Raw genomic sequence first — 57,671 nt, 5'->3', positions numbered from 1 at the left:
TTTCCCATACAGAAAATCATCCGCCCTGGTCACAGGCAATGGCTTTAAAATATCGGTTATTTTTTCCTGAGCGAGAATCAGACGGGGACGCCAGGACAAGGCATAGGGATTGTCGCAGGCCAGCCAGTGCAAGGCGGCATTCACCCAGAAATGCAATGCCTTTTCATCATGTCCTTGCGCTTCATAGACAGCGCCCAGGTTCATGTGGTAATAAATCTGATCGTAAACGGTGTACCCTCCGCCGCTGATTTCTTCATAAGCCAGACCATAATAGTGCAATGCTTCATCAAATTGTTTCGCTTTTTTATACAAGCGGGCTATGTTGATGAAATTCACATAGTTTAAGCCCGTAATGGTCATCTGGTGGTCTTCAATGAATGTTTTAATGCGTATTTCTAATGCTAAGGCGGTGTCTTCTCTGCCTTGAAGAACCAGAAAGAGTGCAAAAAGATTGAGGCGATAGAGCGAGTTTTCATCCGTAAGCGGCATGTCTTCATGAACCTGACAGGCTTTAAAATGGCGTTCGGCCACTGGAAGATTGCGAGTCAGCGTAGCGGAGTAAGCCTTGATAAAATGCAGGCTTGCGGCATCTGCCGCACTGAGGCTCACCCATGCCGGAGGAAGCTCTTTGGCAGTGACCTCTTCATACTGGTGGGCAAGAAAGCGGGTCAATAACAGGTGCATCAGCAGGGTTTCCCGCTGGGATGTCGATAAATGATAGTGCGCCAATAGGTCATCCAAGGCACGCCCCCCTGCTTCAGGCGCACCGGCCTTAAGGCAAACCCAGGCATAACCGACTAATTTTTGCACTTGTGTTTCGGTCAGTGTCAGGGCATCCCCAAAATTAAAATCAAAACCTACCGTGCTAAGCATGGCCTGCGGGCCTTCCAGACTCGGAATGGGAGGCGTCAAATCGGTTTGATAATCAATATCCCAGGATGCCTCATCGACGGATGACAGGGTCTGCTTGAGCTCCTGCAGGTGTTCAGGCTTCACATAAAAAACAAAGCGTACCCTGACAGAATGGTTTAAAAACAAAAACAGGTAAAGGTTATCGCGGCTTAACCAACCTTCGGCCATCTGCACATGCAATTCCAGTGTATTCACCTCTTTTGCACGAAGCAAAGTCTGTAATTGCTGGCTTAATGCCTGTGCCCGAATGGCGGTGGGTTGACCTAAGGATTCAAGGTTAATCCAGTCGTTGATGGTGGTCAGTTCACAGACAGGAGTAAAAACCTGCATCGGCAAAGCGGGTGAAGGCGACAGGGCTTTGGCGATATCAACAAACGCCTGGAAAGGACAAAGGAAATGGCCATTAAGGCTTACAGTTAACTTCATGATACACCGTCTTGGGATAAATAAAGGCGGCAACCTTTGCAAGAAGGCTGCTGTGGGCTTTTAAAAGAATCTGTTTTATCCGGCGAAAAAGCCTGACCGATGGCCAGGCCGTTCCGAGAGATGAAGTCAGAGACTTACTTCGCAGCATCCGTGCTATCAGCCATCTCTGAAGTAGCCGCTGTACAACAGCAGCAGCAGGAAGACAGTGAAGGCTCGAAAAATTCACTGTCGTCAAACAAGACTTCCGCTTCAAGGTGATCCTGACGGTTTAAATTGTCCATAATGTTAGCTTCCTTAGGTTGATTAAACAGGTAATGCGTAGTTAATGCCCAGACTTAAATTCAAATCACCATCACCAAAGGTTCTGCTGACAGGAATTTGATATTCCAGATTAAATTTCGCACCAAAATTATTAGCGAAGCGGTACATGACAAAGCCTTCAACCAGAGGGTTAATCTGAGTGCGGCCCTGGAATGTTTCTGATACCGGGTTATCGGCAGAAATATGAATTCGCGCTTCCCCTTTATTCAAGGTCTCAACAACCGCACCGGCACCCAGTCCATAAGAAAGCTGGTTAATATTTCCCCATACCTTGTCGGCGGTGAAAGCCAGCTTTGCAGGTTGCAGTTCAATGACCGTACCCGCCGTGTAATTGGTCTCTTCCTTGCTCTCATACAGGCTGTATCGAGCATTCAGAAGCCAGCTTGGGAAATAAAAAGACAGCCCCATGTAACCGCCCCAGAAATTTTTAGGGTAAAAATTGTTGGGATTGATTGAAAATCCAGCCGGGGTTACGGGCGTAAAGGATTCAGCGAAAACGGCGTTGTCTTTATAGAATGCATGGGTAAAAGCCAAGCCACCTTCGATTAGAAAAAACTTTTCTGATGCAACCACAGGCCCCATGGTTCCTGCAAACGCTGACGTTGATGCTATAGCCAGAGCTAAACCGATTTTACTTTTCATTCAGAGTCCTTCTGTGATGATATTTTTAATACTTTGGAGAATTTCAGAGGCCGCCTATTGTCCCAATAGAGCCGCATCCAGTCTGATCTGTTTGACAGATCATTAGCTCATTGTAAAGAGCAAAAAAACCTTTGTAAACAATTACTTCATGCCCCTCATTTTCAACTGTTTTTTGCTGGCATTCCAATAAAAATTAAATCAGAATGACTAACAAAACAGCTTAAGCTGACTTACAATTGTATTATCCTCGGCAACTGGATTTTTTATATGGCAGATTACAATGTAAGGCTTCAATGGCAACGGACAACGCCTGATTTTCAATACCATTCCTATGATCGCAGGCACGCGGTCTATTTCTACGGAGGTCCAAAAATCGAAGTCAGTTCCTCCGCCAATCTGCTGCGCAATCCTCAATATCAGACCCCGGAAGAATTATTAGCCGCCTCCGTGGCGAGTTGCTTCCTGCTCACGTTCCTTGCCTTGTGCTGTAAGCAGGGTTATGTGGTAGACCACTACAGCGACCAAGCCACCTGCATTCTCGATGAGAACATCATGGCTGTCTCTGAAGTGATTCTTCGGCCTGAAATAAGCTTTCAGGCCGATAAAAAACCGGATGAATCCTCTTTACAACAGTTATTCAGGGAAGCCCACACCGCCTGCTTTATCGCCAATACACTGAAAGCCACCATTTCAGTCAACCCGGTGATTGAATAACGGGGAATAGAATCATGCTCAATATCGCCGTTATTGGTTGCGGTATTGCGGGACCCGCGGCAGCGCTTTTTCTTAAAAAAAGCGGCGCTCAAGTCACGGTTTTTGATAAGGTCAGCCAGCTTGTCCCAGTGGGTGCCGGTTTTCTCCTGCAACCCGCCGGTCTACATATTCTTTCCAAACTCGATCTTGTCAGACCGCTGCTTGAGAAAGGCGTTCCTATCCACGGGCTGCACGGCAGAAACCATAACAACAAGGTGGTACTGGATTTAAAATACCGGGATTTGGTCCCGCATCATATGGGGTTAGGGCTGCATCGTGCCGTGCTTTACGAGGAATTATTCAAAGCCATGCAGTCGCAAGGCATCGTCATCAAAAACCCCTGTGAAATTACCCGCATTGACAACCAGCCTCATCAGGTCACCCTCTTCGATCGTGAAGGCCATCACTACGGTCCTTATGACTGCGTCGTTCTGGCCGATGGCTCACGCTCCACGCTTCGCCAGGCACTGACCATTACCACACGGGTTAAACCCTATGAGTGGGGTGCTTTATGGGCTATCGGAGAGGATGAGGACGATCGGTTTAAGCACACGCTGGAACAGGTTTATCACCAAACCGAGATCATGGCCGGCATGCTGCCGATGGGATATAGAAACAACAGGCGTTTAATCAGTTTCTTCTGGAGTCTTAAGCGGGACCAGTTCAGTCAATGGCAAAATACGCCATTGATCCGCTGGAAAGAACAGGTTGTAACGCTCTGGCCGCAACTTGCGGCGTTCCTTAAGCAATTTACCCGCCATGACCAGTTTGCGCTGGCCTCCTATTTAGACGTCAGGATGTATCCCTGGCATGAAAAGCGGGTTGTCGTAATAGGCGATGCGGCGCATGGCATGAGCCCGCAACTTGGCCAGGGCGCCAACCTGGGATTAATTGATGCCAGTGTCTTAGCCCAGTGCCTGGTTCAGGATGACGTACCAGACGCCCTGGCCCGCTATTCCAGAGAGCGGCGCCCGCAACTGCGATTCTATCAAAGCGCAAGCCGGTTTGTGACGCCCTGGTTTCAATCCTCCCATCCCCTCATGGGGCGATTAAGGGATGCGTTGCACGGGCCTTTCTGCAAAACCCCCCTCTTAAAACAGCAAATGCTGTTGACCTTAGCCTGCATGAAGACAGGGTATTTTTCCTCAACCCCGCTGCAGGCGTTTCCACCGCTGGAATAATATTGCCCTGCTCACCTTGCCTTTATTTGTTTTTCTTAGACAAACTCAAATAAGACCCCTGATCATTGAGCATTTTTTCAAAGGCTTTTTCTGAGGAGGTTTTAACCCAGGGCAGCCATCTGAAGAAATAAGTGAACCGATCCTGGGCCATGGTCAATACTTGGAACTCGGAGCTTTCACGCAAACGGCTCGAGCATTGCTTAAGACCGTTGTCGCTGGTGCAGGCTTCGATTTGTCGTTTAAAATCAGCAAGAATGGCCTGTTTGAGTGGATCGCCGCGAAGGTTTGCAAATTGACCCTTTGCAATAGTAGCCGGCCAGAAATGATGGCGATTGGTATACAGGTAATAATGGCTCACAGCCGGTAAGGAACGGACTGGTTTTGGAATTAACGGCTCCTCCTCCCAATCGGAAGAAAGCGTTGCCTGCGCGGCGTAGGTTTTTTTATTCTCCTCGTCCCGTTGATGGCCTTTTTCGATTTTTTTTCTAATCAGCTCCGGTGAGAATTTTTCCTGTTCGTGCTTTTTTAAGGAGAATTCAATCAGGGAGACTTTCTCCCCTACTCTTGAAACCAGGGTCACCGCGAGCTTCTCTTTATTTTTGTTGAAAATAACCTGCTCAATTACGCGTTCAGGGACTGCTTTTTTAATCTCCTTCTCCAGAGAAGCATCGATATCCATGCGCGTAAGGCGGTACTGCCTCACCAGATGCAGCATCAGATCATAGAAAGAAGAAGTCGAACGTCTGGTCTTTATTTGCTCTAAAACGGATACGTCATGGTAGGCATCCATTTTTTCAAAAATGGCCTGTTGCCAGTGTTGTTTTTTTTCTTTCATCAGGGCAACAAGCAGGTCAATGTTTTTCAGGAATTTTTTATCGTTTCGGTAACGACGCTGTAATTCGGATAATTCAGACAAAACCGCCAGCAACCATTTGTCTGTTCGCGCGTATTCGATAAGGGGACCATAAACGTCATCCTGCATTTTTTGTGAAACAACGGGTTTAATCTGACGGTGAATTTTTTGTTGTTCGATACCACGCCGTTCGATGGATAAGTACTTGGGTTTCGCCTCAATCGCCTTCAGCGAGTCTTGAGCGCGAAACGTATTCTCCGGCCGGTCCAGCTCTTTTTTTAAATCCGCCACATCCATGATCAAATGCTCGCGGGATTTTGTATGCAACTGCCCATTGCCGCTTAAAATCTGCCGGTTTAAATCCGATCGTCGTTTTACCGCCTCTGGCGTGTGCGCTTTGATCTCCCGCATTTCGATTTCCATCGCGCTGATTTTTTCAGAGAGGTCCTCATAGTCCTGCGTGGTCAGAAATGCGCGGGCATGCCCAAGCTGGATCCCTTCCAGTTTACCCTCAATGCCGATTTGGGTCACCAGCTCCACCCGCATGCCGACGTATGGCGTGCCCTTCAACACCGGACTGGTCACTGTATGCACAGCAACCGCGGTAAACCCCTGGCGATATAATCGGTAAGCCAGTTCGCGTGCATAACAAGGCTTTTCGGCGGAGTCGTTTAAACCGGCTTCACAGGCAATCAGGTACAAATCCTTCAGTTCGCCGCGCTTCTCTTTGGGGATCATGTCCGCAAAACGCTCAGCCATCTCAGCAGCCGTCAAACCGCCTAATGTCTGTTTTTTGCTTTGCCACAGGGCATAATCGTAAATGACTTCCTGAGTATGCCCAAGTATCACAAAAGGTGGCTTGGCGCTGCCAACTGAGGGCAACGAGTCCTTATCAAGGACCACAGCCTCTTCGCTAATTCCAAATTGCTTTTGGGCTGCGACACGACTTTTTTCTTCGATGTCCATAAATAAAAAAAGAGGCATTTTTCACCGGTTTAAGAAAGCCTTAAGCCCCACTATATAATTTCATGACAGGAAATCCAATAATTAAACTTCCGGTTGTCTATATTTAATACATATGTACACCTCGGAGTGGTTATGACATCCGAAAAGAAAGAAAAAGAGGCCCCGCCTGCTAAAAAGCCGTATTCCCTGATTCTTGCCCAATTGATGATAGCCAGCGCTGAACGCCGCCCCCTCGCGGAAAGCGCATCCCAAACCCGTTTAGGCCAGCTTATTCAGGAAAAAAACCGCAAGGAGCTGGCTTATTGGCTTCATTTTAACTCGTTTATTAAGTACCAGCTTAAGAAAATCATCGAACATCATGCTGTTAATGCCGACAATCCATCGGAAGAACTGCTCAATCAGGTTAACACGGTGTTGACGGGTTATATTCGGGAACAGGAATTAAAGCGCAGTCTGCCTAAATACGTAGTCGATGAGCTTGGCAGCAGCGACTACCTGCGCCTTGAAAAAACCTATAAAACCCTGCTGTTTCGGCTTAAAGGCGAGCACAAGCTGATTGAAAGCGACGTTCTGCCGCTGATCATGGCTAAAAACCGCCGTTTTGCGGCACTGGGGCGGCATGCCGATCTCGCGGTCATCCGTTGCGCCGATTATGCCTCCGAATCCACAGTAAGAAAAATGGCCAAGGCGATTGCTAACCTGGCCCTGGGCGAGCGAAAACAATTTTTTTATTACCATTTGAATGAAGAACATGCCATCGGCTTTGATGTTGAGCGTGACTCTGACGGCAATTACCGGGTTTTTTGCTTTGAGTCAGCGGGCGATCCCAGGCATCTCGAAGCAGTCAATCTGTTGTATAAAAAGCTGAGCAGCATGGAGCTGCCTTTCGAAATCAAATCCTGCCGTACCGGTTTGCAGCGCGACGGCTATAATTGCGCCGTGTACACCTTGGCGGCGTTGGGGGAGCTCGCCAAATACGAGCATGTCTTTGACTATTTGCCTGCACACTACGAGGAAGATAAAAATTTAGCCGCCATGCGTCAGGTTGAAATGCCCGGCAACGCGATGAATCGAGGCAAACGGCTGATTGCTCTCGACGTTCAGGATAAAATCAGTTGGGTCAGATTAAGCGACATGCCGACTAAAATCATCGCCATGAGTCAATCCTACCAGACCATGGAAGACACCCTGGCGCAAGCGGCTGATTTCGATTTGCAGCCGTCGGATTTTATCGACCTCCATAAACAGAAATATCAATTCGATCAAAAGCGCGAACAGTCCACGAAATACATTAACCAGCGGCGGAAACAACTCTTGGGTCATCTCAATGCCTCGCAACAGGACATCATGGAAAAAGCCTACCGGGAGTATGTCAGCGATTTACCCTGGTTGAGCGACATTGATCGCGGTAAAATCCCTGATTTCCATCAGGAACTGGCTTTGAATAACCAGTTTACGCTGGAAGAAAAACTGACCCAGTTGGAAAAGCTGTTTTTTGCCATCGCCAATCGTGCCAACCTCAGTAAATACGTCTGGAACGACCCCTTGGAAAGCTTAACCCCAACCCAGTTTCAAGCCCTGCTGGCTATCCGGGTGACTTACCTGCGGCTTCTGGCTCAAAAACCTTACTCTGAGGCCCATGCCTTCCTTACAGATGAAAATTCCATGCTCGCCTACCGGCTGGAGCAACACGCAGACGCCTTTATCCCCTCGGTTATTCCGCCGCTCTATGTGGTGTTCAAGGAGGCGTTTAAACGGTCTGACGTTATTCGTTATTACCGTGAATCGCACACGGATTTAGGCGAATTAAAAATCAAAAATGCGTTGCCAAGGCGATTTCAGGTCTCCCCTCCTCCCACAACGGAAGACGTCTTAAACTGGCTGTATGACATGGCCCATGCCTATCAGACTGAGGATGGAAGCTCCTATTTTGACGTTCATCAACAATTTACCTTCCTGGAAGAAGCATTAAGCAGCATGAAGCAACCCAAACGCACGGTCAGTTTTATCACAGCGCAGGCACCGCTCGACAGGGAAGCCTTGGTGCAAACCACCGCGGATGACGGTGCTTATGTCTTAACCAGTGATGACAAAGTGTATTATTTTGATAAAGCCACGGCCACTGCGGTTGAAATCGACGTCACGCCCGTGCAACTGAAAAAACTCACGGAAATCATTGAAAAAAGCAGGGAAGGGAGCGATGTAGACGCGGAGGAGGCTTCCTCCCTGTCGTTTGCAAAACCGGTACAAACACACATTAAATCCCTGACATTTAATCAATTAAATGCCATTACTTCCGCCATAAATCACCACCCCTACTCTCCCTCTGAGATGGAAAACTTTCAAAAAATAATGACATTGAGAGCCGCTTTTCTTCAGGTGATGGCGCAGGTGTTTAAGGAAAACACGTTTTCGGCCATTTACAAGCTCCATAACAAAAAGGAATTGTTATTCAATATTCCCGATCTGATTGCCAAAGGTGCCCCTTCAGGCAGGGATTTGCTTAAAGCCTTCTTTTCCAAAGAGATGTTCCTGTATTGCCAATTGTTTTTTGAAAACGACCCGCCGGAGGTTTTTAACGGTTTACACGTTGTCCTCTGCAGCGAGGCGATTGATGATAAAAAACCCTTGAGCGCAGAAGAAATAACCCGGCAACTCTCAGCGCTCCAACAGCAATTCATCACCTTTCAGAGCGAGGCCCTGCTGAGCGAGGAAAACCAGATTAAACTTCTGATAGACCTTGGACGCTACGTGTTGTCCAGTCCTTTAAGCGTCAAGGAAAAGAGCGAGTATCTCGAGGCGATCATCACGGTGTATATCACCCTGCTTAATACCCCAAACAGGGGTTACTTTAATACCGCCGAACCTTTGGATCAGCTTGTCCTCTTTCCCCTGCTGGGTGATGTAAAACAAAAGCCCATGACAGCCAATGCTGTCATGTTGCGCCTGCAGGGGATAAAGGACATCTGTCTCAAATTAAAGCTCCTGGATGAAGCCTTTGAAGCCATCCGGTCCTCTGAACAGTATACCCAGAATGAATCCACTTACACGGAGCAACAGATTGCGGATCTGGTCGTCCTGCATGAGGCCTACCTCGAACTGCTGCGTCACGAACCCTATGATCCTTCGGCGAAATACACCAACAGCAACCTTGTCTACCTGGTGAGCCATTCGCCGCTTCTGCAACTTGCCGCTTCGCAGAACAAAAAAGACAATACCGCCATCAAGGCTGCACAACTTGCCCAGGGTAAAGGCCGTCCTGTTATCAAAAAAACGGCGGTAAGCAATGAGAATAATGCCAACAAAGACACCTTTTCTTTTACCCGCACCGTCGGGGCAGCCGTTAATCAGGTGTTTACTCTCTTTAAACCTGAAAAGCGCCCTACTGAAAAACAGGGCGCTGACAATCTGAAGGGGGTAATCAGCGCCTATTACCGCAAATCTTCGCAGGGGCTGGATATGGAGGAAAAAAGCTATGCGAGGGAAGAACACCCGGCCCTGAATCTGAAACTGCGTATGTTCCACACGTCAGACATGATGCCTCAAGCCACCCGCTGGCTGGTGTGTGAGCGACACCATCCCCCCATCAAGGCCATTGATGAATTCGACTGGAAGTTAAACCTGGCCATTCACAAGGATGATTTGGAAAAAGCCTTTGTGATTATGGCCGCCTGTGCGAAAACATTCAATCTGGGTGTGTTTAAAATCATGACTGAGGGTCAGGCAGAGTTTGCCGGCAGGGATTTGGACAGACACATGCTTGGCCGTGAAATCGTCATTTATTGCAATGCCAACCCGGAGAAACAGGCACAGCAATGGATAGAAGCCATTGTCGGAATTGAAGAGGCTTTTAAGGAAGCAGGAATCCGCCCTTCCACGGACGTGTCGCCTGAGTCCAATCTACGAATCGGCAAATACACAAGCTACACCCATGGCGCCTGGACAATGAAGCGCATGGATATCCCTTTTAAAGAAGGGATAAAAGAAACAGCGCTTGAGGACGAAGACCTGTTTGCCGCCTATGAATACGATGAAAAAAAAGAAGGCCCTGTCCCGCGCGGCAGTGAGGAAAAATCCTCCCCCTCATTCAATTGATGGCTTGCTGTTTAAACGCATTGATCCACTGTTGAACCTGAGGTTTCTTTTGTTTCCAGTCTAAAATAACGGCTTTGTTGATTGCCTTGCAGTGTTCGGCAAACCAGGGAGCCCAGAACAAAATTAAAACAGGCAATTGAGCAGAAACACAGGCCTCCACTTCTTTCCGGGCGGCGTCTGAACACAGATTGCCATGATCCTTAAGGCAGGTTTGCTGCACCTCATTCACCATTGTCTGCCAATTGTCAGGCGGGTCGACGCCAAGAAACGCTTTATTCATCACCCTGGGCAACACGGTGTTTATGCCTGAACGCACCCGTTCCGCCGGAAGCGGTTGGGCGCAGAGTGTATACTCCACCATGCCCTCTAATTCCTTCAGGATGGCCTTGCCTTTTTTATAATCAAAACAACGTTCGTCGCTGTGAGCCGCCGCACTGAGGATAATAAACACGACCGCGTAGAGTAGCTTTTGCATGCTTTCCCCTTTTTTCTTCTCATTATAATCTTTTTCCGGGTATCTCAAAATCGATATAGTGTATACTTTACACAATCTCACCCTCTAAGCTTTATCAGTCATGAAACGGGCACACAGTCTCGACTGGGCTCATCCTCTGGTCCGCGAATGGTTTATCAATCAGGTTGGCGAACCGACCGAACCGCAGCGTCAGGGTTGGCCCTCCATTCTCGCCGGCAACGCCACGTTGATCTCCGCGCCGACTGGCTCCGGGAAAACCTTTGCCGCTTTTTTAGCCTGCCTGGATCAATTAATCCGAAAAGCCTTAGCCGGTACGTTGAGTGACGAAACCGAAGTGCTTTATGTCTCGCCATTAAAAGCCTTGGGAAATGACATTCAAAAAAATTTAATGACCCCATTAAACGGCATACAGGCGTTGGCTGACACCAGCCAGCAGCTAATGGCCGAAATCAACGTGTCTGTCCGAAGCGGCGATACGCCAGCGAAAGATCGCGTCGCTATGGCCAAAAAACCGCCGCATATTCTGGTAACCACCCCGGAATCGCTTTACATTCTGCTCACCACGGAGAAAAGCCGTGAAATCCTTCGCACCGTAAAAACGGTCATTATTGATGAAATCCATGCCTTGGCCGACGACAAGCGCGGCAGTCACTTAAGCCTTTCGCTCGAACGTCTGGAAGCGCTGACCCATCAACCACCGCTGCGCATTGGGTTGTCCGCGACCCAAAAACCGTTGGAGCGGGTAGCTGATTTTTTAATGGGCAATCGCGCAGACAAGGCCACAATTATTGATATTGGCCATGCAAAACACCTGGAATTGACGGTGGAAGTGCCCTCTTCGGAGCTGGGGGCTGTAGCCTCCAATGAGATGTGGGATGAAATTTATAATCGCCTGGCTGAATTGGCCAGACAAAACCGCTCCACCCTGATTTTTGCCAATACCAGGCGAGTCGCTGAACGCGTCGCTCATCATCTGGCCGAGCGTTTAGGCTCTGATCAGGTCGCGGCTCATCATGGCAGTTTATCACGAAAATTACGTCTGAAAGCGGAAAATCAATTAAAAAATGGGGAACTAAAAGCCCTGGTCGCAACTGCTTCCCTGGAACTGGGTATTGACATTGGCAGTGTGGATCTGGTCTGCCAGTTAGGCTCTCCACGCGCCATTGCCGTGATGCTTCAACGGGTAGGACGGGCAGGACATTGGCATGGTGCGGTGTCCAAAGGCCGCCTTTTTGTCACCACCCGCGATGAATTGCTGGAGTGCGCAGCCCTGGTGCACGCTATCCGTGACGGTGATCTGGATGAACTTATTATTCCTGAGGCACCCCTGGACATTCTGGCTCAGCAACTGGTGGCCAGTTGTGCCACCGATGAATGGCAGGAAGACGACTTATTCGCTCTAGTCAGGCGCGCCTACCCTTATCGCGCCCTGTCAAGACAAACGTTTGATGAGGTGCTTGAGATGCTGGCTGAAGGCATCGCCGGTTCACGCGGCCGCTACAGCGCCTATTTATTTCGTGATCGGGTCAATGGTCGGGTCAAAGGCCGCCGCGGCAGCCGCTTAACCGCCATCACCAATGGCGGCGCTATCCCGGAAAACGGCCTGTTTACCGTCATCACCGAACCCACCGGCGCCATGGTGGGCACGCTGGATGAGGATTTTGCCGTGGAAAGTAATCGCGGTGACATTATCCTGCTCGGGAGTACCTCCTGGCAGATTCGCCGCATTGAAAGCGCGACCGGCCGCGTGCTGGTTGAGGACGCACATGGCGCACCGCCCACTGTGCCTTTCTGGCGCGGAGAGGCGCCGGGACGAACAAATGAACTGTCGCTGCAGGTGTCGGCCTTACGCCAGCGCTTAAGCGACCTGTTGCCGGCTACGTGTTTGCCGGCTGCCCCGGCCAGCGAACAATTGGCGCTTACTCAGGACGCGCTTCAATGGCTAATTGATCATTGCCAGGTAAACCGGGCAGGCGCTCTGCAATTGGTAGAGTACATCCTGCAGGGACGAGCACTGTTAGGCGCCGTGCCCACGCAACAGACCCTCATCGCCGAGCGTTTTTTTGACGAAGCCGGAGGGATGCAATTGATTATTCATGCACCTTTTGGCGCGCGCATCAATAAAGCCTGGGGTCTGGCTTTGCGCAAATGCTTTTGCCGCTCGTTTAACTTTGAATTGCAGGCCTCAGCCACCGACGACGGCATTAATATCGCCCTGGCTGAACAGCACAGCTTTCCCTTAGCGGATGTCTTCGCCTTTTTAAATCCTAAAAGCATCACACGGGTCCTTACCCAGGCCGTTTTGCAATCCCCCCTGTTCGCTACCCGCTGGCGCTGGGATGCTGGCCGCGCCTTGGCACTGATTCGTTTTAGGAATGGCAAAAAAGTACCGCCCAACATCCAGCGCATGCTGGCCGATGATTTGCTGGCCGCTGTTTTCCCGGATGCCGCTGCCTGTCAGGATAATCTCGGCGGGCGCGACATTGAATTGCCGGATCACCCGCTGATTAACGAAACCATTAAGGATGCCTTGACTGAAGCCCTGGATTTGCAGGGGTTAATTGGTGTGCTTGACCGCCTTAAACGCGGAGAAATCCGTTACCTGGCCGTCGATACGCCGACCCCCTCCGCGTTTGCCCATGAAATTCTAAATGCCAATCCCTATGCCTTCCTGGATGATGCCCCGCTGGAAGAGCGGCGCGCCCGGGCAGTCACTCTAAGGCGTATTCTGCCTGAGTCGCTGCTGGGTGAGATAGGCCGGCTGGATCCAGACATCATTGCCGAAGTCAGGCAACAGGTCTGGCCTGATGTCCGTGACAAGGACGAATTGCAGGATGCACTGCAAACCTTGATTGCCTTACCGGTCACGTCGCTGCAAACGCTTAAACTTTATGACCAGTGGCAGATTTTTTTTAATGAATTACGTCAGGAAAAACGAGCCGGTCGTGCCACTCTGGCAGGCAAAACACTCTGGTTCGCCGCTGAAAAAGCACAAACCTTTGCCCATCTTTATCCTGAGGCCCTGATTCAGGATGTCCTGCCAGCCATTGAAGACAAGCCTCTCCTGCGCGAGGAGGCGCTGATTGAGTTAATCCGAGGCTGGATGTTCTCAAGCGGGCCCATCAGCGCACAGGAATTAGCCAGGATTCTTTCGCTTCCTCAAAACGAAACGGAGCAGGCGCTGCTCCGTCTTGAGGCCAACGGCGTCATTTTACGCGGGTCCTTTACCGGTACTGAGCAGGAATGGTGCGAGCGCCGCCTTTTAGCCCGTATTCATCGTTTAACCTTAGGTAAACTGCGCCGCGAGATTGAACCGGTAACCGCCATTAAATTCATGCAGTGGCTGCTCACCTGGCAGCATGTCGCCCCGGGTACGCAATTAAGGGATGAACAGGGGTTGATTGAGGTGATAAGCCAGCTTCAGGGCATCGAAATTCCGGCTAAATCCTGGGAAAAGGATATTTTTGCCAGGCGCGTCATTCACTATGATCCAGGCATGCTTGACCGGCTTTGCCTCATGGGTATTGTCGGCTGGGGCCGTCTATCAAAGACCAGCGACATGGCATCGGAAAATAAGCGCGTTATTCCCACCAGTGTAGCGCCGATTACCTTTTTTGTACGCGATAAAGCCGATTGGATGCCGACCATTAAAGCGGTGGAACAGGAAGAGGAGTTATCGCATTTAAGCCATGTTGCACGCTGCGTTTATACCTTTCTTAAAAACCAGGGCGCCTCGTTTTTCAATGAGATCGCCGAAGGGGTTCACGCCTTGAAATCAGAAATTGAAATGGCGTTATGGGAACTGGTAACCGCTGGATTAACCACAGCGGATGGATTTGATAACCTGCGATCACTGATTGATCCTAAGCGTCGTTTAAATAAAAAGCGTCGTCACCCCTTACGTCATCAGTACAGCACCGGACGCTGGACTCTTCTCAAGACACCCCAGAAGACCGATCCCGACCGCCAGAGGGAAGCCCTCTGCTGGCTGTTGTTGAAACGTTATGGGGTTGTCTTTCGCGATTTGATAGCACGTGAAAAATTAATCCCTCCCTGGCGCGAACTGCTCCTTGTTTTCCGGCGGTTGGAGGCCCGGGGTGAAATCCGCGGCGGCCGCTTTGTCAGCGGCTTTTTAGGCGAGCAGTTTGCGCTTCCCTATGCCGTTGATTCATTACGGGCAATTAAAAATAAAGCACCTCATCGGGAAGCCATCCCCATTGCGGCAGTTGACCCGCTCAATGTGGTCGGCTTTATCCTGCCCGGTCAACGCATCGCGGCCCTGTCAGGAAAAAAAGTGATTTTTAAAGGGGAACACTATTATGAAGACAGCCTGCCGGCGGTTTTTAATGATGCTTTCCCTGATGAAGTCTGAAAGTTTACCCACAAACAGAACTTATTCGCCGGCCTGGCGGCATTCATTTTTTGCATTGTCCTGACAGCGGGAAACGCAATCCGGATCTCCCTTTGCCGTTTTACAAGCCTCATGACAACGATTCATCAGATCCTGCACGCAGCGTTCCTGATCGTATTTCTGGTCCACAATGGCTGACTCCGGAGGATCAACGGCAACTGCAGAAAAGGCCAATGCCCACAACCCCATCAGTAAAATTTTTTTCATACAGGCATTCCAATACCCTGGCTTTCCCATTAGCATAGCAGATCTTGACGTCCTGACGCATTCATCCTGCATTGCGCGTCAAAACCTTCTCTGTTGTATTGATAAGATGAACGAGTTTTTTATGTCTTTTAAACGATTGATTGTATTTTTCGCGATAGCCTCATTGACATTAACCGCCCATGCCAAGGATGAATTGCTTTCCCTGCAACAAAAACTGGCCGCGCTGGAAGCCTCGACCGGGGGACGCCTGGGCATTGCCGCCATCAACCAGGCCAATGGGATGACGATTCAATACCATGCCCGACAGGCTTTCCCGCTGTGCAGTACCAGCAAAGCCATGGGCGTGGCTGCTCTTTTAAGCAGAAGCATGAGGGACAAGACCCTGCTTCAGGAAAAAATTCACTACAGCAAACAGGATCTGGTGGTGCACTCGCCAGAGACTGAGAAACACCTGGCTGATGGCATGACACTGGCTGAACTGTGTGAAGCCACGATCACGCAGAGTGACAACGCAGCCATTAACCTTATCCTGAAAAAGATGGGAGGCCCAAAGGCAGTGACGGCATTTGCGCGATCAATTGGCGATAATCAATTCAGGCTGGACCGCTTTGAACCGGAATTAAACACCGCCATTCCGGGTGACCCACGGGACACGACCACACCCAAAGCCATGGCGCTGAGTTTACAGAAACTCACCACCACCGACACATTGGCCGCACCCGAGCGTCAACTGTTGATCAAATGGCTTCGCAACAATACCACGGGTGGCGCCCGCATTCGCGCCGGATTGCCCGAGGGGTGGGTTGTCGGTGACAAAACAGGTACCGGCGACTACGGCACCACCAATGACATTGGTGTCATTTGGCCACCCCATTGTCAACCGGTGACTCTGGCCGTGTATTTTACCCAACCGAAAGTGGATGCAACCCCCAACAATGACGTGATCGCCGCAGCAACCCGCATTGTCATCAGTGCCTTTGCCGAACAGGATCCCTGCCTGCAAAAGGCCCTGGCTGCTTTTCCTTAAGCAAACAGTCTCTGTCAACCCAACAAGACCCTCTCCTGCCAGGAGAGGGAACTCTCTGCGGCCTAATCTGCCTGTAATCACCAACGCCCTTTCGACGCGGTAGCCTGTTATCCAGGCGCTTACCCTATTTTCCCATTAAAAATGCCTTCAACCGCTTCCTTCGCCACATGATCCTCAACTGTCTTTTCAAGAAGACGCCCGTTGCCAAGAAAGGAAGCGATATGAAAGATCGATTTTTTTTCCAATGCCTGCCTTTCCTCAAGGGTAAACGGCTTTTTTTCACCCTTGGTATAAGGCTCTATGTAAGGCCCGAACAGTAAACCACTGCGCTGTAATAAGGCAAGACTGCGCGCCTCCTTGCGGATTTTGACAAACTCGCAGGCTTCCTCATCTTTGATTGAACTATTCAAACGTCTAAGCAACCCGCCTGAGGACTCTGCCAGTTTCAAGGCGTCGAGCGGTTTCGCAATAAGGGCATCAAAAATGTCCTGATTTAACCGGGTACAGGATTTGTGAGCATTTAACTCCTTCACTAAGGCATTGGCATTACTTAAGGTGGCGCAGGCACTGGCAATGGTTTTTAAATAAGCCATATTCAAACTGAGTTTAATGATGTTGGTGTTGGTCAGGATACTCGCTGCATCCAATGCGACAAGTGCTTTATGCAGATGATGGTTCATCATATTGTTTTGATAAAGAAAGCCTACCATTTTTTCAGTACACAAGTCATTACTTCTTAATAACTGAAAAATAGGCTTTGCCGCTTCTGCACTTTCCGGTTTACTTATCACCTGCATACTGAGTTGCTCAGTCAACACCACTGTGTTACTTAACTCATGCAAAGCACCAACGATTTTTTCGGCAAAAGGCGGATGCTTTAACAACTCCTCAGGAGCGACAGGGATTTTCTTTTCTTTTAAATGCGGCCACTGGGTAAGCGCTGCCGCCAGGGTGTGAGCATGCGCGCAGGAGCTTAAAATAAAAATCAGATGCTCTTCGGTCAGGGCATTTTTTTCTTTAAGATGGACAATACCACTGACTATCGTTCGATAATGCGTGGCCTCAGCCTTTACCGCATCGAGAATCCTGGGTAAATAGACAGCTTCAAGCGATAATTTAGCCATGTTGAGCACGGTATAGTACAGGTTGGCATCTTTTATTGCCAACAGGTAATCGAGGTAGTCGGTTATTATCCATCCCTGCTGCTTGAATACACTCAGTGCTTTCTCCATGACCAACGGATTTTGGTTTGCCAGCGTTTCGGCATGGGCCAAAAGTTTTTTGCCAATTTCAGGGGCCGCAGTTGTTTTACTTTTTAGGCATTGTTGCTCAATACCCTGCAGGTAATGCTTGAAATTGGTCGCGGTCACCGCGTTGAAACTGAATAATGTTGTCACATCGCAAAAGGTCGGTGGGAATACGTCTTTTTGACCAAGACTGGTTAGAATTTGAAAAATGGGCTCAAGGGCGTCGGGATTTTTTGCTAATGACAGAAGGTTTGCGTCGTTGAAGCTGTTTTGGGCATTCATTAAGCGAATCAACTGCTCAGCAACCTCAACGTCCTTGCATTTAGCGATCAACAAGAGCGCGTTTTTGCTTAATAGCCCATCCTTTTTCAAACGAGTCAAACAACCCGTCTTGTTGTACATGCTGACTAAATCAAAATAAAGAGACTCGTCTGACAAAACACTTAAAGACAAGGGGGGAACACTTTGTGATGAATAATCCAACAGGATCGCAAGCCCCCCAATTTCCTGACTGTTCCTGCTGTAAGCGGCGACATTTTTTTCCAGAAGCGCAACATTTTCTGCCGTTAAGCCATTTTTATCAACCAGATACTGATAAGCCTCTTTGCCGCCGAACTGTTTGAAAATTTCAGTAAACACATCGGCACTTTGTGAGTCATTCCAGTTTTTTTTGCCGAGTGCTATAGTAACAAGCTTGAGTAATTCCTGGGGATTAAGCTCACGATCCTCCGCTTTATCGCCGCCCAGTTCATTATAAAAGACTCTTAACTGGCTGATGTGGGATTCATCTTTCAGTACCCGCAGATACCCCTTGTTTTTATCATAATTGGTTAAGCAGTTTTTAATGAATGAAATTTTCATTTTGGCATCCTGTCAATTCAAAGCTTTGAAATAATACATTCATCTGAACAGTTTTTACTACTGTCTGGCGTGTTTTTTATGCGGACTGATTATAAAAACAATACCTCTCGGAGAAAAACGCCGTTCAGACTCCTGAATAATCTAATTGTCCGATTATTTGAGCTATTCTTAACAGTAGAGTTTTAAATTGTTTACTCAAAACAACTGTCGTATTTATTTCTAGAACCCAAACCTGTTTTTTTATGATTTTTGTGCCAAAAGGCTTATCAGCACGACCATCATTAAGAACAGGCTTAACGAGAAGGACTAACACCATGAAACGGATTGCACTGACTTTATTTACTGCCGCCGCATTAACCTCCACTTACGCGGATACTTCTGGCTCCGGGACGTCATCAACCGACATCTCCACGACGGGCACGGGAACGATGAACACCGGCACGGATACCACCACCGGAACGGGCACAGGCACTGACACCACCACCGGAACCGGAACAGGCACTGACACCACCACCGGAACCGGAACAGGCACTGACACCACCACGGGAACCGGAACTGGTACTGACACCACCACCGGAACCGGCACAGGCACGGATACCACCACCGGAACCGGAACAGGCACGGATACCACCACCGGAACCGGAACAGGCACGGATACCACCACCGGAACCGGAACAGGCACGGACACCACCACCGGAACCGGAACAGGCACTGATACCACCACCGGAACCGGAACTGGTACTGACACCACCACGGGAACGGGAACCGGAACCGGTACTGACACCACCACGGGAACGGGAACCGGAACCGGTACTGACACCACCACGGGAACCGAAACCGGTACTGACACCACCACGGGAACCGGAACCGGTACTAATAATGGATCTTACTGAGGACAGGCCAGGGTTATCTCAGGTAACCCTGGCTTTCTCTTTATGCGGTGACCAAATGCCATAAAGGCAAAGCCCCTGAGGGCCCCGGTGTTCCGGTAGGAACTAAATACCATTGGTATATTTTAGCGGATCAAGTGGTTGAGAAACGCAATGCCAATGATTATTCCACCGAAATGGTTGGCATTAAATAGGGCACATCACCGAATTGGGGCAGAAGAAACGCGTGATTCTCCTCCTGAAAGAGTTAATGGGAACACTGGAAGAGGAAATCGCTCAAGCCAAAAAAATCAAAAAAACGTAAAGCCAGCGGCGCCCCCCATTACGTCGAAAGCACCCGTAAACGAAGCGGGAAGACATTGCCCCAGCAGAGCAAAAAATCCGCAAACAGTCTTACCGTTAAGACAAGACGGCTGTTTCTTTTTTCGCTTTCCGCTTATCCTGCCAGGTTTGTAGCAGCACATAAAAAACAGGCACAAACACAACTGCCAGGCAGGTTGAAGCCAGCATGCCGCTGCACACCGCCACGCCAATCGAACGTCTGGCATTGGCGCCTGCACCGGTCGCAAAAACCAGAGGCATGACCCCCATAATGAAGGCAAATGAGGTCATCAGGATGGGGCGAAATCGGGTTTTCGCCCCGATAACGGCCGATTCCATCACTGATTTTTTATGAATGTGGTGTTGTTCATGCGCCACTTCAACAATCAGAATGGCGTTTTTTGTCGCCAGCGCAATCAGCAATAATAAACCAATCTGAGTGTACATGTTGTTGTCCAGTCCCAACAGTGACAGAGCCAGTACGGTACCAATCAAGGTGAGCGGTACGCTGAAAAGAATGGCTGAGGGAATCAACCAGTTTTCATATTGTCCTGCCAGAATCAGATAAACAAGCACCAGCGACATGGCAAAAATATAATAACTCATATTACCAGCGACTTTTTCCTGATAGGCTGTACTCGTCCATTCATAGGAAAAACCGGGAGGCAGTTTTTTAGCTAATTCTTCCATGGTTTCAATCCCTTCACCGGAACTGTAGCCTCTGGCGGCCATACCGTTGACGTTACCGGAGGGATACAGATTGTAAAGCGATATGATCGCCGGACCAACATCCGGCTTGATGTCGGTCAGAGTGCCTAAAGAAACCATCGAGCCCTGCTGGTTTTTGACATAGTAATTGCGCAAATCATCCACCTGTCCGCGCGAAGACGCATCCGCCTGCACATAAACCGGAAAAACCTGACCAAATTTGGTAAACAAATTGACATAGGAAGATCCAAGATAGGTTTGCAGGGTACCGAACGCATCGCCGATACGAACACCCAGACTCTCAGCTTTGGTGCGGTCAATGGGTGCTGCAACCTGCGGTACGCTGGCGCGGAAGGAGGTCATTAAATTTTGCAGATCCGGCTCACGGTTCCCCTCACTGATTAAGCCGTCCGTCACACGCTGCAATTTTTGATAGTCGAAAGTCCCGTCCTGCAATTCCACCTGCATCTGGAAGCCGCCTGATAATCCCAGCCCCTGAATGGGTGGGGGAACGACGGTCAGGACCTTGGCATCCAGCGTGTTTTTAGCAATGTCATTGATTTTGGTATACAGCGCCAGCAGGTTTTCAGACTTGCCGCGAACGCTCCAGTCTTTAAACATGATGTACAACACACCCGCATTCGCCAGGCTGGCATTGTTATCCAGCAGGGAAATGCCATCAATGGCAATGACGTTTTCAATGCCGTCAATTTGCGAAACTTTTTTAGTCAATTCGCTCATGACCTTGTCTGTACGCCCCAGAGTGGCTGCATCGGGCAATTGCACGCTTAAGATCAGATACCCCTGATCTTCAATCGGGATAAAGCCTGTAGGGATTCGGGTTAAACCAAAAATGGCCAGGGCCACCAACGCGGCGCCCAGCAGGCACACCGTGCCGCTGTGGTGTACCAATTTATCCATAAATCGAATATAACGCGCTTCAATGGGGTTATAGAGATTATCAAAGGTCCTGAAAAAGACATTTTTGGGTTTGTTTTTATCGATGGGCTTAAGCCACAGGGCGCATTGCGTGGGCTTTAACGTCATGGCATTGATGGCGCTGATTAAGGCTGTTGCTGCGATAACCAGGGCAAATTGCGCATACATCGCGCCCGTCAAACCCGGCATAAATCCGGCAGGCACAAACACGGCCATCAATACCAGCGTAATGCCAAGGATAGGTCCAAACAATTCTTTCATGGCCTGAATGGAAGCTTCTTTGGGTGATAACCCTTTTTCAATGTGCTGGGTGACTCCTTCCACGATCACAATCGCATCATCAACGACAATACCAATGGCCAGTACCAACGCAAACAGGGTGAGTAAATTAATGGTGTAACCCAGCAGCATCAACGCGAAAAAGGTACCAATGATCGTCACCGGCACGGTTGTGGCCGGGACGAGCGAGGCACGGAAATTCTGCAGAAAGACAACAATGACCAGCAGAACGAGAATACCGGCCTCATACAGTGTTTTATAGACCTCTGAAATGGAAGCTTTTACAAACACCGTAGTATCAAAAGGAATGGAATACGTCAGTCCCGGAGGGAATTTCTTTGCCATTTTGGCAACGGTTTTCTTCACCTCGTCAGCCACTTGCAGCGCATTGGCCCCGGGTAGCTGAAATATACCAATGGCTGCGGTGGGTTTACCGTTTAAATTAGCCAATTGGCTGTAACTTGAGGAGCCGAGCTCCACCCGCCCAACGTCCTTGATACGCACCACCTGGGCTGAACTGCTGGCATTGGCATTTTCATCCGGTTGGGTATCGACGGTTTTGATAATAATATTACCAAATTCATCGGGATCGGCCAGTTGCCCCGGCACGTTCACGGTGAGTTGATACGAATGAGAACCCAAGACCGGCGGGGAAGCAATCTGGCCTGCTGACACGTCTTTGTTCTGGTAACTGATGGCATTTAAGACATCGCTGGGGTTTAACGAATAGGCAAGCATTTTTTTCGGATCAAGCCATACCCGCATGGCGTAGCTGCCGGAACCAAAAACCAGAACATTACCCACACCGGGGAGACGCGCCAGTTCATCCTGCATGTTGATGGTGGCATAACTGTTAAGAAACACCCCATCGTAATCGCCATTCTCCGACGTTAACGTAATGAACTGCAGAATGGCAGTTGATTTTTGCTGGACCACTACCCCTTGCTTCTGCACATCCATGGGCAATTGCGCCATGGCCGCCTGCACCCGGTTTTGCACCAGAACCTGGGCAAAATTGAGATCCGTGCCAATGGCAAAGGTAACAATCAGCGTGTAAGCGCCGTTATTGGAGCTGGTGGATTGCATGTAAAGCATGTTTTCCACCCCATTGACCTGCTGCTCAATGGGTAAGGCCACGGTATTAATCAGGGTTTTGGCATCCGCACCCGGGTAAGTGGTAGTCACCTGGATTGTGGGAGGCACAATGGCCGGGTATTGCGATACCGGTAAAACCAGGATAGCGATTAAACCAATGAAGACCAGCAGTAAAGCAATCACATTGGCCAGAACCGGCCTTTCAATGAAAAATTTGGAAATCATTTCTCGTTCTTCTCAACTTGCATCAATTTCATTCAATGGCATCCCTTTCCAATTGGCTTTATTCACTTTCTTTTTTTGGAGTAACCTTGTGCGAAGGCACGGCATTCTGAATGCCGTTCACCACCACCCTGTCGTCGATATCGAGACCTTTGGTAATCGCCCTCATGCCTTGATCAAGCGTTCCTGTGCTTACCCGTTTTAATACCACCGTATCGTTTTTATCCACCGTCAGGACATAAGCGCCGATCTGGTCGTATTGAATGGCGGTGTCGGGAATAGCAAGCCGTGACGACGGTTTGCTGATGGGAATGCGAACCTGGACAAAAAGTCCGGGTAAAAGAGGATAATCCTTGTTGTCGAGCAGCGCACGGAACTCCATGCTTCCGGTGGATGCATTCAAACCGGTGTTCACAAAATCCAGTTTACCCTGATGGGGGAAATCACTTTCATTCTGCATGCCGACGTACACCGGAATTTTATGCAGTTCATTGGGTTTAAAACCGCGTGCCCGTGCCGCTTCCCGCAATTTGATTAAATCCAGTTCATTTAAATTGAAATAAACATAGATGGGATTAATCTGTTCAATGTTGGCCAACTCGGTTGCCTGCCCATGCCCCACGAGATTGCCGACGTCCACCAGGTGCCGTCCGATGCGTCCATCGAAGGGGGCCTGAACATGGGTATAGCTGTAATTGATCTGAGCAATTTTAACGTTGGCTTCTGCTTTCGCCACTTCAGCCTTGGATTCGTCGCGCTTGGCAGACCATTTTTCCACGTTTTTTAACGACGTCGCATTCTCTTTGTACATCTGCTGCTGGCGCGCATATTCTGCCTGGTCATAGGCATAAGCGGCTTTTTGGGCAGCCAGGGTATCTTCTGCTTCATGCAGTTTCTGCAGATAAGGCTCAGGCTCGATGATGAACAGTTGCTGGCCTTTTTTAACAAAGGAACCATCAACAAATTGAATCGCGTCCAGATAACCTTCTACCCTGGCGACTAAATTGACAGAATTATAGGCAATGGTATTTCCGGTCTGGGTGATGTAATCGGTCATTTCCATGCGCGTGGGATGGCTTACGATCACCACAGGTGCAGGTGGCGCGGGCGGTGTACTTTTAGAATAATGATGAATAAACCAGTAAAGCAATAAAAGGACTACCCCGCCCGCTGCTATTTTTAAAATCAAGGATTTATTCTCGGCTGTCATCATAACCCATCACCAGTTTGGTAGGTAAAGCTGTTTAATTTGCTGCTCGGTCGTGGTTGGGCGCTCATGGTTTTGTTGTTTGAGCAAACTGCCCCAATTGGTTCGTGCAGCCATTTCCTGTTTGATCGTTTCTGGAACGATATCATTGCCCCTTCGGATTTGCCAACCGCCGCCTAAGGAGCGGTAAAGCGCCACCAGCGATTTGGCAATTTCGCCTTCGGCATTGATCAATGATTTCTGTATTCGCAATTGTTGCTGCTCCGCATTCAGTACGGCCGTGTAATTTGCTTCTCCCTCGCGATACCGGATGAGAGCCAGGCGGGTGGTTTTCGTGGCCGAGGTATTTGCTGAACCCAGCAAGGCCGTGGTTTTTCGTGCCTCAATGTACTGAGTGATATTATCCTGCACTTCCTGCTGCGCCTTAAGTACCTGATTCAGGTAATTCAACAAACTTTGCTGGAACACAGCATCCTGCTCGCGCACCGCATTGGTAATCTGTCCATAATTTAATAACGGCCAGACCACCGAAGGACCGGCAATCACCGAACGATTGGCTGGATCAAACAGGTTGCTGATGGAGGCTTGACCGATGTTGTTCGCCGTATAGGAAAAGGAACCGCTTAAGGTCAGTGCAGGATAAAGGTTGGCCTTAACCGCACCGATGGATTCGGATTGAGCTACCGCCTCCATCCTTGCCTGATAAATATCCGGGCGACGCGCCAAGGCTTCTTTAGGAATGCCAATCGCCACCGAAACCGGTGCGCGTGGAATGCCGCTGCCTTTTTTAAGCAAGTCGTCGACTTGAGTAGGAACCAGGCCCAGAAGGACTGCCAGCGCGTCTTTCTGCCGCTGCAGTTGGGATACCAGATCCGGCAGGGATGACTGGGTTTCAGCCAGTTCAGTTTCTGCCTGTTGAACATCCAGTAAACTGGTTTGCCCCCCGCGATAGCGGGACTGAGCAATATCAAGGCTTACCTTCTGCAGGTGGATGTTGGTTTGAGTCGTCTTAATCTGCTGCTGCAGGGTACGGATCGAGATATACGCATGGGCGATGTCGGCGGTTAACGAGACTAAGGCATTGTCATAGGCTGCCAGTGACGCCAGGAAGGCGGCATCATTGGCACGGATGGCGCGGCGGTATTTACCCCAGAAATCAATTTCCCAACTGGCAGAAAGGCCCACAGAGGCCGTATCGAACTTGTCAGGCAAAATCCCCTGCAACTCGCCTCCCCCGGTACGCACATGGGTATAGCTGCCATTCAATACCTGCTGTTGCGGGTAGAGCTCACCGACCGATTGCGCCAGTTTGGCACGGGCCTGAAGCACACGCACGCCGGCTATCTGTAATGACAGATTATTGTGGTAACCGCAGTGAATTAATTGAGTCAGGGTTGGATCGTTAAACACCTTCCACCAATCGGCATTATTGATTGGCGCCACTTTAACGGCCGGGTTTTTCTGCAGCCAGTAAGGAGCAACATTTTTTGCAGGCTCCTTGTAATCCGGTCCCACCATGCAGGCACTTAGAAGCAGACAAGCGATGAATATCAGAATCTTTAACATGGTGCCCGTATTTCCCTATACCATGACTCCGCCGCAGGAGGAGTCATACCGAAGATTCCATATTAGCCATGAAAAGCCAATTGAACAAGAGTAACGTGTATCAGGTGCAGGATACCGTTGATTTAATGCCGTTTTTTACAATAAACTGATTATCTTTGCTCAGATTGTACTATGAGAAGCTATTATTAAAGTAAGGATGTGCAGTGGCAGGAATTATTGTGAGCGAACTATCGAAACGCATTAATGAATTGAGAGCCGGCAATAAATCCATATGGCTTGTGGAAAATGACGGCACAACACATCATTTGAATGCCGCAGGCAATTCCGTCAGCATTATTGATGGCAAAGGCAGCGAATACATTGAAGTCACCGACGAGAAAAGCACGGTTCTTTATAATTTGAGCGGAGTCAAATTGATTAGAATCAGTTAACCGTGCTTCCCGTTTTAATAACCAGGGGACTGTTAAAAGGTATTCTTAAATTCCTTGTGCGCGGCATTATACCAGGCAAGCGGCAGGGATTCCGGGGCGTGCTGCTTAAGTAACTCCATGCGCAAACGAATCACCTCTTCCGCGTAACGGGCAGCCGATTGTGCGAATTTCTCGTCGGTGCTGGCCGCTTTGACCCGAGTCAATGCATTATCCAGTTTAACAAATAAGGCCTCTGCACTGGCCCTGTCATTGTCATTAATGCTGGTTTTGCCTGGATCCGTCAAGCGTAAAAACCCGATCAGTTGAATCAGCAATTGATCCACGTCGCCATTCTTGCCACCTTCCAGATCCTGCAGCGTCACAAGTCTCTTTAGAGTAAAATCCTTGTCATTAAAAGCCGCTTCAAAATGGTCGGCATTCAGCATACTGTCCCAATTTTTCCACATAAAAAACCCCTTATCCCCACCCTGTTTTCCTTTAGCCATTGTTGTTCCTGTTCATTGCTTTCATTAAGTATAAGCCTATGATAACCGGAATAATGAAAAAATTAAAAATATATTGTTCATATAATAGTCAGTTGCGTTATACTATACGAAAGATTTGAGGAGTACTTCATCATGCCACCGCTGGAAACCTTGAATAATGCCAACTCCAAAGAGGAAATTGAGTTACCGGGACAAAGCACGAAGACCATTCCTCTCTCAGCGAATGGATTCCATAAAGTCAGGCATCTCGGTGGGGGCGCATTTGGCGAGGTCGCGCTTTATCATTATAACGGCTCAAATCCAGCTTATCGGAACATGTGTAACAGCCAGGGGCTGGTTGCTGTCAAACTTCTACTGGAGCCCGATGAGCATGAAGAGGCCGCAGCCAGACTGATTGCCAAACACAGTCAATCAGGGCAACTTGATTTAAGTGCCATTAATAAAACCTTTCCCCTGGAAATTGACGGCCAATTGGTGGGTATCCTTACGGAATATGAATCTTACCTCGACATTAAAGACGCCCACGGCCAGGTGGCCGAGTTTTCATCCGACTTGTATTCCCTGATTGCCGATACCTTCCATCCCCTTGAAGCGCACAATTTTCCCGGTGTCGGCGTTGTTCTGGCGTTAAAAAGCAATCCCGCTGTCTTTTTGGCCCAAATTGCCTGCGGTCTGGTTAAAGGCCAGGATACCCTTCATCAAATGTCCATGCTGCATCAGGACAGCGCCGCAAGAAATTTTTTAATCCGCACAGAACGCGACAGCGGCGGCAATGTTCTTGGTATTATGCCTAAAATCAGCGACTATGGTTTGACCTCGATCCTGGCTGAGGGTAAACAGAACGGTGTCTATTCCAACCGCAACAAAGTCCCTCTTCGTATTATTGATAGCGAGGTTATAAAAACCGGAGGACAGACCAGCCTGCTTACGGATTATTACGCCAGAAAAGCAGCGATGATGAGTATTTTAACCCAGATGCTTACCGGATTGTCTGGTGAGCTTGCCGCACTGTCACTGAAGCCGGGTACAACCCAGCCTCTGCAGGAATTTTTAGCAGACCGTACGGGAAAATTTCTAGATAACAGCGCTGCCTTGAAACAATTGTTAAACAATGTCATGGCCTACCTCGAAAAAAGCCCGGATAAACACCTGAAGAAGGAAGTGGAACTTTTCATCCAATGTTACCAACCCTGGCTGACTTTTTATCCCGATGGCGCCGATTTACAAAAAGCGCGGGAGCAGGAGAAAACGCTCTTTAACGCATGCACCAACCGATTCGTCGAGACTTATTATGAATACATGATTTTAAATAAAAAAAATCATTCCCCGGAGAATTTCCTCCTTGGTTTACAACGCCTCAATCGCATTGAAATCAACAACCCCATCCAACCCATGATTAAGGGGAATATTCGTCAACTTGAGCGGGATATCGCCAAAAAAACGCCGCCGCCCACGACTGAGCAGCGGAGCATGACGCAGGGGGTAAGGACAATAGAACAACCGGTGAGCCTGGACCATTACGGCAGAATCCAGACAGTGCCGACGGCCCCGTCCACCGCACCCCATGATGAAGGGGAAACACACTACAATAACCTGTTGTCCAGAGAAACTTACGCGAACCAGCTTAATCAGGGCAACCTGTCGCCGCAAAACCCGGTGCAGACTCAGGATGCGTCGTCTCATTATGCAAGGCCCCCCATTCCTGTCAATGCGCCAGCGACTGAAGAAAATGACGGGGAAACGCCTTACAGCCGCATAATACCCCAGGAACAGTTAACCGGCGCGGCTACCCGGCAAAATCGCCGACCAAGTCAAACTCCACAACCGTCAAATCAGGTTCAGGATAGCCACTACACCAGCTTAAGTCGATCTCAACCGCAGTCGGCGCGGGAAACCCAACCGATTTCCCCTCACTACGCCCCCCTTTCAAGTCCCGGTAACACCCAGGCCAGAGGGGATTATTCGCCGGTCATTGGTACCCATACTGTCAATGCACCGCCAAAGGGCCATGCGAAGGAGCCTGACATCACCCGCAAATTAAAAACGTCCATTCCAGAAGCGCGGGAAACCCATGCCTCTCATAGAAAGGCAACCATTAAGGCAATCTGGTCTGACTTCGTGCACGAAGTCGAACATCACCTGGAAAAGTTGTCCCCGAAAGACAATGTCGAGGACATAAGGAAAAAATTTAAAGCAGTATTGAAAGACGCGCAAACGAACATTAAAACTCTTCTCCACATCAAGGAACCAAGTCCCATGGATTTGCCAAAGCATGAGGATGAGGACAAAGACGACGATCAATCCCTGCATCTATAATACCCTGCACAAAAGGCCGTGGAGATCACTTCATGGCCTGATGAATCGCGGGGACTGGTCCAATCATTCAAGCACATGTCCAGCAATTACCTTTTTTTGACTTTTTTGTTGTTTTGAATAACTTTTGCCCTATTTGTTCTATAATTTAATTCCCTGGGTTTGGAGGCTAACCATGCAATCCTTGGAATTACTTATTCTTAAGGAGATAAACAGCAATGGAATGGGCATTTGCTTAAGACCAAAAGTACAACCCGTGATTACCGTGTCGTTGACGAAAGAAATTCGGCAGCTTCAGGATTCCATCGCAGAAAAATATTATCAATCCCCCTGGGAAGGCTATTTTTATCTGGTCTGGTATCTGGATAACAGCATGAAAACCCCGTGGGTAGGATTTGATTTTAAATTCCTTGCCGACGCGTTTAAAAACCACCACGAGACCGAAGCCGAAACCTACATTGATCGTATCTTTGATATTATTTTCTTAAATTACATCGGAATGGGCCTGCCGCTTATTAATTGTTCTATTCTGAACAAGGACGTCACAAGTCTTTCCAGGGAATTTTTCCTTTTAAACGCCATCTCCTTTGTGCATTGCAAAAATAAAACACAAACGCCTTTCATTCCGGTTGCCATTGGCCAGGAATTCAAGCACCTGACGTTTAAAGAAACCATTTACCAAAACAATCACTGTTTTTATTTTGATTCCCTGCGCTTTGGCACCATGCGGCGGATTATTCAGTCCATTGACAGGAAATCCCTTACTGAGGATGACATTAAAACCATCAGACAGGAGTTTGACGATGTGAAAAAACAGACCATTACCAGGATTTATGACATCGCACGCCATCGCCGCGCCCTGTTTGCCTGGCTGGCTAACCGTCAGGCTGCAGCAGGCAGCGAAATCCTGTCGCAGGCATTCTAAGGGAGAATTCTACCCGTGCCTATAATAAACAAATGGAGGTTGCCAGGGATTGAGCATGTCTGAATTACGGCAGTTGGCCTTAATTGCCGGCGAAGGGGATTTGCCGGTTGAAATTTTTAATGCCTGTCAAAAAAAGCACATTGATGTGCTCATCATCAGGGCCTCGGGAGAAAAACAATTCAAATTACCCGCGGCACACCATGCCGTCACCTTGGCCAATCTTGAAGAAACCATTCAACAAGTCAAAGCAGCCGGTTTTTTAAACCTGGTATTCGCCGGCAAAATCAGTCATACCCTGCTGTTTGAGAATTATGGCGGTATGCGCCTTCAGAATTATTTAAGCGCGCTGGGTGAAAGCACCAGTTTAGGCGACAACAGTTATTTTGCCGGCCTGGTCCGTTTTGTCGAAGCGCAGGGTTTTCATGTGGTCGGCGTTCAGGAAATCATTGCTGAAGCCATCACCCCAATGGGAATTTTAACCACCGCGCAACCGTCGCTTAAATGCCTTGAGGATGCAAAGCTCGGCGTCACTATTGCTAAAAAAATAGGCGAACTGGATATCGGTCAAGCCCTTATCATTGAAAACCGCTATGTCCTTGGGGTTGAGGCCGTGGAGGGAACGGATAACCTCATCAAACGTTGCCGGGAATTTAAATCGCCGCATAAAGAAGGGGTTTTGGTTAAAATAAAAAAAGGCATGCAGGATACCCGCATTGATTTGCCTGTCATAGGCAAGACCACGGTACGGCATGTGGCGGAAGCCAATCTCGCCGGGATTGCAGTGGAGGCTGGTTGGTCCATACTGATTGATAAAGAAGAAACCTTAAAACTGGCCAATCAGGCCGGAATTTTTATCATGGGCTTATAATTGACCGGATGGGCAGGCGATGCCGAAAACAGCATACAGGACGTTTTATCTGGCTTATGCCATGCTTTTTCTTATCAGTTTAAGCACCAGCATTATTCCTCCTCTGGTGGGCCCGCTTTTTCTCAAACAAACTGGTCTTTTACCCGGCGAAAGCCTTTCCCTGCGTTTAAACGCCTACAGCTTTGCCGTGGGTATATACGGCATTGGTGCTATCCTTGGCGGTATGCTGTGGGGAATAGTGTCTGATCGGACCGGCGAAAAGAAAACCCTCGGGTATTGCCTTTTCGGCTCCCTGTTGTCCTGTATGCTATCAATATTCAGCTTAATCACCGTCAATTACTGGCTTTTTTTTACAAGCCGCGCCTTAGACGGGCTCATGTCAGGCCGGCGGGCAGTGATTCTTTCCCTGCTGATGCACACGGAGTATTCAAGGCATGACCTGTTTCGTATGGCAGAAATAATGAATGCCTTAGGCCTTTGCCTCGGCCCCCTGCTCTGTGGCATGCTAGTTGATTTTGAAGCCCCGGTACCTCTTTATTATTATACCTCGCCTTTCTTTCTGATTTTGGTTTTAACCCTGACCAACCTGACATTTCTGCCGGCACTGACTGTCAAAACCGTCAAGAAAGAGGCTGATGAGATTAAAACCAAATGGAAAGACTATGGGAATGGCCTCTACATTGAATTCTTTTTTCTGCAGGTGGTGTGGAGTCTTTATTATATTGCCGTGCTGCCTTTTGCCATTCTTACGTTTTCTTTTTCAAATTACGCCATTGGGGTTTTATTTTCGGTCATGGTGTTGTTGTATGTCTTTTTTTTAGCCAGTTCCCAGAAGCTTCTCTACCAATACATAAACCTTAAACACGCTAAAACCATGGCCATTCTGTTTTTATTCTCAGGCTTTATCAGTCTTGGTCTGTGTCAGGGTCATCTCTCTGTCTTTTTTATTGCCAACCTCTGCATTATTTTTGCTTTTGCGATTTTAAACCCTGCTTATTCCAGCGCGATATCACAAGCCCATACCACCACGCATCAAGGCAAAGCGATGGGGCTTTTAACCAGCCTCAATGGCATGGCTTCAGCGACGACTGCCCTGGTGGCCGGTTCCCTGCTTGCCGTTTCACTCTACCTGCCTTTTCTAGTGGGTGCTGCATTGATTGCGGCCATCCAATTGGGCCATTTTATCCGTCAACGGACAGGCAATGCCTGATTTTGTCGCGGACTGCGAGAGCCTGTGCGGCATTGTCATACTGAGTGCGAGGCCAGAAAAATCCTTTCAACCCATCCTGTTTGTTCCGCGGCACAATGTGAACGTGCAGATGGGGGATACTCTGGCTGATGGTATTGTTCATGGCAATAAAGCTCCCCGCCGCCCCCATGGCTTTTTCCACCGCCCTGCCCAGCTGTTGCGTTAATAAAAACAGCGGTGCGACAAGGTCTTTCGGCACCTCGTACAGGGTGCGGAAATGGTGCTTTGGCGCAAGCAGGGTGTGTCCCGGGAATAAGGGGCGGTGATCAAGGAAGGCAATAAAGTCAGCGTCTTCAAAAACGATGTACGCGTCTTCCTCGCGGGCGGCAATCAGCTCAATGAGACAGGCCTCTTTCCGTTCAGACATCCTATTCTCCTTTTATTACAAGAGCTTGCAGCAGCCTTTCGTCTCTTCAAAAGACGAAGTCAGGCTTGTGGACCGCTCAGTTTTTTCATCAGTCCGGGTTTTTAAAGCGGAGACATGAAGCCCCAAGGCACTTAAACTGGCAATGGATTGTTTATCCCGTTCGCTCAATACTTCCCGCTCCGGGAGCGTATTGTTGTTGCCAGGCCGTTTTTGCCTGTCGGCGACGAACTCCTTGATGTATTGGGCATTAAAATGCAAACCCAGGTTCATGACTTGTTCAGGGGCGGCGTCGTTAAAGGGAGCGCTCTGATGAAAATCACCCTCTGCCGTTTCGCGTTCATTGAGTAACTGACTTGCCGCCGCACGATTGCAGCCTTCCACAAAAAACAGCAGGTCATTAAGAAGTCCCGCCCGCTCGTAAGCGATGATCATCGCTTCAAATCGGGATTGCCTGATCTCAAGGGGTAGATTTTCATCGTATAAAAAGGCGGGGCTTTTGAATGTTAAAACCAAATTAAGCGCCGCCTCATTAAACACCAAATCGCTGATTGAATCCCTTTTCTTAAGCCTCTCTTCGTCTTCACAAAGAAAAACCCAATCATTGGCATAGCGATACACCGCCTGTAAATCCTTAAAGAGGGTTGCATAATGGGGTAACGGATTCATGATCGCAAGCACTGCCTCAACGAAGGGATGCAGGGTTTGTGTCGGACTTTGAAACGCTCGTGCAGTGGCATCCTTGCCAAACATCTGATTGGGCGCTAAAGCAGTGTTTTTCCCCTTCAGCCGCTCCTCCACCGAATAGTTCCTCACCACATGAACCCGGGTTTTAACATAAGCCTCAAAAAAGGCAATCAGACGCAGCGCCGCCGCAGCGTGATTGGAAGGGATTTCATAAATAACGGTGGAGCAGGTGTAGGGCTGCTCCTTTGCCTTGTTTTTTCGATCATACGACAGCGGGCGCGCCAGGAATTCGCTGTCAGGCAATGCCCTCCTGCTGATTTGTTCTCCAGTTAAGCGAGGCAAAGCCTTAAAAAAGTAAAACCCGCCAAGATGCGTCACTGCCATGTAATTCATTAAACGGGAAAAATACGGTTGCAGAGACAAAAGCCCGCTGTCGGGTGACGACAGGAGCGAGCGCTCGTCACGAAACATCGTCTTTAACCTGTCCTTAGTCAGTACCCCATCAATACGTTCTCCTGCCTCATTAAGCAGGCTGTAATAAAGCGTGCCATCCAGCCTTTTGACCTGGATTTGGTTTTTAGCTAATGCCTGGCCATTCATGGGGTAAAAGCCATACGCTGACGGCGTGGTCATCTCTTCAATCAATTGGCCGAGGCCGTTGGTTCCGGCGTTTATCCCATCGAGATTGAGCGTGTCCGTGTTCTCTTCAAAAAAAATGCCCTGGGTACGAAGGTAGTCAATCCGTATCTCAATGACTTTATTCTCATTGACTTTAACTGATAAATTAATCATCACTTTCCTTTTTATGCATGCCGAATTAATCCTCAAAACGTCAGGCTAAAAAATGATATGGAATCATGGGGTTGTCAATAATGAATTAGCCTTTGACACACAGAATTTGTTTAAGCGTAAAAATAACCTCCACCAAATCCTGCTGTGACTTCATGACGTCATCAATGTTTTTATAAGCTCGCGGGCTTTCATCCAGCACAGCCCTGTCCTTGCGGCATTCCACGTCCTGCGTGGCACGCCGGTGCTCCGCCAGATTGATTTCCTTTTTAGCCTGGTTTCGGGACATCACCCTGCCCGCACCATGACTGCAGCTGCAATAGCTTTCCTCATTGCCAAGCCCTCTGACGATAAACGATTTGGCTCCCATGCTGCCTGGGATAATGCCGAGTTCGTCCTTTCTGGCGGACACGGCGCCTTTGCGGGTGATGTAGAGGTTGTCGTTAAAATGCTTTTCTTTCGACACGTAGTTATGGTGGCAGTTGACCGCATACAAATCCGCGGCAATCGGCTTTTGTAAATGGGTTGTCAACACCTGCATAAGGGTTTGCATCATGATATCGCGGTTACACCGGGCATAGGCCTGTGCCCAGTTAACCGCAAAAAAATAATCCTCAAAATGCTGTGTGCCCTCCGAAAGATAGGCAAGATCTGCATCAGGCAGGGTGCCGAGCAGACGCCCCATCTCGGTTTTGGCCAGTTCAATGAAATAAGTGCCGATGCAATTACCCACACCGCGTGAACCACTGTGCAGCATCAACCAGACCTGATGCGTCTCATCCAGGCAGATTTCAATGAAATGGTTGCCCCCGCCCAAAGTACCGAGATGATGAAGATCATTGATTAAGCGTCGCTGCGTTTTACGATTGAACCCCAGGGCAGGATGGCGGTTAAGAATCAACTGATAATCTTTTCTGAGTTTACTCTGCCATGTCTTAAGGGCAATGTCTGGAAGCGTGTCATCAGTCCATTTGCCAAATCCAACGGGAATGGCTTTTTCTATGGCATGACGAAGCCTGGACAGATCATCCGGCAATTGATGAGCCGCGAGCGTGGTCCGCACGGCCATCATCCCACAGCCGATGTCCACGCCGACGGCCGAGGGGATAATGGCCTTTTTTGTTGGAATAACCGAACCCACCGTCGCCCCTTTACCCAGGTGAACATCCGGCATAACGGCAATATGCCTGGGCACGATGCCCAACGAGGCCAGGTTATTAACCTGTGCCTTGGCGGCGTCATCAAAAGCGACAAAACGGGTCCATGCCCTGATTTTAGGCGAAATATCAACATAATGAGGCACAACGAATCCTTAACACGATGACTATTATTCTTCACTTTATAGTATAAGTCTTTTTCACAGTGCCCGCCTGTTGATTCCTAAAAACAATAAACTGTGTTATTTTTCACGCCTTACCCTTAAGGACAAGTCTTATGACAGCATCCACCCTTTCCTCTCAGGAAAAAAAAATCATCCTGCTGGCCTCACTGGGCGGCGCGCTCGAATTTTATGACTTCATCATTTATGTTATTTTTGCCCCCATCATCAGCCGGACCTTTTTCCCGGAAACGGATCAGCTCGCATCATTAATGAGCGTATACGCCATTTTTGCCATCGGGTATGTGGTTCGTCCCTTGGGCGGCATTGCGTTTAGCCATTTTGGCGACAAATACGGACGCAAGAAAACCTTTATTTTTTCAGTGATGCTGATGGCTGTCCCCACCTTTTTAATTGGCCTGCTGCCGACCTATCAGCAAATGGGACTTTTAGCCAGCCTCCTGCTGATTGCCATGCGTCTGCTGCAGGGGTTATCCATAGGCGGCGAAATTCCCGGGGCATTGACTTTTACCTGTGAGCACGTGAATCCCAGGCATCGTGCCTTAGCCTGCGGCATTATTTTTTCCTTTCTCAATTTCGGCATTTTTTTAGGCGCCTGCATCAGTTTATTATTAAATCACCTGCTGAATGAGCAGCAACTCCAGGCGTTTGGTTGGCGTATTCCTTTTCTCCTCGGCGGCCTGCTCGGGGTTTTCAGTTTTTATATTCGTCGGCAAATGACTGAAAGCCCCTTGTTCATTGCCTTTCAGCACCATGAAAAAAAGGCCCGCATCCCGTTGGTGGAGGCGATTACCGGCTATTGGCCACAGATACTGCAAGGCCTTGCCCTCACCGCCTTGGGCGCGGTCATGATTAATCTGATTTTTCTTTACATGCCCACTTATTTATCAAGCATATTGGCCTACTCTAAACAACAGGCCAGCGGACTCACAACCCTTAATTTACTGTTTTATTCCCTGCTTCTGATTTTTACCTGCTGGGTGGCTGACCGTGTCGGGCGAAAACAGGTGCTTTTAATTGGCAGCATCGGGTTTATGCTGGGTGCTTATTCTCTGTTTACCCTTCTTGCTTACCAAACCACGGCAGCACTTCTCACCGCCCTGTTTATTCTGGCGTTGTTAAGCAGTTGTATTATGGTTTATCCCAGTTTTCTGGTTGAATTATTCCCGACGTCCGTACGTTACACAGGCATTGCCATCGCCTACAACTTAGCCTTTGCCTGTTTCGGCGGTGTCACGCCGCTCATTGCCACCTATTTAATCCAACGTTCTGGCAATGTCATTGCTCCGAGTTACTATCTGATGCTGAGCGCAGCCTTATGCACTCTGGCATTTCTCACCATCCGAAAGCATGAGATCATTGAATCAGAGGCCTGCCCGGAATAGCCTCTGACAAAGGCCTTCCTGTGCGGGCAATGATCGGTTCACTGAACTCCCCATCAGATTAAGCACGCTTTGCCTAACTCATGCCTGGTTTTTACTTTAAACACCAAAAACACCATTTAATAAATCGCTTGTAGAATCCATGGTCACTGACTCCAACACGGACAGATCAATGACTTTTACAGCGTATACACAGACTTATCCACAGAATTTGTGGATAAGGGAGCGGCTGCCCGTGGCCTATACTTACAAACACCCCCTTTCAAAATCCATTCATGAACCCTTCGACCCCCTGGCTGGTTGTTAAAGAAGCGGGGCTTTATTGCGAGCCGGGAGAGTTTTACATTGATCCGGTCACTGCGGTCCCCGCTGCAGTCGTTACCCATGCGCATGGCGATCATGCCTGTGCCGGGCATGGCGACGTCCTGGGGCACCCGGCCACGCTGCAATTGATGCAGCGTCGTTTTGGTGATGAAGGAGCCCGTCATTGGCATCCTCTGGCATACGAACAACCGGTTTCGGTGAACGCCATTGACCTGTACCTGATACCTGCCGGCCATATCCTTGGCAGCGCTCAGTTGGTCATGCATTACCAGGGAAGCAAGGTCATTGTTTCCGGGGATTATAAACGCCGTCCTGATCCAACCTGCGATCCCTTTTTAGTGGAACACTGCGATGTCTTTATCACGGAGGCCACGTTTGCCCTACCGGTGTTTAAGCATCCCCCCATTGAGGACGAGCTCCAGAAATTGCTGCGCTCACTGCACCTGTTTCCTCATCGCTGCCATCTGGTGGGTGTTTACGTTTTGGGGAAATGTCAACGCGTGATTAGAACCTTACGGTTGATGGGTTACCTTGAGCCCATTTATATCCATGGCAGCCTGCAAAAGACCTGTGAGTTCTATCAGCAATGCGGCATCGATCTGGGGGAATTACGCTCGGCTTTTGAGCTGACGAAAGACGAGTCAGCCGGCAAAATCGTTCTTTGTCCTCCGAGTGCCCTGCGCGACCGTTGGAGCCGGCGTTTTGCCAATGTCATGATCGGCATGGCTTCAGGCTGGATGCAAATTAGAGCCCGGGCGAAACAACAGGGTGTGGAATTGCCATTGGTCATTTCTGATCATGCCGATTGGCCGGAACTGATTCAAACCCTGTCCGAGGTAAACCCGAATGAAATTTTCGTTACCCACGGCCGCGAGGAAGCGCTTATCCATTATGCACAGCAACAGGGTTACAAGGCTCAAGCCCTGCATTTACTAGGCTATGGCGAACATGAGGATTAGGCAATGAACCAATTTGCCGAATTACTGAATACGCTTTACTTTACTTACAGCCATCGCGACAAGATGGCTTTGCTTCATCAGTATTTCACGACCACCCCTGATCCCGAACGAGGGTATGCGCTGGCGATTATGGCCAATACGCTTGAATTTCCAACCTTCGGCCGTACGTTAATTAACGAATTAATTGAGAAGGAAATCGACCCGGTACTCTTTGCCTATTCCTACGATTACGTCGGTGATTTGTCTGATACCATTGCCCTGCTCTGGCCTACCCATGACTCAGCAGGTACCCTCCCAAAGCTTTCTGAACTGATTGCCACATTTAACCAACTGCCCAAACAGGCCATCCGCGATTTCCTGGCAGACCTGCTTAATCGCGCAGACACGACCGAACGCTGGGCCCTTTTAAAATTAGGAACCGGCAGTCTGCGCATAGGCGTCTCCGCCCGTTTTTTAAAAAAGACGCTGGCTGATTACGGACAGGTCCCTGTTGAAGACATTGAAAAAATCTGGCACGGCTTAAAACCACCCTATGAAGCCTTGTTTGCCTGGCTTGAAAAGAAAGCTGAATTGCCTTCTGTGGATGATCATCTGTTCTTCCATCCCGTGATGTTATCTCATCCACTGAATGAAAACGACATTGACCAGATTGACTGGCAGCAATTTGTTTTTGAACGTAAATACGATGGTATTCGTGTACAGGCTATCGTCACCGCAAACGGCAAAGCCCTGTATAGCCGAACAGGGGATGACATCAGCCATTCCTTTCCTGATTTGCTGGCCTCCTTTAAAACCCGGGTGATTCTTGATGGTGAACTGGTCATTAAAACAGAAAAAGGCATCGGCAGTTTTAATGATTTGCAGCAGCGTTTAAACCGCAAGTCTCTGACCAAAAAATTGATCACCGAATCCCCGGCCGCGATGATTCTCTATGATATTTTATCCATGGATGGCCTCGATTTGCGCGCCCTTCCCTTCATTGAACGGCGCCAGGCACTGGAACAATGGTTTGCGCATCATCCAGCCGACAACCTGATTCTGTCTGATTTGCTTACGCTGAATCCGGCGAAGACACTGCATCATTTAAAGCAGGAAATCCTTAATGAAGCCCACCCCGCCGTCGAAGGGCTGATGCTTAAGCGCAAGCAAAGCCCGTATCTTGCGGGTCGTCCCAAAGGCCACTGGTATAAATGGAAACGCGATCCGCTGACGGTGGACGCGGTCCTGATGTATGCCCAGCGAGGCCAGGGCAAACGGTCCTCTTACTACTCGGATTATACTTTCGGACTGTGGCAGGATGACCGGTTGCTCCCCGTTGGCAAAGCGTATTTTGGTTTTACGGATGCGGAATTGCTTAAGCTCGATCACTGGGTACGAAACCACACGCTGCAACGTTTTGGTCCGGTTCGCGAAGTGGCAAAAGAGCTGGTTTTGGAAGTAGCCTTTGATGCCGTCCAGCACTCTAGCCGCCACAAATCAGGTGTAGCCATGCGCTTTCCGCGCATTAACCGCATCCGTTGGGATAAACCGGCTGCGGAAGCGGATGTGCTCTCTACACTCCTGCATTGGATTCACTCTTAGCCAACCAATACTGTTCAAATAGTAAACTATACTTGCTATATTCAGTCTTTGTCAGTCCTCTCCGATGTCCTACGATAAGACCATCGCTCTGCTTACAAAAGGCCCCCGATTAAAGAGTGAGGCCACCCGGGATTTGGAAAAAGTCATCCAATTGTTCCTTCATCCCGAACAGAAAGCCCAATGCCGCTTTAATTCCTTCGGGGAACTTGAAGTCGCCTTTAATGACCGGGTGTTTAATCTGACCCAAATTCTGCTGCATCAGCCTGATTTTGAACATTTAGCGTTTACAGAGAACGTTTCGTCGCATTATGAGACCTTTATAAAAACGGCCGTTCACATTCCTTCCCTGAAAGGCGATCCCCGTCTTCCCAAAAAGGAAGATTACCTGGCCGCTGATAAAAATAACCTTTATACCCAATTAACTTATGGGGAAAAATTGGCGATTACCTTGTATACCTCTAACTTTTACGAAGAAATTAACGGGTTTTTGCGAAGTCAGGGACGTGATCCTCATTTAAAAAATCTCCCTCAGGACAGACTGACGCAGGAGGTCAAGGAAATTATTCTGGCGACCTGTTTAGCAGCTTATGGGCTCACCCGCCTGCAGTTACCCGATGATTCCGACGATAACAGCCTGCAAACGCTTTATCGTGCGGAAAGCAGTCATAAAATGCCGACCAGTGTGTGGCAACAGCGTCGTGAAACCATAATAAGCCATAAGCCCGTGCGGCAGGAAGGCTTCATCAGCACCTCGGAAGACATCGCCGCCATGAAAGTAAGCGGCACCGATACGCTGCTTAAAATTACCCAACCTCACCACGCCATTGGTAAAAAGGTAGAGGATTTGTCTTACAAGGCCGATGAGCAGGAAATTTTGCTTCCTGCAGGGACGCAACTGGCTTTTAGTTCCTTTATTGAAGAGCAAGGCAGAAAAGTATTTCACGCGTTTCCGGTCAGAAGTCTCGATGGCATTGATCCCTATTCTTATTCCACAGTCGATGCTGAAATCAGGACGCATCTGATTGCTTTTTTAGACGAAGTGCGGCATTTGTCGACGCAGACAGGTCCTCGAGTGAAGACTTCATTCTGGCAAACGCTGCCGCATAAAATTAAAAAAAGCGAGACCGCCGAACTCCTTGCCTTGGCCGCTCAGCTGGATAAACTCATCGTCTTTTTTGCAGACAGCCACCATAAACCCGCTGAAAAAAGAGAAAAGCTCCAGGCGCTCTATAAACAAACAGCTAAATTGGCTGAACAATTTAAAGACTCAAATACCTTACACCCACCACTTCAGCAGATGACGATCGGGATGAATCACCTGCTCATCCAGCTTGAAATGGCCAATACCTCACTGTTAGTCGAACAGGCCGACTATGTTTATACCCATCATTTGAGTAAAGCCTACAAAGAAACCCACTTGGACTCCACCGATGCTGAATTAAAGCAGGACAGTCAGGTTATTTACCGCCCTAATCATGGCTTGGCCCATTCATTACGAGTTGCTGCCGCTATCCCGCTGGTGGTGGAGTATTTCCAGCAATTTGCACAGCCGGAATTACGAAAGCAGTGCCTTCAGTTATCCGGTGATGAACTGAAAAAAGCAGCCCTCTGCATGCTTTTCAGCGTTTCCGGGCGGGAGTCGGATATTGCCTTTAAAAGTAATCCAGAGAAATACCGTGAATACCGCGAGCAATGCGCTCTGCAATTTGCAGCCTATGCTCAAAAGAAAATGCCGTCGGACGAAATAAAAAAATACATGGAACTGATCCGCAACATGGGCAATCCGGAGTATTTAACATCCAAAAAAATCACCCCCCAAAAAGCGGCACTCTTTCATGTGATGAATCTTGCTCATAAACTGGATCTGATGCGCTGTTATCCATTGGCGCAATACCAACTGGCGGTGATGAAAGGCCACGATCCCCTGATTATCCCGTCAGAAAAACAACAACACCAGTTTAATCGTTTACTGAGCACCGTCAGTGATCGCATTGAAGCCACCGGGGACAGGCAATTTTGCCGTATGGAACAGGGTCAACTGGTGTCCTGCAACAAGGATTATGATTTTCCTGTTTTTGCCGAGGCCAGTACTAAACCCCTTGAATGCCTTAAACTCATTCTGGAATCCGGTATTCCTGAGCTTGCGGCTGTTTCTACACCAGAGCCCCCGCCTGCCGATGAGCAGGCTAACAATGGGTCACTGCCGTTTCTCTTTCTCGATACCCTGGAAAATTACACGATGCCCCTGCTTGAGTATTTGAATTCGTCAGCCGCAACAGGCCTGCCGGCCATTGATAACGTGAAACAAGACAGCCGCTACCTGATACAAAAACTCACGGCAACGGAGGATGGGTTTGTTCTCCTGGCTGAATCAGCCTACATGGATGCGCTGCCGGTGTCTATTTCACTGGAGGCGCAGGATTTATATTATTTATTGTCACAAATGCCGCCAGTAAATCTTAATCAATGCTACCTGGCTTCCGACATTCTCGAACGGCTTAATCAATTCACCGGCCAGTTAAACATCGCGGAGCTGGATAAAATGGATGACTCCTATCAGCTGTCTTTTATCGAGCAGGACAGCGTCACCGGAGACATCAAACTGACGGCCACCAGTTCGAAGTCATTACCGCCTGTACAGACGACCTTATCCTCAGTGGAATTTGCTCAATGCCTGGAAAAATTAGAAAAATCCACGGTGCTTAACCTGAAAAGCTAACCCCCTGCACCACCGCAAGAAAGCCCATGACAGCGAAGCTTAACGCGGTGATTGCCCTCACCCAGGTCAACGAGAGTTGATTCCCCAGTGTCTTTCCGAGGAATACCGCAGGAATATCCGCGAGCAACATGCCCAGGGTCGTTCCTGCAATAACCCACAGGGGCTGACCATAATGCGCGGCCAGGGCGACGGTCGCCACTTGGGTTTTATCGCCCATCTCAGCCAGGAAAAAAGTAAGCAGCGTGGTGGTAAACACCCCAAAACGCCGGAAAGCATCCTGTTCCCTGACGTCCAATCTGTCCGGAATAAGTACCCAAACGGCCATAAGAATAAAAGAACAGGCGACAAGCCCTCGCAATAAGCGAGGCCCCAGCATTGACACAAGCCACCCACCCAAAGCCCCGGCAAGGCTATGGTTAATCAATGTCGCCAGTAAAATGCCGGCAATAATAGGCAAGGGCCGCTTGAAACGTGCAGCCAGCATCAGCGCTAACAATTGGGTCTTATCGCCAAACTCCGCCAAGGCGACAATGCCAGTGGACACAAGCAGGGGTTCAAACATGAGAATCGAATCAATAGAAACCAGCGACTATACCATACTCTCGCACAGTAAGATGAATCGCCACGCTGTTTTTATTATTTGGGTATGGTAGATCCGGGATGGAAATGCTTATTGGCCCATTGCATGGTTTTGACAAAATGCTTAAAGGCTTCCAGCGTGTTTTCAGCCTTTTCGTTAAGATCGGCAATGGTATTTTCAGCGCTCAGTTCTTCCTTCTCTTCAGTCTCTTTTTGTTCTTCATGGCGCTGCATAAGGTTATGGCCCTGTAAGGTCGCATGAAGGCTGCCCTCAATGTCGCCGCTTAGAATAAATCCTTCACTATTATTGGTTTCATCGGTTTCATCGCTGTTGGCTCCAGCGGTTTTCGCGCCGCTGTCATCCACAGCAGCTCTCACCACCTGCTGAATTGAACCGGCGCCGGCGACATTAAGGATTCGCTGGATGAGGGTGTAAGCGGACCCTTCAGGCGGGGTATCATTGTTATCGGGACGGTATCCTTCTTTCATTTCAGCAGGCATGGGCGGGCTCTCCGTAAAACATGGATGCCATTATACCATAATGATTAATTTTTAATCAATAAGGCGGTTTGTCCCTTTTTGCCAGGTTTAATGGATCCTTTCTTCTCTGGCAGCACCAGGTAGTCAGCCCCGACAATCTGTTTAAGCCATTGATATGCGGGATGTCTGGCGGAAGTCACCAGCGACAGACTCATTTGGGCGCTGCGATTTTCCATGTAAGTGGGTTGATAGGCCACTTTGTCTACTGTAGTCACCCCGGCTTCTTTTTTTAAGTGGAGGGACAACAGCCCGCTGGCGCGGTTTTTCAAACTGCCCTGATTGGAAATGAAATTACCTAATGAATAGGCAATAAACACCTTTTTCCCTTCGGCTGTGGTTATCCAGTCAAACGGTTGCACGCAATGGGGATGTGACCCGAGGACTGCCAGCGCACCGGCTTTTGCAAACTCGCGCGCAAGATCTTTTTGCGCTTTATTGGGCCGGGTTTGGTACTCCACGCCCCAGTGCGGGGTGACAATCACGGCATCATTGGTTTTAGCAAGCTCGGCAATCAGCTCAAGCACTTGCGTCTTATCACGGTAACAGAGTAATACCTGGCGATGCCTGTCAGCGATGCCGTTGGTGTCTTGAGAACAGGCTATCCAGGCAATCGACAGGTTTTTTTTGACAGTTACCGTATACCAGGCTTCCTTGCTGTTTCGGGATCGGGTACCGACGTAAGCCATTTGATGATCATTCAACGTGGTGATGGTCCGATCGATGCCCAGGCTTAAGCGATCCAGGGTATGATTATTGGCGGTCGACAGGACATCAAACCCGGATGATTTCAATGCTTTTACTAAATCCGGAGAATAATTAAACATGGGAAAGGAAGTATAGGCCCGACGCTCATCCTTAGTCTTCTTGCCGTACATATCAATCATCCCTGCCGTCGGCCCTTCCAGATTGCCATAGGTGATGTCGGCCTTTTTTAATGCGGGAATGGCCGCAGTCCATAAAGAATCAAAACCCTGAGACAATCCCTTTTTCTGTAAAGGGGCATGCAAAAGCACGTCCCCCACGGCAATGATGTGAACATTATCGGCACAGGCTAAGGTACACAGCAACAGCCCGGACACAACGGGCAGGATGGCAGGCATGGTTATCTCACTTGCGAAAGGATGTGATTCATAAACAAAAAGTGTGCCAATTGAAACGTTTCGCTCCACGTTTGATGCGAACACGTTCTCAATTGCCCGCATAGCCAGTACAATGGCTTATTCTTTAAGGGAGTAATCCGCCATGAATGCCATTTTTCATCTCGCCTTCCCCGTCCATGACTTCAACCAGGCTAAACGTTTTTACCAGCAGCAGTTGGGTTTTGAGTTAGGAAGGGAATCAGCCCATGCGCTGATTTTCAAATTCGGCAGCCATCAGATTGTCGGCCATAAAATAGATGAACCGCTGCCACTGCAGGCAGGTATTTACCCGCGTCATTTTGGTTTGATTTTTCTCGACAGGATGGAATTTGATCAATTTGTCAGCCGCTTAAATCAGCAGGCTGTCCCTTACGAGATTCCGCCCAAGACCCGCTTTCCGGGCACAAGGATTGAGCATCAATCGTTCTTCCTTAAAGATCCCAGTAACAATTTATTGGAATTTAAACATTATACTTACCCTTCCGCTATTTTTTCAGAAAAGGATGTGCATCAGGTTGGGGAAACCCCATAAGCATCTATAACACAGAACAATCAAACTGCTGTTCGTCCAAAGCGGCTTCAGTACAGTAAAACTCGCACAACGCCTGGCGGAAGCGTGCCGCCCGTGGCGGCAGACCCTCCCGGCAATAGCGCTGGACCTGTTGATACACCGCCTCTTTAAAACCCTGATAATCCGTTGGCACCCCATTGAGGTTATCGAGGCTCAGACGGAAACGGCACCCGGCAGCCATGGATAAAATCCACTCCATGGCTTGCGGTTTGACTTCCACCTGCTGAAACAATTGCTGCTGTTCTTCATTACGTCCATCCGGAACATACCAATAACCAAAATCAACCTGCAAACGCCGTTTGGCGCCGGCAATCAACCAGTGTGCGCATTCATGCAGCGCACTGCTGAAAAAACCATGCGCAAAGACAATGGCATGCCACGGCCGCTGTTCGTCGGCGGGAAGATAAATGGGTTCCTCTTCCCCTTTGACCAATCGCGTATTATGGGATGCGGAGAAACATTGATTAAATAGAATAATTAAGTCCTGATAATGATGCACTATCTTAAAACCGGGAAAAAAAAAATGATTTTATCGTGAAACCGACGCTGCCTGTAGTCTTAAGCCAGGACTTTCCGACAAAAAGGTCAATAATTTTTGAACAGTGTCGAAAAAGATGGAAATTCAGCGTGTTTTACAGCGTATGCACAGACTTATCCACAGATTTTGTGGATAAGCATATTGTGCATAACTTACAAAAAACCACAAAAAAACCTTATAAATACTGAGCGAATCAAAAAAGGCAAACGGAAGTTAACAGATAAACAAGGGGAAAGCTTGAAAATTATCCACAGGCTTTGTAACGATAAAAAATCCTGCAGGGTTGACCATATTAGCAAATAATTTTGAAAAATACAGTGTTATTTTAAAATAATTTAAAAATAATGGATTACACGCCCTCAAATGCACAGAGTCTTTCCATTCACTACACTCATAGAAAGAACCGAGCCCGGACGCCGCGTGGATGTTTATACTACTCTCCAGGAGTTAAAGCAGAATGAACAGGCTTCGGCCTGGCGTGAGGAAGGCATTTCCCGTAACAGTTGGTTGCTTGTTGCAGCACCTCATGGCGGCACCATCGAACCGTTTACTCAAGTGATTGCGCGGCACTTGGCTTACCCTCATTATAATTTATTCATCTTCGAAGGATTGAGGCGGCCAGGGCGAACCCTGCATGTGACGTCTACACGCTTTCGAACCCCCGAACTCGCCCGCCTGCAGCAGGAAGCTCGCGTTACTCTGGCGATTCACGGCATGAAAGGACGCTTGCAGCGCCTGACGCTCACCGGGGGACTTAACTCCTTGCTCCAGCGCCATCTATGCGAGGCGCTGCAATCCGGGGGATTTGAAACCGGGTTGTGCGGCGGTTCTTTATCGGGAATGAATCCCGACAATTTCATTAATCTCACTCCTGAGTACGGTGTGCAACTGGAAATTTCCCGCGGCGAGCGAGATGCCCTGCGTGAAGACCCGGAGCGCTTCCACCATTACCTTGAGCACCTGCGAAGAGGCCTTGCAAACTACCAGGCCGCCTGCCGGCATGGCGGGCAGACGGCCAATCCCATTAAACGCGTTTAAATACATCATGACCGATAAAGCGCGCCCCCGGGCCCTGGGTCGCGATATGCGTTGATTGATGCGCCAGAATCGACGTGGTATCAATCATTGCCTTACCCTGCTCAATGTTGCCGATGAAGGTCAGCACCGATCCGCAGGCAGGGTAATCCACACTGATGGTAATGGCATTTTTAACAATGTAACCCAGGACAGGCCGTTCGCTGCCAATAGCTTCCTGGCATTCTTTGGAAGCAACCGCTGTTTTGAAAGTCCCTGACAAGGTGTCTTTTGAGGTAAAATGCAATGTTAATACTGAACCCCGCTCATTTTTGTATGTAATGGTTTCACGGGCTGCTGATGCCGCTTCAGCAACGGCAGACAGGGTCACTAACACTGCGCAGGCAATGGCTTTACACTTCATGATATTCTCCGTAATGAGTTGCCAATCCGTCATTGACGGGCGCACTATAACCAAATCACCGAGGCTTGTACAGGCTCACTCAGGGAGAAAGCAATTGATGAATCCAGGCGCCTCCGCTGAAACTGAAGCGGCTTACATCCGAGAGTTCGTCGGTGCGGTAACTGTAACAGTAAACGGTCAGGGGTATTAAACGAAAACCGCAATAAAGCGGGCTGAGTGGAATGGTTTTATCCTTCAATTCCATCGTAAGGCGTTCTCTTTTTTGTTCGAGGACGTCTTTACTCGGGATAGGTTGCCCCGACGTGGGGGCGTAACTTGAAAACCTTAACTGTGCCTCGTGCGCATTATTTTGCCAATACCAGGCATTTTCCTCAGCCGACAGCGGATGGGCCTCCCCCTCAAGACTTATCTGGCGCTGATGCAATTCAAACCAGAAAGTCAACACCGCGTTAGGGTTGATCATCAGTTCATTGACTTTTCGAGTCCCTCTTTGCGTGAAAAACAACAGGCCGTCTTCCATGATTTCGCGCACAGCCACCACCCGTGAATGCGGTACCGGATGAGGGACAGAGGCAACGGTAGACAAGACGGCATGCTGCGGATTGGCCGCTCCGGCCTCTTTTTCTGCCAAAAGCCACTGCTTAAGGCAGGCAATGGGTGAAAGTACCTGAGTCATTACGGAAACCCCGTTTCATCAGTGAAAAAGAAATTGACGGCGTTACTATAATCAACCTGCCAGAATTTGTATAGGCTTGCAGACAGCAAACGAATGTCACGGCGGATGGCCTCGAATGACTGACCGGAGCCACGATAAAAACCGTTAAATACATTTCCATCCCCCCGTTTTTGGCATACTCTAACCACTCCAATTGATCCATCGGGAGGGATATGATGCAAGACGATAAAAAGGGCAAACCGACCCTCAATTATACTAAAACCTACAGCCAGTTCCCGAACTATGGGAATACACCGACTGCTTCGCCAGCCCGGCCGGGGAAACTGAAAACTTACGACAGCAAACCGGCTTCTCCTGCTTCCTTGGGAAAGGACAATCAAAACGAAGCGAAATCACATCCGCTGAAAACCAAACCCAAACTCCCCCTGCCGGACAAGGAGGACCAGGATAACAAGTCCATCAATGACACCCGGGCGATGAAATTAGAGGTGGACGAACTGCCTGCCAGTCCTTCATCCCTCGGCGCAATACGGGACAGCGCACTCCTTGAAATCGATTTGCAATGGCTCGGTAATCCATATCCTTTTCGCCAACAAATCATTGCCTGGCAGCAAAGCCACTTCAAAAACAGATTGTTTGAAATGATTTGCCTGCTGGATGAGATGCTTAAAAACCCTGACCAATACCTTTACTTCGTTGATCCATTCAGCAAACAGCATTACACGCTGACCGAGGATGTGTCAGGGAAAGCGGTTAAGCGGCATTATTCCTATTTTGGCATCCTAAACCAGTTAAATGCACTTTTTCGGGACTGCCGCGAGGTATGTGAAACCAAAGCCTTGTTTGAACTTTCATTGCATTCCGGGGATAAGGCAACAACCCTCGAAGAGGCGTTCAAAAGCCGTCCAGTCTTAAGTTTATTTGCCTTTAAAGACGAGCAAAATAAATCATTGCAGGCTTTTTTAGCCGCAATCCTGACTAAGGAATCATTGCAGGAGGATTTAACCAAGGCAAAAACGGCATTTTTAGACAGCCTGTCTGAAAAACAAAAGCAGGATACAACCCTCACGGACAGAGCCGATGTGGAAGCCGCCAAAGTCGTCGTGTTGCTTAAGGCTTCAAGTGATCTGCTGGATATGTACAACCGTCTGGACAGTTGCCCCGATCTAAGCTCACTTGGCAAAATCAGGCATTTAACCGTGGTCAACCGATCGGACACCATGGCCTCAGCCGAGGACGGCTATGGATTCATGGATTTATTGAGTTTCCTCAACCGTTCAAACATGCCGCACCTGGAAAGCCTTATTATTGAACACTATGATCCCCGGAACTACCTTGAACTGAGCAACCTGATGGCTGTTTTGGTGAAGAAAAACAGCGCGCTTAAAATTATGATCAGCCACCATTTTCCTGAAAAAGACAAATGCTCTGTTTTCTCACCCTATCAGGAAAAATACCCAGGCCTCTCGGTTAAACGGATTCATGTGCAGGAGACTATCGAAGTTGATAATCACTGCACCTTCTTCCCTGCTTCACCCTCGAATAAACGAAGAAGCGTATCGGAACAATCTCCCTCGATACGCCTTGACTATTCGCCTAAATAATCTGTAGCCGGAAAGATCGCTTTCCGGTAAGATTGGCAATTCTTAAATTGATCAACAGGTTAACTAAATGAGAAGGATTTTCGCTTTTTTATTTTATTTTTTTATCACCCAAACCATTGCTGCATCGATTTTCTCAGCGGATGACATCAAAACCCTCAAAAAAAATTTTCTCGCCAACATCACATCCGAGGGCTCAATCATGGCTTCACCTTCAAAAGCCAACCCGGATTATTATTATGACTGGACGCGTGATTCGGCCATTGCCATGGATTTGATTGAACGTTTTTATGAAAGCAGCCTCAACGCCAAAGACAAAACCCGTCTGCTGAATTACGTCAACTGGGTAGAGCGGGTTCAACACCAGACTGAAACGCTGCCTGGATTTGATATTCTTGGAGAGCCCAAATTTTACATGGACAGCCGCCCTTATCAAGGCCCATGGGGCAGACCGCAAAATGACGGTCCCGCCTTAAGGGCATTAACGCTGATTCGCTTTGCCGAGGTATTGCTGAACCATAACGAATCGGCCTATGTCAAAACCCATTTGTATAACCCGAGCCTGGATACGGCGAACATGGGCGCCATTAAAATTGATCTGGAATACACCGCCCATCATTGGCAGGACATGAACTATGATCTTTGGGAAGAAGTGTACGGCCATCATTTTTTTACAGCGATGTGCCAGCGAAAAGCCCTAATCGAAGGCGCCAGGCTCGCCAGAGCGCTCCATGATAATGAAGCGGCAGTCTATTATGAAGCGCAGGCCCGCTTTATTGAACTGCGACTTGGCGAGCATTTAGACTCTAAGAACATCATCATCCAGGCGACGCTGCCGCCTCATTCAGGACCGCAAAAAACGCTGGAGCTTGATTCGGCGGTGATGTTGGGCGTGCTGTTGGCCAATACCCACGACGGCGTTTATGCTCCGGATAATCTGTATGTAAAGAACACGGCCGCGGCCTTAAAAAGACAGTACAGAGCACTTTTCCCCATTAATGACAATCACTACCAAGCCGTCCTGTTCGGCCGCTACCCTGGCGATACCTATGATGGTTACCGCAATGACGGCGAAGGCAATCCCTGGTATATTCTGACAGCGACCATGGCGGAATATTACTACACCCTGGGCGACATGTTACCGCTGACCCAAGCCAATGGGCCTCTGATTAAACAGTATTTTGAAGAAGGCAACGCTTACCTGAGTCTCGTTAAAGAATATGCTTCGGATTTAAACTTAAGCGAACAAATCAACTTGTACACCGGCAATCCGCAGGGCGCCTACTCGCTTACCTGGAGTTACGTGGCAACACTTCGGGCCATTATTCTGCAACAGAAACTTGAAACCAAATTGGGCGAGTTAACCTGATGGATGCCCGCCTGCGCGGGCAAGACAGCTTAAGTGGGTTACCGCATGCCTTGCCTGCGAAAAAGCGACCAAACCTCAATCATGTAGCTCCTTTATATAATCTCCTGCCCGTCTGCGCGGGCACGAGCTTAAGTGATTTCCGCCTGCCTTGTCAGGTCTTGCCTGCAAAAAAACGACAAACTCCGTCGTGTAATCTGTCTTGTTTGATGTCTTGCCCGCCTGCGCGAACACGGTAGGCTTTAGTTGGCCACCGCCTGCCCTGTCAGGTTTTGTCTGCAAAAAAACGACAAACTCCGTCGTGTAATCTGTCTTGTTTGATGTCTTGCCCGCCTGCGCGAACACGGTAGGCTTTAGTTGGCCACCGCCTGCCCTGTTTGATGTCTTGCCCGCGCAGGCGGGCATCCATGGCGTGGTAAGAAACCTTCAAATCACCATTATTCTCCCAAAGCAGAGAGTTCATTGTCCATGGTGTCAAGAAGGAGCCAGGCAAAAAACAGAGGGTAATTAATACGATAAAAAACGACAACCGTGGTGATCACTAAAACAGCCACTGCCTTTTTTAAAGCAGCGGCTGTCGTCTTAATTAAACACGGCCTCACCGGCATTATCCAGCGGCAAGGATGCTGAGGATTGCGGCGCGGGTTTTCTGCCTAACTCACGCAGGGGTTTGCCGCTTAGCAGATAATCTTCAATGGACTCGAGGCTTATGTTTTTTGTCTCCGGCATGAAATAAATCGTGTACACCAGACCGAGAAAACAAATCACGGCATAAATGATAAAGGTGTATTCAATGCCAATGGCTTTATGCAGGAGAGGGAAGGTAAAAACCGTCAACGTGTTAAACGACCAGTTGCTCATGGACGACATTCCCATTCCCGCGCCGCGAACATACAGGGGGAAAATTTCAGCCATGGCGATATGCGGTACCGGACCAATGCTGATAGCAAATGAAAAAATATACACTGTCAGGCAGAGCACAGACAAATAGCCAAGCAGCGATACCTGATACAAGGAAAACACACTGAGTGCAGCAAGACTGATGCAGGCGCCGCTAAAGCCAATCAACAGCAATTTGCGGCGGCCAATCCAGTCGACGCAGTAAATGGCCAGAACAGTAACGAGCAAATTGACAATACCGATACCCATGGTAGCAAGAATCTGGCCCGTGGTATTGGTGAAACCCAGGTTTTTAAAAATTTCCGGTGCGAAATAAATAATGACATTAATGCCGCTTAACTGCTGCAGGCAGAATAAAATCATCCCCAATGACAGGACGGGCAGCAAGGGTTTGCGAAACAGGGCTTTCCAGTTTTTTTCGGCCGGTTCGCGTTTGAGCGTGGTTTCGATGTGTGTGAGTTCCTCAGTAATGGACGCTTGCCGGCGCAGCAGACGCAGCGAACTGGCAGCAGCTTCGCGTCGGCCGACACTTAATAACCATCGCGGCGATTCAGGCAGGAAAAGAATGCCTGCAAACAAAATGAATGCCGGAATGGCACTGGAAGCAAACATCGTCCGCCAGGCCTGGTGTTCAATCAGCAGGTAATTGGCACAATAGGCACAGACAATACCAATCGTAATGGCTAATTGATAAATGGCAACCATTGCCCCACGTAAATTCACCGGTGCCGTTTCAGCCAGGTAAAGGGGGGTTGTGACTGATGCAATACCTATGGCCAAGCCAAGAACAAATCGCGACAAAATGAGCATCCAGGTTGCCGGGGCCAGCGCCGCGCCCAGGGCGCCAACGAAAAAAAGTGCCCCGGCAAAAGACAATAATGAGCGTCGTCCAAAACGTTTGACGTAACGCGTACCCAGCAAAGCACCAATCAACATGGAGCCAAACAGCGCACCAAAAGGAAGTGCAGCGGCCATGGTCCCGATATGGGTGTGGGTGAGCGTAAAGTGATTTTTCAGCAGGTCGAGCGATCCGGCAATAATGCCTTCATCATAGCCAAAAAGAAATCCAGCGAGCGAGCCTATTATTGCGACTAACCATGCCATATTCTATCCTTAAAAGTCCATGTTGTTTTTTTAATTTACGGCTGTGGGATGCGATGCTTTTTCCAAAGCGGTCGAGCACAAATCAGTAATGAGTGACCAGTTTTTTTGTTTAATTGCTTCATCGGGTACAATCCAGGAACCGCCCACACACTCTACATTAGCCAGCGCCAGGTAGTCCAGATAATTTTTAGCATGAATACCGCCAGTAGGGCAAAACCGCAGCGCGGGAAACGGGGCAGAAATGGCTTTCAGCAGAGCAATACCCCCTACTGCCTCAGCGGGGAAAAATTTAAAATGACTGTAGCCGCAATTCATCCCTTCCATCATTTCAGACACATTGGAAACACCGGGAATTAAGGGAACTTGACTTTGCAATCCGGCCTGCAGTAACTCGGTGGTTGATCCCGGACTAATGGCGAACTGTGCCCCGGCTTCGATGCATTGTTGCAATTGCCGGCCATTCACCACCGTACCGGCCCCCACGCAGGCTTCAGCAACACGTTCCCTGAGTAAATGAATGGCTTTAAGCGCCACGGGCGTTCGTAACGTAATTTCCAGCACCTTGATTCCACCGTTTAATACGGCCTCGGCCAAGGGTAAAGCATCGTCAAGGTGATGGAGAACAACCACAGGGACGATTGGCCCCATCGCCAATACCGAAGCAGCTGATAACGAATTAACAGAGGGCATACTTTTTTTCCATGATTTGCTTAAGATAGACGGCTGCACCTAACAACCCCGGCTGTTCAGTCGCCACAACAAAGGTCGCAATGTTGCGATTAAAAACTGCAAAGCGTCCTTTGGCTTCAAAGCGGTGTCTGAACTCGCTTTCTGCCATCAGCGGCAATAGCCTGGGAACAATGCCGCCAGCAATGTACACCCCGCCAAAGGTACTGAGCGACAGGGCAAGATCACCGGCAAAGCTGCCCAGACTGGCGAAAAATTGCGAAACAGCAGCGCAGGCCAGCGGCGATTGTTGCGTTAACGCCTTGTGTGCAATCTCGGCTGCGGTTAAAGGTTCAACCGGTTGCTGATTAAAGGCTGCAATGGCCAGATAAAGATTTTCAAGGCCAGGACCTGAAATGATTCGCTCGACGGACACATGACCATAGCGCTCCTGCAAAAAGCGTTGAATGAACCATTCCTGTTCAGTTTGCGCAGCCCAACCGCCATGCCCTGCTTCGCCAGGCAAGGGGATGTACCCTTCGGTTGTGGGGACTAAATGCGCCACACCAAGCCCTGTCCCGGCACCGAGCACGACCTTAGGCTTGCCCTCATCCACCAGCCCGCCGCCAATCTGCAAGCGATCAGTGATTGGCAGCACCGGCAGACTCATTGCCGTCGCCGTAAAATCATTAACCACCTGCAATTGCTCCAATTGCAGCTGGTGTTTTAAATCCTGGATGGAAAATTGCCAATCCAGATTCGTCATGCTGATTTGATCAGAGGTTACCGGACAGGCAATGGCAATGGCGGCGTGGCGTATATCCTGTAAATGCTGACTGTGCTGATAATGCTTAAGGGCGGCATCAAGACCGGCAAATTGGGCACAGGGGAAAACAGCGAGGCGATCAACCTGCAGGTTACGCAAATCCACACGGCTGAATCGGGCATTCGTTCCGCCAATATCCGCCACAATGGCGTAGGTATTCTGGTTAAGCATGACCATCATCCTCACTCACAAACAGACTGCAGGCGCCCTCTTCGGCACCGGAGAAATGCCTTCTCAAGCTGCCGAACAGTTCCCGTCCCATGCCATGATGACAGGAGGATAAATCCCCTGTCTGCAGCGAACGTCCAGCCAATTCGTCTTCACCGACCAGCAGTTGCAGAACCCCTTCCCGGCCGTCCACACGCAGGCGATCGCCATTTTGAATTTTGGCAATCACCCCTCCATCCATTGCCTCGGGGGTAACATGAATAGCCGCCGGTATTTTACCGGACGCACCAGACATACGCCCATCCGTCACCAGCGCCACCCGATATCCCTTATCCTGCAATACCCCAAGAATGGGTGTGAGTTTATGCAATTCCGGCATGCCGCAGGCTTTTGGACCCTGGAAGCGGACAACCACCACACAATCTTTGTTCAGTTCACCCGCTTTAAACGCTGCTTCAAGTTCATGCTGGCTGGCAAAAACGGCGGCCGGTGCCTCAATAACCTCCTGATGGTCAGCCAGCGAAGAGGTTTTCATCACAGCCCGGCCGAGGTTGCCGCTTAAAACCTGTAATCCCCCCTGGGGTTTGAACGGTGTTTCAGCCGAGGTTAGTACCTGCTCATCAAGGGAATGCTTAACGCCGCTGACCCATTGCAACTGATTCCCGTCCAGTAAGGGTTGCTCGGTGTACCGACTCAAGCCAAAACCAGCCACCGTTTCGACTTCCTCATGCAGTAAACCGGCATCCAGCAGTGTCCGAATAAAGTAAGCCATGCCGCCTGCCTGTTGAAAATGGTTAATATCGGCCTGACCATTGGGATAAATTTTGGCAATAAGCGGCGTTACTGTCGATAAATCAGCAAAATCGTCCCAATTGAGCACAAAGCCCGCTCGGCGCGCGATAGCAATGAGATGCATGGTATGGTTCGTGGACCCGCCGGAAGCCAGCAGGCCCACCACGCCATTGACCACGACAGCGGCGGTTATTAATTGTCCTAAAGGCAAGTAGTCATTGCCCAAATCCGTTAACTGCACAACACGGCGGGCAGCAGCGCGTGTTAACTCCTGACGCAGGGGGGTATTCGGATGAACAAACGAAGAACCAGGCAACTGCAGGCCCATGATCTCCATGACCAACTGATTGGAATTGGCGGTACCATAAAAAGTGCAGGTCCCCGGACTATGGTAAGACGCAGCTTCCACGTCCAGCAAAGCCTCTTCATTGACCAGTCCTTCCGCATACAACTGACGTACCCTAGCCTTTTCTTTGTTGGCAATGCCGCTGGGCATGGGGCCTGCGGGTACGAAAAGAAAAGGCAGATGGCCGAAAGCCAATGCCGCCATCAACAGGCCCGGTACAATTTTATCGCAGATCCCCAGCAACAATCCGCCGTCAAACAGGTTGTGCGAAAGACTCACTGCCGTAGCCATGGCAATGACATCACGGCTTAGAAGACTTAACTCCATGCCTGGCTGTCCCTGAGTCACACCGTCGCACATGGCCGGCACCCCGCCGGCAAATTGGGCCACGCCCCCTGCTTCACGGATCGCAAGCTTGATAAGCGAGGGATAAGCTGCATAAGGCTGATGGGCTGAGAGTAGATCATTATAAGAAGACACAATGGCAATGTTGGGTTTCACCATGGCCCGTATGTCGCCCTTGTCTTCAGCATTGCAGGCAGCAAACCCATGGGCAAGGTTACCGCAATGCAGCGCTTTGCGCTGCGGGCCTTTAAGGCGTGCTGCCTCAAGATGTTTTAAGTACTGTTCGCGGCTTTTCAGGCTTCGTTCGTTGATTCGGTCAGTGACCTGTTGAATGACTGGATGCATGACTCACCTCATTGCGCGGCAAACATCACTTGCACGTCCGTGCCAGCATGTTGCAGAAAAGCCCGAATCGGCATGGCGGTGGCTCTGTCTGAGGCTAAAGCCAGGTTAAGCGCCGCCAGTTTGCTTTCACCAACTAAATGAAGATAAACATGCCGGCTTTTCAGCAGCCTGCTTTTACTTAGTGAAATCCGCGGATAGGGCGCTGTTTTGGGCACAACGTTTAAAACAATAAGGCGTTCATCATGAAGACCCGCCTCAATTTGTTCACTGCAGGGAAACAGGGACGCGGTGTGCCCGTCTTCGCCCATCCCCAGAATAACGATATCAAACATCGGCAACGTCTTGAGGCGGTCTTCAATGTCCAACAGGCGTTCGTCCTGTGTCGGTTTATCGCTATGGAGGCTGATAAACTGTGCATGGGCGGCCTGGTGCTTGAGAAGGTAGCTTCTCACCAGGGTTTCATTGCTGTCCGGATCCGTAGGCGCCACACATCGTTCATCACAGAGGGTGATGGTGACCTTCTGCCAATCCAGGTCAGCCTGGGCTAAACGCTGAAATAATGCTCTGGGCGTACTTCCTCCGGAAACCACCAGATAGGCCTGTCCACGCGCCTTAATGGCTTGGCCAAGGATCCCGGTAATCTCGTTGACAAATTGTTCGTTTAATACGGTTGAATCATTAAAATGATTTAATTGCATCCTGTTAATCCCATTGATGTTGATGCCGCGTCAGCAGTGTTTGTGCCGCTTCAGGTCCTAACGATCCGGCGGAGTAAGTATGAAGTGGAATCTGGAACTCGTCCCAGGCTTTAAGAATGCCATCGACCCATTGCCAGGCTTGCTCAACCTCGTCGCGTCGGACAAACAGGTACTGATGCCCCAGCATGGCTTCAAGTAACAGGCGTTCATACGCGTCGGCGATTCGCAGGGTTTCAAAGGTTTTATTAAAACTTAAATCCAGCTGGCTTTCTTTAAGCTGCATGGTTTCACCCAGGCCCGGCATTTTATTCATGATTTGAATTTCAACGCCCTCATCCGGCTGTAAACGGATAATCAGTTTGTTGGCGTTTAACGCGGGGCAGGTTGCGGCAAAAATATTATGCGGTTGCGGTTTAAAATAAATCACCACTTCACTTTGTTTTTTTGCCATGCGCTTGCCGGTACGCAGGTAAAAGGGAACCCCTGACCATCGCCAATTATCGATGGCGACCTTCAGCGCGACAAAGGTTTCCGTCGTACTCGCAGCGCGCGCGCCGTCTTCCTGCAAATAACCAGGAACAGCACGGTTACGAAGAATGCCACTGACGTATTGGCCTCGTACGGTGTTTTCCAGCACGTTACTCTGATTAATGGGGCGTAATGCGTTAAGCACTTTTAATTTTTCATCGCGAATGCTATCGGCATCAAGGCTCACCGGCGGCTCCATGGCAATCAGGGACAGAATCTGCAACAAATGGTTTTGCACCATGTCCCGCATTTGACCCGCGTCATCATAATAACCCCAACGTCCCTCCACCCCGACTTCTTCGGCGACAGTGATTTGCACGTGATCGATGGCGGTACGATCCCAATTCGATGAGAAAATAAAATTGGCAAAACGCAGCACCAATAAATTTAATACGGTTTCCTTGCCAAGATAATGATCAATACGATAAATCTGATTTTCATTAAAATAATGGGATACCTGGTTGTTTATCGCGACGGAACTCGCCA

At 49.1% G+C, this 57,671-nt stretch carries 47 protein-coding genes (2 of these 47 only partly in view); 20 read left to right on the top strand and 27 right to left on the bottom strand.

Features of this window, described 5'->3' with window-relative positions; all coding sequences use genetic code 11:
• From Lrub_RS07200 to Lrub_RS07195, 3 genes are all read right to left on the bottom strand, one after another.
• Positions 1 to 1,338, bottom strand: the 5' portion of a protein-coding gene (locus tag Lrub_RS07200) for a tetratricopeptide repeat protein (protein ID WP_058531481.1). Its footprint begins 672 nt before the window's first position; only the first 1,338 of its 2,010 coding nucleotides appear in the window; it begins with the start codon at positions 1,336 to 1,338; the stop codon falls past the left edge of the window.
• Between the two features lie 134 nt (positions 1,339 to 1,472).
• Positions 1,473 to 1,619: a hypothetical protein gene (locus Lrub_RS14740; protein WP_156413031.1), complete on the bottom strand. Its 147-nt coding sequence runs from the start codon at positions 1,617 to 1,619 to the stop codon at positions 1,473 to 1,475.
• Positions 1,620 to 1,641: 22 nt separating this feature from the next.
• Positions 1,642 to 2,301: a hypothetical protein gene (locus Lrub_RS07195; RefSeq protein ID WP_058531480.1), complete on the bottom strand. Its 660-nt coding sequence runs from the start codon at positions 2,299 to 2,301 to the stop codon at positions 1,642 to 1,644.
• A 267-nt stretch (positions 2,302 to 2,568) separates the two neighbouring features.
• Here Lrub_RS07195 and Lrub_RS07190 point away from each other — a divergent pair, with 267 nt between their 5' ends.
• Both Lrub_RS07190 and Lrub_RS07185 read left to right on the top strand, forming a co-directional pair.
• Positions 2,569 to 3,015 carry an OsmC family protein gene (locus Lrub_RS07190; protein ID WP_058531479.1) on the top strand — a complete coding sequence of 149 codons (447 nt, stop codon included), beginning with the start codon at positions 2,569 to 2,571 and terminating at the stop codon, positions 3,013 to 3,015.
• A gap of 14 nt (positions 3,016 to 3,029) precedes the next feature.
• Entirely contained in the window at positions 3,030 to 4,235 is a 1,206-nt protein-coding gene (locus Lrub_RS07185; protein WP_058531478.1) for an FAD-dependent oxidoreductase, read from the top strand.
• Between the two features lie 22 nt (positions 4,236 to 4,257).
• Here Lrub_RS07185 and Lrub_RS07180 read toward each other — a convergent pair whose 3' ends face one another.
• Positions 4,258 to 6,072 (bottom strand): hypothetical protein, encoded by a 1,815-nt coding sequence (locus tag Lrub_RS07180; protein ID WP_058531477.1) that lies wholly within the window; start codon positions 6,070 to 6,072, stop codon positions 4,258 to 4,260.
• Between the two features lie 114 nt (positions 6,073 to 6,186).
• On the opposite strand from Lrub_RS07180, the gene Lrub_RS07175 reads away from it, so the two are divergent.
• Positions 6,187 to 10,149, top strand: a complete 3,963-nt coding sequence (locus tag Lrub_RS07175; protein WP_058531476.1) for a hypothetical protein — start codon at positions 6,187 to 6,189, stop codon at positions 10,147 to 10,149.
• Here the strand turns inward: Lrub_RS07175 and Lrub_RS07170 are convergent.
• Positions 10,142 to 10,624, bottom strand: a complete 483-nt coding sequence (locus Lrub_RS07170) for a hypothetical protein (protein ID WP_058531475.1) — start codon at positions 10,622 to 10,624, stop codon at positions 10,142 to 10,144. The genes Lrub_RS07175 and Lrub_RS07170 overlap by 8 nt on opposite strands.
• Positions 10,625 to 10,724: 100 nt before the next feature.
• On the opposite strand from Lrub_RS07170, the gene Lrub_RS07165 reads away from it, so the two are divergent.
• Positions 10,725 to 14,996, top strand: a complete 4,272-nt coding sequence (locus tag Lrub_RS07165; RefSeq protein WP_082651457.1) for a DEAD/DEAH box helicase — start codon at positions 10,725 to 10,727, stop codon at positions 14,994 to 14,996.
• Positions 14,997 to 15,017: 21 nt separating this feature from the next.
• Here the strand turns inward: Lrub_RS07165 and Lrub_RS07160 are convergent, their stop codons facing one another.
• A complete protein-coding gene (locus tag Lrub_RS07160) occupies positions 15,018 to 15,242 on the bottom strand; it encodes a hypothetical protein (protein ID WP_058531474.1) in 225 nt (74 codons plus the stop codon).
• Positions 15,243 to 15,363: 121 nt separating this feature from the next.
• Here Lrub_RS07160 and bla point away from each other — a divergent pair, with 121 nt between their 5' ends.
• Positions 15,364 to 16,269, top strand: coding sequence for a class A beta-lactamase (bla, locus tag Lrub_RS07155; RefSeq protein ID WP_065235735.1), 906 nt, complete (start codon positions 15,364 to 15,366; stop codon positions 16,267 to 16,269).
• Positions 16,270 to 16,388: 119 nt separating this feature from the next.
• Here the strand turns inward: bla and Lrub_RS07150 are convergent, their stop codons facing one another.
• Positions 16,389 to 18,377: a hypothetical protein gene (locus Lrub_RS07150; RefSeq protein WP_058531472.1), complete on the bottom strand. Its 1,989-nt coding sequence runs from the start codon at positions 18,375 to 18,377 to the stop codon at positions 16,389 to 16,391.
• Between the two features lie 314 nt (positions 18,378 to 18,691).
• Here Lrub_RS07150 and Lrub_RS07140 point away from each other — a divergent pair, with 314 nt between their 5' ends.
• Positions 18,692 to 19,270, top strand: coding sequence for a hypothetical protein (locus Lrub_RS07140; protein ID WP_058531470.1), 579 nt, complete (start codon positions 18,692 to 18,694; stop codon positions 19,268 to 19,270).
• Between the two features lie 47 nt (positions 19,271 to 19,317).
• Positions 19,318 to 19,461, top strand: coding sequence for a hypothetical protein (locus tag Lrub_RS14735; RefSeq protein WP_156413030.1), 144 nt, complete (start codon positions 19,318 to 19,320; stop codon positions 19,459 to 19,461).
• A 205-nt stretch (positions 19,462 to 19,666) separates the two neighbouring features.
• On the opposite strand, the gene Lrub_RS07135 is transcribed toward Lrub_RS14735, so the two are convergent.
• The 3 genes from Lrub_RS07135 to Lrub_RS07125 are packed head-to-tail and all read right to left on the bottom strand — an operon-like array spanning position 19,667 to position 25,604.
• Positions 19,667 to 22,834, bottom strand: a complete 3,168-nt coding sequence (locus Lrub_RS07135; protein WP_058531469.1) for an efflux RND transporter permease subunit — start codon at positions 22,832 to 22,834, stop codon at positions 19,667 to 19,669.
• A gap of 58 nt (positions 22,835 to 22,892) precedes the next feature.
• Positions 22,893 to 24,041, bottom strand: coding sequence for an efflux RND transporter periplasmic adaptor subunit (locus tag Lrub_RS07130; RefSeq protein ID WP_058531468.1), 1,149 nt, complete (start codon positions 24,039 to 24,041; stop codon positions 22,893 to 22,895).
• 9 nt (positions 24,042 to 24,050) lie between these two features.
• Complete coding sequence (locus tag Lrub_RS07125) at positions 24,051 to 25,604, bottom strand: efflux transporter outer membrane subunit (protein ID WP_058531467.1); 1,554 nt, start codon at positions 25,602 to 25,604, stop codon at positions 24,051 to 24,053.
• A gap of 203 nt (positions 25,605 to 25,807) precedes the next feature.
• Here Lrub_RS07125 and Lrub_RS07120 point away from each other — a divergent pair, with 203 nt between their 5' ends.
• Entirely contained in the window at positions 25,808 to 26,035 is a 228-nt protein-coding gene (locus tag Lrub_RS07120) for a hypothetical protein (RefSeq protein ID WP_058531466.1), read from the top strand.
• 32 nt (positions 26,036 to 26,067) lie between these two features.
• Here Lrub_RS07120 and Lrub_RS07115 read toward each other — a convergent pair whose 3' ends face one another.
• Positions 26,068 to 26,520 (bottom strand): hypothetical protein, encoded by a 453-nt coding sequence (locus Lrub_RS07115; RefSeq protein WP_058531465.1) that lies wholly within the window; start codon positions 26,518 to 26,520, stop codon positions 26,068 to 26,070.
• Between the two features lie 132 nt (positions 26,521 to 26,652).
• Between Lrub_RS07115 and Lrub_RS07110 the strand changes: the two genes are divergently transcribed.
• The 4 genes from Lrub_RS07110 to Lrub_RS07095 all read left to right on the top strand — a co-directional run bounded on the left by Lrub_RS07110 (position 26,653) and on the right by Lrub_RS07095 (position 31,836).
• Positions 26,653 to 28,836 (top strand): protein kinase, encoded by a 2,184-nt coding sequence (locus tag Lrub_RS07110; RefSeq protein ID WP_058531464.1) that lies wholly within the window; start codon positions 26,653 to 26,655, stop codon positions 28,834 to 28,836.
• Positions 28,837 to 29,008: 172 nt separating this feature from the next.
• Complete coding sequence (locus Lrub_RS07105) at positions 29,009 to 29,758, top strand: hypothetical protein (protein WP_058531463.1); 750 nt, start codon at positions 29,009 to 29,011, stop codon at positions 29,756 to 29,758.
• A 55-nt stretch (positions 29,759 to 29,813) separates the two neighbouring features.
• On the top strand, positions 29,814 to 30,626 hold the full coding sequence (locus tag Lrub_RS07100) for an LpxI family protein (protein ID WP_058531462.1): 813 nt from the start codon (positions 29,814 to 29,816) through the stop codon (positions 30,624 to 30,626).
• 19 nt (positions 30,627 to 30,645) lie between these two features.
• Complete coding sequence (locus tag Lrub_RS07095; RefSeq protein ID WP_058531461.1) at positions 30,646 to 31,836, top strand: MFS transporter; 1,191 nt, start codon at positions 30,646 to 30,648, stop codon at positions 31,834 to 31,836.
• Here the strand turns inward: Lrub_RS07095 and Lrub_RS07090 are convergent.
• From Lrub_RS07090 to Lrub_RS07080, 3 genes are all read right to left on the bottom strand, one after another.
• A complete protein-coding gene (locus Lrub_RS07090) occupies positions 31,808 to 32,242 on the bottom strand; it encodes an HIT family protein (RefSeq protein WP_058531460.1) in 435 nt (144 codons plus the stop codon). The genes Lrub_RS07095 and Lrub_RS07090 overlap by 29 nt on opposite strands.
• Before the next feature lie 15 nt (positions 32,243 to 32,257).
• A complete protein-coding gene (locus Lrub_RS07085; protein ID WP_058531459.1) occupies positions 32,258 to 33,718 on the bottom strand; it encodes a hypothetical protein in 1,461 nt (486 codons plus the stop codon).
• An 85-nt stretch (positions 33,719 to 33,803) separates the two neighbouring features.
• Positions 33,804 to 35,018, bottom strand: a complete 1,215-nt coding sequence (locus tag Lrub_RS07080; protein WP_058531458.1) for an RtcB family protein — start codon at positions 35,016 to 35,018, stop codon at positions 33,804 to 33,806.
• A gap of 131 nt (positions 35,019 to 35,149) precedes the next feature.
• Here Lrub_RS07080 and Lrub_RS07075 point away from each other — a divergent pair, with 131 nt between their 5' ends.
• The 4 genes from Lrub_RS07075 (at position 35,150) to Lrub_RS07060 (ending at position 42,019) form a co-directional block, all read left to right on the top strand.
• Positions 35,150 to 36,439: an MFS transporter gene (locus Lrub_RS07075; RefSeq protein ID WP_058531457.1), complete on the top strand. Its 1,290-nt coding sequence runs from the start codon at positions 35,150 to 35,152 to the stop codon at positions 36,437 to 36,439.
• A gap of 272 nt (positions 36,440 to 36,711) precedes the next feature.
• Positions 36,712 to 37,719, top strand: coding sequence for a ligase-associated DNA damage response exonuclease (locus Lrub_RS07070; protein ID WP_058531456.1), 1,008 nt, complete (start codon positions 36,712 to 36,714; stop codon positions 37,717 to 37,719).
• A gap of 3 nt (positions 37,720 to 37,722) precedes the next feature.
• Positions 37,723 to 39,300 carry a cisplatin damage response ATP-dependent DNA ligase gene (locus Lrub_RS07065; protein ID WP_058531455.1) on the top strand — a complete coding sequence of 526 codons (1,578 nt, stop codon included), beginning with the start codon at positions 37,723 to 37,725 and terminating at the stop codon, positions 39,298 to 39,300.
• 64 nt (positions 39,301 to 39,364) lie between these two features.
• The gene (locus Lrub_RS07060; protein WP_058531454.1) at positions 39,365 to 42,019 is read left to right on the top strand and encodes a SidE phosphodiesterase domain-containing protein; all 2,655 of its coding nucleotides are present in this window, start codon (positions 39,365 to 39,367) and stop codon (positions 42,017 to 42,019) included.
• Here the strand turns inward: Lrub_RS07060 and Lrub_RS07055 are convergent.
• The 3 genes from Lrub_RS07055 to Lrub_RS07045 form a co-directional block, all read right to left on the bottom strand.
• Complete coding sequence (locus Lrub_RS07055) at positions 42,003 to 42,581, bottom strand: TMEM165/GDT1 family protein (RefSeq protein WP_058531453.1); 579 nt, start codon at positions 42,579 to 42,581, stop codon at positions 42,003 to 42,005. The genes Lrub_RS07060 and Lrub_RS07055 overlap by 17 nt on opposite strands.
• Positions 42,582 to 42,655: 74 nt before the next feature.
• Positions 42,656 to 43,099, bottom strand: coding sequence for a hypothetical protein (locus Lrub_RS07050; RefSeq protein ID WP_058531452.1), 444 nt, complete (start codon positions 43,097 to 43,099; stop codon positions 42,656 to 42,658).
• Between the two features lie 44 nt (positions 43,100 to 43,143).
• Positions 43,144 to 44,238 carry a CapA family protein gene (locus tag Lrub_RS07045; protein ID WP_058531451.1) on the bottom strand — a complete coding sequence of 365 codons (1,095 nt, stop codon included), beginning with the start codon at positions 44,236 to 44,238 and terminating at the stop codon, positions 43,144 to 43,146.
• A gap of 142 nt (positions 44,239 to 44,380) precedes the next feature.
• Between Lrub_RS07045 and Lrub_RS07040 the strand changes: the two genes are divergently transcribed.
• Complete coding sequence (locus tag Lrub_RS07040) at positions 44,381 to 44,809, top strand: VOC family protein (protein WP_058531450.1); 429 nt, start codon at positions 44,381 to 44,383, stop codon at positions 44,807 to 44,809.
• Between the two features lie 4 nt (positions 44,810 to 44,813).
• On the opposite strand, the gene Lrub_RS07035 is transcribed toward Lrub_RS07040, so the two are convergent.
• The gene (locus Lrub_RS07035; protein ID WP_058531449.1) at positions 44,814 to 45,347 is read right to left on the bottom strand and encodes an elongation factor P hydroxylase; all 534 of its coding nucleotides are present in this window, start codon (positions 45,345 to 45,347) and stop codon (positions 44,814 to 44,816) included.
• Positions 45,348 to 45,749: 402 nt separating this feature from the next.
• On the opposite strand from Lrub_RS07035, the gene Lrub_RS07030 reads away from it, so the two are divergent.
• On the top strand, positions 45,750 to 46,424 hold the full coding sequence (locus tag Lrub_RS07030; protein WP_082651455.1) for a poly-gamma-glutamate hydrolase family protein: 675 nt from the start codon (positions 45,750 to 45,752) through the stop codon (positions 46,422 to 46,424).
• On the opposite strand, the gene Lrub_RS07025 is transcribed toward Lrub_RS07030, so the two are convergent.
• Both Lrub_RS07025 and Lrub_RS07020 read right to left on the bottom strand, forming a co-directional pair.
• A complete protein-coding gene (locus tag Lrub_RS07025; protein ID WP_058531447.1) occupies positions 46,411 to 46,824 on the bottom strand; it encodes an avidin/streptavidin family protein in 414 nt (137 codons plus the stop codon). The genes Lrub_RS07030 and Lrub_RS07025 overlap by 14 nt on opposite strands.
• A gap of 79 nt (positions 46,825 to 46,903) precedes the next feature.
• Positions 46,904 to 47,500, bottom strand: a complete 597-nt coding sequence (locus Lrub_RS07020; RefSeq protein ID WP_058531446.1) for a pyridoxine/pyridoxamine 5'-phosphate oxidase — start codon at positions 47,498 to 47,500, stop codon at positions 46,904 to 46,906.
• A 212-nt stretch (positions 47,501 to 47,712) separates the two neighbouring features.
• Here Lrub_RS07020 and Lrub_RS07015 point away from each other — a divergent pair, with 212 nt between their 5' ends.
• Positions 47,713 to 49,104 (top strand): hypothetical protein, encoded by a 1,392-nt coding sequence (locus tag Lrub_RS07015; protein WP_058531445.1) that lies wholly within the window; start codon positions 47,713 to 47,715, stop codon positions 49,102 to 49,104.
• A 67-nt stretch (positions 49,105 to 49,171) separates the two neighbouring features.
• Positions 49,172 to 50,470: a glycoside hydrolase family 15 protein gene (locus tag Lrub_RS07010; RefSeq protein WP_058531444.1), complete on the top strand. Its 1,299-nt coding sequence runs from the start codon at positions 49,172 to 49,174 to the stop codon at positions 50,468 to 50,470.
• A 262-nt stretch (positions 50,471 to 50,732) separates the two neighbouring features.
• Here the strand turns inward: Lrub_RS07010 and Lrub_RS14730 are convergent, their stop codons facing one another.
• The 7 genes from Lrub_RS14730 to zwf all read right to left on the bottom strand — a co-directional run.
• Positions 50,733 to 50,897, bottom strand: a complete 165-nt coding sequence (locus tag Lrub_RS14730; protein ID WP_156413029.1) for a hypothetical protein — start codon at positions 50,895 to 50,897, stop codon at positions 50,733 to 50,735.
• 152 nt (positions 50,898 to 51,049) lie between these two features.
• Positions 51,050 to 52,471 carry a sugar porter family MFS transporter gene (locus tag Lrub_RS07000; RefSeq protein WP_058531442.1) on the bottom strand — a complete coding sequence of 474 codons (1,422 nt, stop codon included), beginning with the start codon at positions 52,469 to 52,471 and terminating at the stop codon, positions 51,050 to 51,052.
• A gap of 30 nt (positions 52,472 to 52,501) precedes the next feature.
• Positions 52,502 to 53,161, bottom strand: a complete 660-nt coding sequence (locus Lrub_RS06995) for a bifunctional 4-hydroxy-2-oxoglutarate aldolase/2-dehydro-3-deoxy-phosphogluconate aldolase (RefSeq protein ID WP_058531441.1) — start codon at positions 53,159 to 53,161, stop codon at positions 52,502 to 52,504.
• On the bottom strand, positions 53,148 to 54,140 hold the full coding sequence (gene glk, locus Lrub_RS06990; RefSeq protein ID WP_133134141.1) for a glucokinase: 993 nt from the start codon (positions 54,138 to 54,140) through the stop codon (positions 53,148 to 53,150). Before glk ends, Lrub_RS06995 begins: the two co-directional genes overlap by 14 nt.
• Entirely contained in the window at positions 54,127 to 55,959 is a 1,833-nt protein-coding gene (gene edd / locus Lrub_RS06985) for a phosphogluconate dehydratase (RefSeq protein WP_058531439.1), read from the bottom strand. The genes glk and edd overlap by 14 nt, the downstream gene beginning before the upstream one ends.
• Positions 55,960 to 55,967: 8 nt before the next feature.
• Positions 55,968 to 56,657: a 6-phosphogluconolactonase gene (gene pgl, locus Lrub_RS06980; RefSeq protein ID WP_058531438.1), complete on the bottom strand. Its 690-nt coding sequence runs from the start codon at positions 56,655 to 56,657 to the stop codon at positions 55,968 to 55,970.
• A gap of 4 nt (positions 56,658 to 56,661) precedes the next feature.
• Positions 56,662 to 57,671, bottom strand: the 3' portion of a protein-coding gene (gene zwf / locus Lrub_RS06975; RefSeq protein WP_237760763.1) for a glucose-6-phosphate dehydrogenase. 460 nt of this gene lie beyond the right edge of the window; the window shows 1,010 of its 1,470 coding nt (coding positions 461-1,470); the start codon falls outside the window, past its right edge; it ends in the stop codon at positions 56,662 to 56,664.

This window comes from Legionella rubrilucens (assembly GCF_001468125.1).
GTDB lineage: Bacteria > Pseudomonadota > Gammaproteobacteria > Legionellales > Legionellaceae > Legionella_C > Legionella_C rubrilucens.
The sequence above is the reverse complement of the archived record's forward strand: the minus strand, read 5'-3'. Positions and strand labels throughout refer to the sequence as shown.

Excerpts from the sequence above, each read along its gene's own strand:
- edd (WP_058531439.1), bottom strand. The coding sequence starts at position 55,959 with ATGCATCCAGTCATTCAACAGGTCACTGACCGAATCAACGAACGAAGC.
- Lrub_RS07170 (WP_058531475.1), bottom strand. The coding sequence starts at position 10,624 with ATGCAAAAGCTACTCTACGCGGTCGTGTTTATTATCCTCAGTGCGGCG.
- Lrub_RS07150 (WP_058531472.1), bottom strand. The coding sequence starts at position 18,377 with ATGAAAATTTCATTCATTAAAAACTGCTTAACCAATTATGATAAAAAC.
- Lrub_RS07000 (WP_058531442.1), bottom strand. The coding sequence starts at position 52,471 with ATGGCATGGTTAGTCGCAATAATAGGCTCGCTCGCTGGATTTCTTTTT.
- Lrub_RS07030 (WP_082651455.1), top strand. The coding sequence starts at position 45,750 with ATGCACAGAGTCTTTCCATTCACTACACTCATAGAAAGAACCGAGCCC.
- pgl (WP_058531438.1), bottom strand. The coding sequence starts at position 56,657 with ATGCAATTAAATCATTTTAATGATTCAACCGTATTAAACGAACAATTT.
- Lrub_RS07020 (WP_058531446.1), bottom strand. The coding sequence starts at position 47,500 with ATGACTCAGGTACTTTCACCCATTGCCTGCCTTAAGCAGTGGCTTTTG.
- Lrub_RS07115 (WP_058531465.1), bottom strand. The coding sequence starts at position 26,520 with ATGGCTAAAGGAAAACAGGGTGGGGATAAGGGGTTTTTTATGTGGAAA.
- Lrub_RS07140 (WP_058531470.1), top strand. The coding sequence starts at position 18,692 with ATGAAACGGATTGCACTGACTTTATTTACTGCCGCCGCATTAACCTCC.
- Lrub_RS07040 (WP_058531450.1), top strand. The coding sequence starts at position 44,381 with ATGAATGCCATTTTTCATCTCGCCTTCCCCGTCCATGACTTCAACCAG.
- Lrub_RS07010 (WP_058531444.1), top strand. The coding sequence starts at position 49,172 with ATGAGAAGGATTTTCGCTTTTTTATTTTATTTTTTTATCACCCAAACC.
- Lrub_RS07090 (WP_058531460.1), bottom strand. The coding sequence starts at position 32,242 with ATGTCTGAACGGAAAGAGGCCTGTCTCATTGAGCTGATTGCCGCCCGC.
- Lrub_RS07180 (WP_058531477.1), bottom strand. The coding sequence starts at position 6,072 with ATGCCTCTTTTTTTATTTATGGACATCGAAGAAAAAAGTCGTGTCGCA.
- Lrub_RS07070 (WP_058531456.1), top strand. The coding sequence starts at position 36,712 with ATGAACCCTTCGACCCCCTGGCTGGTTGTTAAAGAAGCGGGGCTTTAT.
- Lrub_RS06995 (WP_058531441.1), bottom strand. The coding sequence starts at position 53,161 with ATGCCCTCTGTTAATTCGTTATCAGCTGCTTCGGTATTGGCGATGGGG.
- Lrub_RS07125 (WP_058531467.1), bottom strand. The coding sequence starts at position 25,604 with ATGTTAAAGATTCTGATATTCATCGCTTGTCTGCTTCTAAGTGCCTGC.
- Lrub_RS07195 (WP_058531480.1), bottom strand. The coding sequence starts at position 2,301 with ATGAAAAGTAAAATCGGTTTAGCTCTGGCTATAGCATCAACGTCAGCG.
- Lrub_RS07100 (WP_058531462.1), top strand. The coding sequence starts at position 29,814 with ATGTCTGAATTACGGCAGTTGGCCTTAATTGCCGGCGAAGGGGATTTG.
- Lrub_RS07175 (WP_058531476.1), top strand. The coding sequence starts at position 6,187 with ATGACATCCGAAAAGAAAGAAAAAGAGGCCCCGCCTGCTAAAAAGCCG.
- Lrub_RS07105 (WP_058531463.1), top strand. The coding sequence starts at position 29,009 with ATGCAATCCTTGGAATTACTTATTCTTAAGGAGATAAACAGCAATGGA.
- Lrub_RS07110 (WP_058531464.1), top strand. The coding sequence starts at position 26,653 with ATGCCACCGCTGGAAACCTTGAATAATGCCAACTCCAAAGAGGAAATT.
- Lrub_RS07060 (WP_058531454.1), top strand. The coding sequence starts at position 39,365 with ATGTCCTACGATAAGACCATCGCTCTGCTTACAAAAGGCCCCCGATTA.
- Lrub_RS07075 (WP_058531457.1), top strand. The coding sequence starts at position 35,150 with ATGACAGCATCCACCCTTTCCTCTCAGGAAAAAAAAATCATCCTGCTG.
- Lrub_RS07165 (WP_082651457.1), top strand. The coding sequence starts at position 10,725 with ATGAAACGGGCACACAGTCTCGACTGGGCTCATCCTCTGGTCCGCGAA.
- Lrub_RS07045 (WP_058531451.1), bottom strand. The coding sequence starts at position 44,238 with ATGCCTGCCATCCTGCCCGTTGTGTCCGGGCTGTTGCTGTGTACCTTA.
- Lrub_RS07185 (WP_058531478.1), top strand. The coding sequence starts at position 3,030 with ATGCTCAATATCGCCGTTATTGGTTGCGGTATTGCGGGACCCGCGGCA.
- bla (WP_065235735.1), top strand. The coding sequence starts at position 15,364 with ATGTCTTTTAAACGATTGATTGTATTTTTCGCGATAGCCTCATTGACA.
- Lrub_RS07190 (WP_058531479.1), top strand. The coding sequence starts at position 2,569 with ATGGCAGATTACAATGTAAGGCTTCAATGGCAACGGACAACGCCTGAT.
- Lrub_RS07135 (WP_058531469.1), bottom strand. The coding sequence starts at position 22,834 with ATGATTTCCAAATTTTTCATTGAAAGGCCGGTTCTGGCCAATGTGATT.
- Lrub_RS07050 (WP_058531452.1), bottom strand. The coding sequence starts at position 43,099 with ATGCCTGCTGAAATGAAAGAAGGATACCGTCCCGATAACAATGATACC.
- Lrub_RS07095 (WP_058531461.1), top strand. The coding sequence starts at position 30,646 with ATGCCGAAAACAGCATACAGGACGTTTTATCTGGCTTATGCCATGCTT.
- Lrub_RS07065 (WP_058531455.1), top strand. The coding sequence starts at position 37,723 with ATGAACCAATTTGCCGAATTACTGAATACGCTTTACTTTACTTACAGC.
- Lrub_RS07130 (WP_058531468.1), bottom strand. The coding sequence starts at position 24,041 with ATGACAGCCGAGAATAAATCCTTGATTTTAAAAATAGCAGCGGGCGGG.
- Lrub_RS07160 (WP_058531474.1), bottom strand. The coding sequence starts at position 15,242 with ATGAAAAAAATTTTACTGATGGGGTTGTGGGCATTGGCCTTTTCTGCA.
- glk (WP_133134141.1), bottom strand. The coding sequence starts at position 54,140 with ATGGTCATGCTTAACCAGAATACCTACGCCATTGTGGCGGATATTGGC.
- Lrub_RS07055 (WP_058531453.1), bottom strand. The coding sequence starts at position 42,581 with ATGTTTGAACCCCTGCTTGTGTCCACTGGCATTGTCGCCTTGGCGGAG.
- Lrub_RS07015 (WP_058531445.1), top strand. The coding sequence starts at position 47,713 with ATGATGCAAGACGATAAAAAGGGCAAACCGACCCTCAATTATACTAAA.
- Lrub_RS07025 (WP_058531447.1), bottom strand. The coding sequence starts at position 46,824 with ATGAAGTGTAAAGCCATTGCCTGCGCAGTGTTAGTGACCCTGTCTGCC.
- Lrub_RS07085 (WP_058531459.1), bottom strand. The coding sequence starts at position 33,718 with ATGATTAATTTATCAGTTAAAGTCAATGAGAATAAAGTCATTGAGATA.
- Lrub_RS14740 (WP_156413031.1), bottom strand. The coding sequence starts at position 1,619 with ATGGACAATTTAAACCGTCAGGATCACCTTGAAGCGGAAGTCTTGTTT.